This window comes from Sulfurimonas sp. hsl 1-7 (genome assembly GCF_030577135.1).
In the GTDB taxonomy this organism is placed as follows: Bacteria; Campylobacterota; Campylobacteria; order Campylobacterales; family Sulfurimonadaceae; genus Sulfurimonas; species Sulfurimonas microaerophilus.
This window is the reverse complement of sequence record NZ_JAUIRR010000003.1, coordinates 288,358-346,028: the sequence shown is the minus strand read 5'-3', so window position 1 is coordinate 346,028 and position 57,671 is coordinate 288,358. Positions and strand designations below refer to the sequence as shown.

Here is a 57,671-nt window from a genome sequence, read left to right as displayed (position 1 = left end):
ATGAACTGGCATGTCAAATATATGACAAGTTTATAGATAAGTTAAATATTCAGGCTGAATTGACTGAAAAGATGGTGCGCGAGGTGGTTCTCAAGCATATTAGTGATTTTAATATTCCAAAAACAGCGCTTAAAAGTGAGATTGCCGACTTTTTGATCGATAATCTTTTATATTACGGACCGCTAACAACAATTATACGTCTTGCAGGAAGCGGCTTAAATGATATCATCGTAAATACAAAAGATTATATCGATGTGATCTATGAAGGACAAACGCTTACAACACCGTTTCGTTTTAGAAGTGAAGAGGATTTGAGAAAAATTATCTCAAGAATGTTGAATGAATCAAACAGAAAAGTTGATGAATCTTCTCCAATTGCTTCGGCAAAACTCAATGACGGTTCACGTATAGAGATTCAGATCCCTCCAATTGCCGCAAACCTTGATAAAGACGGTAAACCAGGTTCATATGTGACGGTAAGAAAGTTCCGTGAGATACCTCTTTTATTTGAAAGTCTAATCGATACGAATATGATTGATCTTAAAATGGCATATTTTTTGATCAAAGCGATCAAGGGGAAACTAAATATTGTCGTTTCCGGAGGTACATCGAGCGGAAAGACTACTTTTTTAAATGCGATTACCCGTTTTATTGATGAGAAAGATCAGCTTTTAACTATTGAAGATACGAAAGAGATGAAACCGCAGATGCCTTGTCATGCGATTAGATCATTTGAAGCGCGTCCTGAAAATGAAGAGGGTGCCGGTGCTGTTACAATAGAGACACTTTTACGTACAGCACTTCGTTCAAGTCCAAGAAGGATAGTTGTTGGGGAGTGTCGCGGTCCGGAGATTGTGACCATGCTTAATGCAATGAATACGGGACATCCGGGTTCAATGACTACGATCCATGCAGATGATACGAAAGAAGCAATTGTAAGAATAGAAAATATGTTTCTTGAAGCACGCCCTACGGCAAACATGAACTTTGTGCGCTCACAAATCATCTCAGCAGTTGATCTGATTGTACAGATTGTTCGTTTTCCCGACGGAAGAAGACGAATAGTAAAAATTTCTGAACCTGAAAAAAGGGTTGAAGATAACGGTGTTGTGTCAATGCTTGATGTATTTGAATTTTCACGCGTGCTTAATAACGACAATCCGATGGATTCTTCGGGAAATTTTAAAGTCGTTTCTGCTTCAACAAGAGCTGTAAACAAGATGCTGCAACATGGAGTAGTACTTGAAAACCGTATCTTTGACAATGATTTTGTTGTAACAAAAGAGATGATCATTAAAGAGCTGAAAGATTTTCATCCAAGCAGAATGTGCGGATGGAAAAGTAACTATATGTCTGAAATTCTACAAGCATCACTCGGTAGCGGTAAAAATATTTTAGAAAGATGGCCAAACTTACAGTGATGAGTAGTTTAGAAATAGTATATCTTCTTATCATGAGTGTCAGTGCTACGATGGTACTGTATATTGTTTATTCACAATATGAAAGAGCAATCCATCTTAAACATGTAAAAAACATAGTTTTTGCAAAAGAGAGTGAGATTGAAAACTTATTGCAAAAAATACAGGAAAAGGCTGATAAGCAGTCTTTTATAGCCAGAACACAAGCTGTTTTACTCCATGCTGGGATTAAAATTCACATATTTTTGTTTTTTGCATTGATTGTTATGTTCGTTTTTTTGATCGGCCTTGGATTTTCACTTTTTTTAAAACATTGGTCAGGATTTATAATCGGTACACCGTTTGGTTTATTGTTGGCATATATGTTTATAAAGATGTTAATTACATTAAGACGTAAAGAGTTTAACCGCTCACTTGCAATTGCTATATCCGTTCTTGTAAAGATGATGAAAAACGGGATAGGGTTTGAACAAGCACTATCAAAATCTATAACAGTCTCTAGTTCAAAACTTTTAAAAGAGGTATTTAGAGATTTTTTCAAAGAAAAAAACACGGTAGGGGAGATGCAGGCATTTGAAAATATGTATAAGTATATTGATTCAAAAGAGCTGCGTATCTTTGCACTTGCCATTAAAATCGGTCGCGAAAGCGGCGGGCAGTTTTCAAACACTTTGGCAAAAGTTGAACAAACGATAAGTTATAGAAAAAAGATGCAGGATAAAGTAGATGTTTTAACAAGGGAAGGGAGTTTCGGATCGTATGTAGTTGTCGGTATCGCGATCCTTTTATACTTTATGTTAAACGGAAACTTTGATGGAAAAATTCACAAATATTTCATGGAATCGGAGTATGGAAGATTTGAGCTTTTAGGGATTATGTTGTGGATCTTTTTAGGAATGCTTGTAAATAAACTCATTACAAAGGTAGATAAATGATAGCGACATTTGGCTGGGTATTACTTTTTTTATCTTTTGTGACAATAAGTTTCGGAATTTTTTGGCTGCTATTTATAAAATATAAACATCATAAACTGATTCATTATATTTTTAATTTTGATGACGGTATTTCCCTTATACAAAAATCTGAACATAAAAAGATAGAGGAGTTTAAACTCAAACTCAAGCGTGCAGGTTTAACACAAAAACAATTTAATGAGATCATCCTTGCATCATTATTGGCAGGTGCTTCGATCATCTCTTTGGTTTTTATACTTCATCTGAGTCAAATATTTAATATTTTATTTGTAATTATCGGTATAGGGATCATGACCGTTGCTCCGTTTTTATATCTTGACGAGCAGAGTAAGGCGAGAATAAAAAGAATAGAAAAAGATTTGGCGGTGTTTATTGACCTTCTGATTATTATTTTAGAGGGCGGCGGCGGACTTAACAATGCCATAGACAAGGTGACAAATGACGCAAAAGATGTATTGGGAAAAGATCTTATAGAAGAGTCGAAGATCTTTAAGTATGAGTTTATCACTTACGGCAATGAAGTTGCCTGTAACAATCTTGCTACAAGAACAGGTTCTGAAGCAATTGCAGCAATAGCAGGTTTTATGAGGCTTTCGGAAGAGACGGGGATAGGTGTAAAAACTATTTTTGAAAATCAGGCTATTGAGATTAAACAAGAAGAGATGTTAGGTATTGAGAAAAAGGCAGCTACGATGAATATAAATATAACTTTTGTAATGTTTATATTTATCCTACCTGCGGTGATTGCCATGGTTGCTTTTCCGATGGCAGCCAAAGCTTTAATGCCGGGATTTTAATAAAAGGGGAAATATGAAAAATAAACAGATGAGAATGGTAGTGCTGATCTTAATTGGTTTAGTACTTTTTACGACATCACTTGCTTTGTTGCTGTACTCAAAGCAGGGTGACTTGGAAAAACAAGCAAATAGGGTACAGATGGTTGAGGTGTTTCTAAGTGCAAAAGATATTAAAAGAGGGGAACTCATAGATGCACATTCGATCAAAAAAGGAACGCTTCCAAAAGAGTACCTTGGAGCAACGCCACTCACTGCAAGTGAGATAATCGGCAGATATGCACGTGTAGATATTTTCGCAAATGAGCCTTTAAGAAAAGAAAAAATCTCTTTGGCACAACCAAAAGAGGAACAAAAAGTTGTAAAAGTTGTAGAGAATAACACTTTTAAAGCAGCAGAAATTACACCGGAGCTAAAAGATGCAGATACGATCGTTTTACCTTTATCTGTATTTCATAACATCGATACATCGCTTCTAGCAGGAGATACTATAGACATCGTATCGGTAAAAAGTAATAAAAGTGGAAGAGAGGTTGGTTTTAGTGCAAACTATATCGCTTTAGGCGTAAAAATCAAATCTTTTGCAAATAATATGCAGCGTGCTAAAGGATATATCATCTCTTCTATTGAAGGAAAAGCTGTTGTTGCAAACGGTATTGTTTTAGAAGTAGATCCAAAGAAGATTAAAAACTTTTTAAATCTCTATTATGAAACGCTTGCACTTAATCAAAATAGAGTATATAACAAAAATAATAGCGGGCATCTCTGGATGGTTAAATGCGCAAAAGAGCAAACAGCAGAGACTTTAAAACAAAAAGAGAAGATGTTGGCAGATTATGTTGCAAAAGTACAGTATAAAGCACATAAAGCTGTAAAGCGTACACAAGAGGTAAGTATCTCCTATGAGCAATAGAAAATCATTTAGAAACGGTATGGGCTTCGCACAGATTATGGCTACTTTGCTTGTTGTTTTTCCTACACTGGCTTTTATATTCACTATTTTATTTGATTATTGGGCTGTGATGCAAGCAGACCAGAAATTAAAACTAGTTGCAAATTTAACTACGGAATTTGCTATGACACGTGACGATTTACGCGATTTTTCAAATGGTTCCGGTGGTAATGCCGTCGATTATCAAAACTATCTTGACAGAGTTTCTCAGCTCTGTCCAAACCAAACAGGTGCAGAGTTTACCAGTATCGAAGATGCAGCACGTTCTGGTGAAATAGCAGTTATAGCACAATATGACTATAACGGAACATATTTTAAAAATCAAACTATATCAACACGGATGAATGTTTATTCATATAAAGATCAAAATCTATCTGTCGTTGTGACATGTCAATAAGGGGAAAGAATGACAAAAATAATTACGCTACTATTTTTCTTACTAACAGTACATTTAAGTGGAGATGACCTTGTAGTATTTGATAACGAGTACAATATTGTCCCACTTCAAAAGAGTATTAAAAAAGTTGTTGTGGGCAATAGAGATATGATCAACGTATCATTACTTAAAGGAACAGGTGATACAAATAAATATTTAAAAATATTCGGTAAAAAAACTGGAACAACATCTATATTGTTAGTTTACAGAGACGGCAGTATGCAAAATTATCACGTATATGTGAATAAAAATTTAGGTTATATTCAAAAGATGATCAATTTTGTAGAGCCGAGTTTACAGTTAAATAAAGTAGGTGACGGCTCTACTGTTATTACAGGAACATTTAGCGATCCCCATAATAAGAATAGAGTATATAAACTTCTTGAAAATGCAGGTGTGGATCTCAATACAACAATGGACCTGACACAAACACAAAAAGTAAATAAAATGATCAGAACAAAGCTATATCTTGTGGAGATCAATAATCAAAAGGCACTAGACCTCGGCGGAGTAACTGGACTTGGATTTGCAAGTGGGCATACGAATGTTGCTGTAAATCCACTAGCTGCTAACGGTGCGACATTTAGCGGTTGGCTTTTAGATGAAGTAGGAGGCCCTCTTTTATCTACAGGAAAGTCGGTAACAGGGACTCTTAATTTCTTGGAAAAAAAAGGTGTAGGAAAAATCTTAGATGATACGGTTCTTATCACTACAGAGGAACAAAATGCTTCATTTCGTGTAGGTGGAGAGGTATATATTCCAACGGGTATGACACAAAATGCAGGAAATGCTCCAACTATTCAAGTTTCAGAAAAAGAGTATGGTTTAACATTGACACTGACAACAAAGTTTATGGAAAAAGAGAACTTCATGTATATAGATGTTAATATTGAAGACAGTGCCTTTGATACAAATAGTGACCATAATGTTCAGCTTGGAGCAGGCATATCTGTCCCCTCTTTTGTCAGTAAAACCATCAAAACAAATGTAGTAGTTAGATCGGGTCAGGTTATCGCCCTCGGTGGACGTTTACATAGTGAAGATACTGATCAAGAGGAGAAGATACCATTACTCGGTGATATCCCTTTAATCGGAGACTTTTTTACACATACGGTTAAAGGTACAAAAGGGAATGATTTGCTTTTCTTTTTAGTTCCGGAGATAGTTGATGCAAATGAAGAGATAGATGACAGACGATATTACAGAGACTTTACAAATGATGGGTTGAAACTTCACGATACACTTTTAGATATGAATGCCACTCCTGTCAAGAAAAAAGAACCGTTAGTGATTATAGAAAATCATGAACCTGAGATAATAGCTACAGTTCAAACGCAGCAAGAGCCGATAGAAGAGGAACCTGTTATTGTAGAAGATGAGCCAATGCAAGAGGATATTATTGAGGTTGTTGAGCCAAAAGAAAGCTCACAAGAGAATCTATCTTTGTATGAAGTAAATATTGAAAGTATCTATGTGAGAGGTGAACCCTCTTTAGAGGCATCAAAGATGGTAACGGTATGGAAATCAGGGCATAAGTTTCAAAGTAGTGAAGTTAAAACGGTTGATGAAGTAGAGTGGCTTAAAATTGACAATGACTGTTTTAATGAGTGCCAAAAACTTGAACAACCTTTATGGATTTCAAAAAAATATACGAATAAATTATAATAAAATATAATAATTAAGCTAAGTAAATTCTATTTGCGTATTATAATTTTTTGTGATAGAATAATCACAATATTATCATAATATAATCACAAAAAAAGGAACGGGTTTGAAAAAAGTATTCAAGCGTTTAAAGTCTCAAAAAGGGATGAGTGGAGTTTTAGTTGCATTACTATTAGTAATTGTAGGTGTTGGTTTAGTAGCTGGATTAAATACTGCATTAACTGATATGAAAGATGATATGGTTAAAGATGCTAATACATCAGTGCAAAATTCATTAAATAATCCTTAAAATAGAAGATAAGAGAGTTTTCTCTTATCTTTTAAAGAGAGCCTAAAAAGCTCTCGATTCTTTTTAAACTTTCCTCTTTCCCAATCACTGACATAATCACATCAAGACCTGGTCCGCCCATTTTACCAAGCATAGCTATACGTAACGGTTGTCCGATTTTACCAAAACCGATCTCCATCTCATTTACTATCGCTTCGATGAGGTGATGATACTCTGTCGGCATGTGGATCCCCTCAGCTGCTTCAAGTTTAGCTTTGAAGTTTGCAACAATATCAGCCGTATCTGCTTTTACCGCTTTTTTCATCGCTTTTTCATCATAGCTTGTAGGAGTTGTAATAATCTCTTTACACAGATCACTTAGTTCTTTAATCGTTTTTGCACGCTCTTTAAGTGCATCGAGTAAGATCTCTTTTTTATCGTGAGATGTAAGTACAAGCTCATAGTCGTGTAACAGCTCTACAAGAGTGTCATTTGGTGTATTTTTAATGTAGTGTGAGTTTAGCCAGTCAAGTTTTTCAGTATTGTAAATAGAAGCTGATTTATTGATATCTTTTGGATCAAAAAGCTCCATCATCTCTTCCATTGAGAAGATCTCCTGATCACCGTGACTCCATCCAAGACGTACTAAAAAGTTTAGCAGTGCTTGGGGAGTGTATCCCATCTCTTTATAAGCCATAACGTCAGTCGCACCGTCACGTTTAGAGAGTTTTTTCCCCTCTGAATTGTGGATCATAGGTACATGATAAAACTTAGGAATATCAAATCCAAGTGCTTCATACACTACGATCTGCTTTGGTGTATTTGAGAGGTGATCATCTCCGCGGATAACTTCATTGATCCCCATTAAAGCATCATCAACAGCCACAACAAAGTTATATGTAGGGCTTCCATCAGATCTAGCGATAATAAAGTCATCTAAGATATCTTCCGCTTTAAAAGTAATATCCCCTTTTACACCGTCACGTACTATGATCTCACCAGTTATAGGTGCTTTAATACGGATAACAGGTTCAATACCCTCTGGAGGAGTCCCCTCAAAGTCACGATATCTACCGTCATACTTCGCACGCTCTTTGTTTGCCATTTGTGTTTCACGAAGCTCTTCAAGCTCCTCTTTTGTCATATAACACTTGTAGGCTTTTCCCTCTTCAAGTAACTGCTCGATATATTTTGCATAGATATCATCACGTTTACTTTGGTATGTTACTTCTCCGTCAGCAACAAGCCCTAACCAGTTAAATGCTTTAAGTATAGCTTCTGTTGCCTCTTCAGAGTTTCTAGCTTTATCTGTATCTTCTATACGTAAAACGAATTTTCCACCGTTTTTTCTTGCCCATAAGTAAGAAAATAGTGCAGTTCTCAGACCGCCAATGTGCAGGTATCCAGTAGGACTTGGAGCAAAACGAGTAACAACCATTTATAAACCCTTTTATTTTAATAGTGTGGAATTTTAGGGTATTGTTGGTTAAAAATGGGTAAAATAACTCTCAATTTTAAATATATGGAAAAGTATGAGAAAAATATTATTTGTTTTATTATTTACAAGTTTTTTAGAAGCGAAAGTATATGACGGTGTAGCAGTAGTTGTGAAAAATGAGGCTATCACTTTAGAAGATATTAAAAAAGAGATGCAAACTTCTCATATTGATGTAAAAAAAGCGACGGATGTTTTAATTCGTCAAAAACTTGAAGCAGCTGAAATCGAGGAGAGAAAAATCGTAGTATCCTCTTCAGAAGTGTATGATGACATTAAGCAGATGGCTTCAAGAAACAACATGAGCATCAGCGACTTTTATAACGCTGTAAGAGAGTCTAACGGGCTTAGCTCTACTGAGCTAAAAGAGAAGGTAAAAGAGAAACTTTTATCGCAAAAACTCTATAGTGCTATTGCTTATGCTTCAATAGATGAACCGAGTGATGAAGAGATCAAAGAGTATTATGAACTGCATAAAGAGAGTTTTTCCCATCCTGCATCTTTTACGGTTGTGATCTATGATGCAAAAAGCAAAGAGTTATTACAAGAAAAAGTTGATAACCCAATGTTCTACTCACCTGAGATAGCAACAAACGAACAAGTGCTGCCGTTTGAGAGAATCTCACCTGAATTATCTTCGCTTTTAAGCAGAACTCCTCTACACACTTTTACACCTGTTGTTCCAAACGGTAAAGGGGGCTATATGAGTTTTTATATCAAGTCGGTAGCATCTGCAAAAGAGAGTGGAATCGATAGTGTAAAAAATCAGATCGTTAATGCGATAATGGCAGATAAAAGGGAAGTTGTATTAAACGACTATTTCGCAAGACTACGTGACAATGCAGATATTAACATCATCAGGATGCCTGAGTAATGATAAGCGATCAAAGTTTTATAAATATTGCAGTAGAGATAGCAAATGCTTCAAAGTGTGTTTCAAAACAGGTAGGAGCAGTGATTGTAAAAGACGGCAGGATTTTAAGTACGGGTTATAACGGTACACCTGCCGGATATATCAACTGTTGTGAACACTGGGAAAATGAATATACTTCCGATCATCATGAATGGAGTAAAACTTACGAGATCCATGCTGAGATGAATGCAATCATCTGGGCAGCTCGAAAAGGGATCTCTATTGAGGGTGCTACTATCTATGTAACGCTTGAACCGTGTAGCGAATGTAGTAAAAACCTTATAGCTTCGGGAATAAAACGTATAGTTTATTTAAAACCTTATGAGCATACGCACTCAGAAGTTATCTCTAAATTTATAAGAGATAACGGAGTGAGTATAGAGAGGTTAGCAGTAGAGGAGTAGCTATACTTAGCACTCTCTGTTTTGTATGTGGCAAGCGATCGCATAGCCGTGATTAAGCCCTAAAGCGATACTTCCGCCGCTCTCTTGAGTGATGTCACCCGCAACAAAAAGACCCTCTATATTTGTCTCGTAGTAATCGTTGTGGACAGGCTTTCCATCTTCCTCTTTGATCCCTGAACTAGAGAGAAATGCACTCGGTGTCGTGCCGCCGATAGCATAAATCACCCTGTCAAATACCTCTGTTGTATCATCATTGAAAATTACTTTTACTTTCCCGTCCTCATCTTCAAGCCCGTCAATGTCAATGCCTAAAAGCGGATTTACCTCTTTGTGCATGATTGCATTTGAGATATCTCTTTGGTTTGTAGGGTTCGCACGTCTGAAAGTTTCACGTCTATAGCAGATCGTAACGTCGTTTTTAGCACTTAGATCAACTGCATACTCAACGGCACTGTCTCCACCGCCGACAACTAAGACCTTTTCATTTTCACTACACTCGTCTGTCGTATAGTTGACTTTTTTTCTAATACTAGGAGGGATCTTGTAAGAGGGCTTGTTTGGTTTTCCCATACGCCCGATAGTTACTACTACATACTTTGCTTTGATGCTGCTTCCGGCCATAAACACTTCAAAGTACTCATCCTCTTTTTTGATAGACTGTACCTCTACCTGAGTTTGAAGTTCAACTGAATGGTTATCTAGGATCTCATCAAAGAAGTCTAAAGTAGATTCTTTTGTACCGTCGATAAAGTAGATGTTTCCGTCAAGTTCAACTTTCTGTCCTTTCCATTCAACATCGACACGTTTGTTATCTTTGTAGTATTTTCTAATGGTAGAGTTGTGGTTGATATCTTTCTCAAGTAAAACGATATCACGAACCCCTTGTAGGTAACTTTCAACGGCAGTGGCGATCCCAGCAGGTCCCGCTCCCACTATCGCTAAATTGTAGATTTTATCCATGCAACTCTCCTAGAAATAAATGTTAGAAACTTAATTCTAGAAAAGTGTAGCATAATTATCGGTAAATCAAAACAACGGAATTATGAAAGAAGTTCAAGTGCTTTTTCTGGCGGTCTTGCGATTACGGCTTTGCCATTTTTTATCACAATCGGGCGCTCAATTAGCTTTGGATTTGCAACCATGGCATCGATCAGTTTCTCTTCATCATTTTCATTTTTTAGATCTAATTCTTTGTAGATATCCTCTTTTGTACGCATCATCTCTCTTGCTGAGACCCCAAGCATAGAGAGTACATTTTTGATCTCATCTTTTGTCGGTGTCTCTTCTAAATATTTTACAATCTCTTTTTCACATCCGTTTTCCTCTACAAGTGAAAGTGCCTGACGAGACTTAGAGCATCGAGGGTTGTGCCAAATTGTTATTTTTTCCATAATTATTCCTTTTTTTTATTGTAATTTTACACTATAATATTTCCATTACAAAGAAAGAGAGGCTTTTGCGATGAAGTATGTAAATAGATCACAAAAATTGGCTGAGTTTGCAAAAGAGCTGTTAGATAAAAAATCGTTAGAGCAAGGGATTCCCCATATTGCAAAATATGTAAAAGAGGTAGTAGGAGCTGAAAGATGCTCTATTTTTATCTACAATGCCGCAAAAAACGAGTTATGGACAACACTTGCCGATGGAATCGAGAAAATCATTATCCCCTCAAACAAAGGGATAGTAGGCTACACGATCAAGGTTAAAAAACCTGTCATTACAAACGATGCTTATGCTCATCCGGAATTTTTAACAGAGATAGATGAACAAACAGGATATAAAACAAACAATATTGTTACAGCACCCATTTTTAACTCACAAAGAGATATTATCGGTGTTTTGGAGCTGTTAAACAAAGCGGATGATTTTGACAATGAGGATGTTCGTTTTATGATCTTTTTTGCACACTATGTCAGTGGTTTTATCGAGTTATTAAATACATACAAAGATGAGGAAGTTGATGAATAAGTTTAATGAAATAGCGGAGTTTGGAAAAGAGTTAGTCAAAGTAGAAAATATCGATGACAGTTTAGAACTTATCGCCAAAGAGGCAAAAGAGATAGTAAATGCTGATCGTTGTTCTATCTTTATCGTGGATGAAAAAGAAAATATTTTATGGACAAAACTCAGTGACGGTATCGGCGGGCGTATAGTACTCTCTTTAACCTCGGGGATAGTGGGTGATACTTATGCGCAGCAAGAGGCACAACTCGTCAATAATCCTTATGAAGACCCTAGATTTTTACCGAATATCGATAAAAAGAGCGGTTATACTACGAAAAACATGATCACTATCCCTATTTTTAATTCAAAAAGAGAGATTATGGGAATCATGCAGCTGCTAAATAAAAGTCGTTTCGATTTTGATGAAAACGATTTGGAAGTACTTACATTCTTTGCAAACTATATTAGCGGTACTTTAGAACTCGTTTTACTTTCTGAGAAGTAGAGCCGCATCGTGTGCAAGTCGGATCACACCGATTGCATAGTTTGATGAGTTGTTATAGCGCATAACTTTTTTCATGTACCCTTTGAGGTATTCAAGCTTCGGTTTATTCTTCGTAAAACATTTGTAAGGTTCACCTGTTTTAGTGTTTTTCTCATATACAAACGAAGTGTTCTTATAATCAAACTCATACTGATACCACTCTTGCTCGATCGTTGGAACATCTTTCATCTTGTTCCAGTCGATAAGAGTATCAAATCCCGCTTTTTTATGCAAAAATTTTGCAACTGAAACAATAGCATCATCCATATCCGTTAGATCGGGGATACCGTTTTTATATGACTGGGCATAGATAAAACTGTTTGGCATAAACTGAGGGATTCCCACAGCCCCTGCATAAGAGCTTGGCAGGTTACACTTCTCAGGTTGTATGCCATCCTTATAGCAATACTCTATAATCTTTGCCATATTTGTTTTTCCCATTTTCAGCAGCCATTTTTCACGGGGAGTTTTTGGGTTTGGCAGACGTGTAACTATGGTATTAAAAACAATGAAGGCATCGTGAGTGGGTTGGATTTTACCCAGCTTTGTCTCTTTGAGTAAAATAGCGGCAATTATCTCTTTGTTTACCCCGTACTTTGCCTCTGCATAGTGATAAGCTTCTTGATGTTTTTTAAGATTTTCAACCATTTTTGGAACATAAGATATAAGGACGTTGTTTGCTTTTTTCTCATTTTGTTTATGGTACTTTATGTACTTTGGCTTGAGATATTTCCAGCTAATCTCATCAAACTTTTGTGTTTTAAAGTAGGAGAGTAGAAATCTGTTTGCATAGTCGTAACTTACCCCGTGTTTTACAACTTGTTTACAAATATCACTATGGTGTTCGTTTTGAAACGTACAGTTTGTATAGTGCTTTGCAAAAAGCGTTGTTGTCGCAAAAATGCTAAGGAGTAGTAAGTATTTCATTTATCTCTTTCAATCTTTGGGGTGTCCCGATATCTTTAAATAGTCCCTCAAAAACCTCTCCGCTTACCTCACCTTTGTCTATAAGTTGACGCAGCAGCGGTGCAAGTGGTGATTTTTCTAGTTTAACGTTATTAAATATCACAGGATTATAGTAAGCTATACCTGAAAATGTCCACAACTCACTTGAGTGGTTTAAGACTAAAGAGTTCTCTAAGCCAAAATCACCTTTTTCATTGTGCGGTGGATTTGGTACTAAAACAAGATGGGCAAGTTTATCTTGCAGAGCAAACGCAGGATCAAACTCATAGTCGCAAAACACGTCGCCGTTTACCACCAAAAAAGGCTTATCTCCTAAAAAAGAGAGCGCTTTTTTGATCCCCCCTGCAGTTTCAAGTGCACCGCTTGTTTGCTCGTCAGAGTAGTAGAGTTTGACTCCCCAACGCTCTCCGTTACCTAAAGCTTCTGGTATTTGCTGCCCGAGATGGGCGATATTGATCACGATCTCTTTAAAACCGTTTTTTGCCAACTTTTCTATATGCCAGACAATGAGTTCCTTGTCCCCCACTTTTAGTAAGGGTTTAGGAGTAGTATCTGTGAGTGGACGCATTCTTTCTCCGCGTCCGGCTGCAAGTATCATCGCTTTCACGCAAAACCTTTTAAAAATGCAGCTAACTCTTTGGTCTCGTCATATCTTGAAGCGGTGTCGATCACATAAGAGAGGGTAAGCGGGATATCTTTTAAATAGCCGTCTTTGTTGTCACGAAGATGTAGGCGTGAAAATATTCCAAGCACTTTGATATGGCGCTGCAAGCCCATAAAATCAAACCATTTCAAAAACACTTCATCATCAATATCCAACCCGAGTCGATTGCGGAAATAGAGTACTAACTCTTCAATCTTCCCACGCTCAAAAGAGATATAGCAATCTTTTAAAAGTGAAACGAGATCGTAAGTGATAGCACCGCTCATCCCGTCTTGGTAGTCGATAATACCAAGAGAACCATCAGGTTTTACCATTATGTTACGTGAGTGAAAGTCACGATGTACAAAACAGTTTTGCGGTTGTAAAAGTACCACTTCAGAGATACTCTCAAGGGTTTGTTTTAGCATCTTTTTTTCAACTTCTGTAAGTGTCAGGGCGAGTTTTCTCTCTAAGTACCACTCCTGCATCAGATCCATCTCAAAATGTAAAAACTCTTTATCGTAAAGTGGGAGCTTTTGAGTATCTGCATTTTGCATCTTTATGATCTCATCGAGTGCTTTTTTATAGAGTGTTTCAAAGTTTTCTTCATTTAGAAGATCTAAAAGATTGGTATCTCCAAAATCTTCAAGTACCAAGTATCCATGTTCCAAATTTTGGTGAAAAATTTTCGGGGCTTTGACATCTACATCTGAAAGTTTTTTCGTTACCAGTAAAAAAGGGTGCAGCGATTCTTTCTCAAGCGAAGCATCCATCAAGATATAACTCTCATCATCCTTACTTAAACGGTAATAGCTTCGAAAACTCGCATCAGCCGAGGCTACTTCGAGTTTAAAATCTTTATATGGAGTAGTTTGTAAAAATTGTTCTATCTGCATGTTAAAGCACCTAAAATGGAGTCTTTTTTCGCTCCTGTTATCTCTTTTAATTGTACCGTTTCTTTATTTATTCTCTTATAAGCGAGCCAGGCAAAAATCATCGCTTCTAAAAAATCACTGTCGATTCCATATTCATTGGTAGTTTTAACAGGTATGCGGCTTAGTTGTGCAATGCGCTCGCAAAGGTAGCTGTTTTTTGCACCACCGCCGCAAATGATAATCTCTTCGACATCTTTTAGATCTTGTACAATTGTTTGTGCGGTGAGTTCTGTAAGAGTAGCTTGGATATCGGCATCGCTGAGCTCTTGAAAATCTTGTCGTTGTTTTTTTAGCCATGTAGGGTTGAAATATTCCCTGCCCGTGCTTTTTGGTGCTTTTTTTGCAAAATAGGGATCGTTTAACATCTTTGCTAAAAGTTCTGCATTTACACTGCCGCTTTTTGCAAAAGAGCCGTTTTGATCGTAGTTTTTCCCTTGAGTTGTGAAGATCCAGTGATCAAGAAGTACATTGCCGCATCCTGAATCCCAGCCGAGATAACGATCCCCTAAGAGGGTGATGTTTGCCATCCCTCCGATATTTACAACGGCTATATTTTTATAGAGTCTGTCAAAAACAAATTGATGAAAAGCGGGAGCAAACGGAGCACCTTGTCCACCGTTAGCAACATCTTTTGAGCGGAAGTCGTTTACGACATCTATGTTTGTTTTGGCTGCTACAACGCTAGCAGAACCTAATTGCATCGAAAAAGGGTGTTTAGAGTTTGGTTCATGCCAAAGCGTTTGTCCGTGTAGACCAATCGCCGTCACCTCATTCGTATCTATTTGGTATTGCGTGATGAAAGCATTGATATTTGAGGCAAACATATCTCCCAGTTTTACATCGAGTTCACCAATCTTTTTGAGTGTAGTGTGCTCCTCTATCATTTGGAGTACCTCTTGTTTGAGTGCACTGTGGTAAGGGTATTCATTTGCATGAAGCAGTGTACAGCATGAATTATCAATTTCACACAGTACTATATCGATCCCATCCAGACTTGTACCACTCATTACCCCTATATATTTAGCCATTTTCAGCTCCTGTCATCATTATGAGAAAAGCGATAAGTGTTCCAGCTGCAATTTGCCAGTCATATCCTATGGAAAACCCCAACGCTGAAGTTTGCAGAAGCAGTACCGTTAAAAAACCGCCAAAAAGTGCAAAAGGGACAAGCTTTGCACTCCCCCTATTTGTAAATATAGCAGAAAAATAGACCCCTAAAAGTCCAGTATAAGCAAACGCCATTACCCCTAATGCAAAAGCAATAAGTGAAACTTCGAGATAGCGCTGCCAAAAGTAGCTGATAACTGCCATTGAAAAGAGTGCAAGTGCAAAGAGTAATACTCCCGTTCTTGAAGCTTTTAAAAAGTGTCTCTCATTTGTAGAGGGCTCTTTTTTTAGTTTGTAGGGTTTATATATATCTTCAATGGCCACCGAACTCATAGCCCCTAAAACCGAGTTTGTCGATGAGAGTGCAGCCGCAATTGCACCAACCGTTACAAAGCCTCGCAGACCTTCGGGCATCTCATTTAAGATGTAGTACATAAAGATTGTGATCTTTTCATCGCCGAAACTTTGCACTATCTCATTGTTTTGGTAGTGAAGATATAAAAGGGCACCTATACCCAAAAATAAAAGGACGATTGGGATGGTAAAAAGGATGGAGAGTATGAGTGAGCGCTGTGCCTCTTTTGTGTCTTTACACGAGAGTACCCTTTGACTCATATCTTGATCAAGTCCAAATGCTGCAATATTTAAAAGCAGCCATCCTCCAAGAAGACCGTAGATGCTAAATTTCCCATCTATAGAGGTCTCAAGGAGTTGCAGTTTGCCAAGAGAGTTCAGCGTTTCATAGATATTCTCGACATGCAGTGAGGTGTAGAGGTAGTAAAAAACTACAGCGCCGGCACTAACGTAAACAATAGTCTGGATAATGTCGCTGTAGATGACCGATTTTACCCCGCCGAAATAGGTGTAGATAAGTGCTCCAATAAGCAGTAGCGAGATAGCAAAAACCATATGTAAAAAGGAGATATCCAAAAAGAGGATCATACTTACCGCAAGGGCGGCGATGTAGAGGCGTGCACCGCTGGCGAGTACCCGTCCGACTAAAAACATAACTCCCGCTTGTCGTTTTGAGTTCTCTCCGTAGCGTTTTTCCAAAAGTTCATAAACGGTGAGTGCCTTGATCGCATAAAATTTCGGGACAAAAACATACGCTACAAACAACACCGCCAAAAGTGAGGAGATATAAAACCCTATAAGGGTAAAGTTATGTTTGTAGGCAAACTCGGGGACACCTAAAAAGGTTGCGGCTGATTGTGTAGTGGCGACGATAGAGATTGCAGCAGCAAGTGCCGGAATTGAATTGGCTGAGGTGAAGTACTCTTTTGTTGAGGTTATCTTTACTTTTGAGAAGAAATACGAACTTAATGCCAAGATAACAAGATAGGTTGCAAATATAGCCCAGTCAAGTGAAGAAAAAGCACTATTCATAACGCTCTTTCAGTCCTAAATCTGTTACGTTTGAGCGCACGTCATTCATAAATTTATCGCCCGGATCTGCTTTTTTAGTTCTGTATCCTTTGTCACGCTCTAGCCACAGGGGCGTATCTTCAAACTCTCTATATTCGTGATGACCGATAAGGTAGTTGATACTCGGATATTTTGTTTTAAGATAACGTACCAGCTCAATGTTTGCCTGGAGTTGTGCAGGGGTTAAGTCCTCTTTTTTGTTTGCTTCACCGCCGACATTTTCAACCCCGATTGTTGTGTAATTAAGACCGATTACGTGTCTTGCCATATAATCATCGGGCATAAGTTGGTAGATAGTTCCGTCTCGATCAATTAAAAAGTGGGACGAGACATTTAAAAGTGAAGCGTTGGCAATATCTTTTCTATCCGTGAGTAACTCTTCTGGGTAAAGACGTTTATAGGAGTCCTCAAGATTCATTACGGCTGTCCAGTGCAGAACTATCATCTTTGGAGTTATTTTTATGTTCTCTACATCTTTATCGTAGTGTTGTTTAATATACTGTTTTGTCAGCTCAATGCGGTGGGATGTAAAAACTATGGGTCTTTGCACAATTTTTTGTTTTGTATGGAGTGCTTCGATTCTGTTGTTGGCTTCAACAATACGCTTAAGAGGGATATGTTGCTCTTTTACCTCTGTAAAGATAGTCTCAATTATCTCCTCAGGAGTATTTGATCCTAACTGGTTTCCAAAGAGAACCATATCGACACCCGAGTTTATCGCAAGTGTTAGCGCCTCTTTTAAAGAGTAGTGCTCAGAGATAGCTTTCATCTGCAGATCATCACTTACAATTACACCGCGAAAACTGAGTTGTTCACGTAAAAGTTTTGTATTGACATTGTATGAAAGTGTTGCAGGGTAATTGGGATCGAGATGTTTGTTAAATACGTGAGCTGTCATAATCAGATCAATTTTATTTTGATCGATGAGCTGTTTATAGGGGTCAAGTTCAATCTCACTCCAGGTATCGCTGATGTCAACAAACCCTTTATGGGAATCACCTAAAGATGAACCATGCCCAGGAAAATGTTTTAAAACGCTTAACACTCCAGCTCTGTTTTGCTCCTCTATCATAATAGAAGCGTAGCTTACAACATCTCTTGGAGTTTTTCCATATGAGCGCTCTAAGCCTGCTATCACTTTGTTTTCAGGATTGAGTGCAAGGTCAACTACGGGTGCAAAGTTGAGGTTAAGACCGTTTTCTTGCAGCATCTGTGCTTGTTTTTTATAAAAGATTCGGCTCTCGGCTAAAGAGAGCGTTGCAATCTCTTTCGCTGAGGGTGCCTTGTAAAAACCCTCTTCAGGCTTTAGGCGTGCAACTTTTCCACCCTCTTGATCTATGGAGATAAAAAGGGGTTGAGTGGCATTTTCTTGGAGTGTTTTTGTGAGTTCTTGGAGTTGTTTTGGATCGATAATATTTTTTGTTTTACTTGGCTCTTTGAGGTTCTTGTCAAAAAGGATGACTCCGCCAAGCGGATAGTTTTTTAGATCTTGAATAATTGTGGCATTTTGCTCGAGTCTGTCCCCTTCAAAGCCGACGATAACCATCCTTGCAATAAGTTGTTTTAATTGTGTATCGTTAATCTCTGCATCTAATGAAAAGAAAAAGAGGAAAAAAGTGAGTAGTAGTTTCAAAAAAGCTCCAAATTATCTAGTTGTTTAAAGAGTAAAGATTTTACCATATCTTTATTAAGTGTGTGGGGTTCGTAATGGTCACTTACCACTTTGTAGATTGCAAAATTTTTAATCGCGGGATTGTGAACTACGGCATCGTAAAAACCGTAACTCTCCATATCTACCGCTTCAAAATCCCCTCCGTGTATCTCTTGCTCGACACAGGTGAGTGTAACGCCCTCATTAAAACTGTAGGTGAGCTCTTGGTGGATAATAGTGCCGATTTTCAGCAGTTTTCCTATGGAATGCTTTTTACTTGCCCCGCACACACCTATGTTTATATAGATATCTTCATCCGTAATGTCATAATAGTTGATAAGTGTCTGTGTAGCAAACCGGGCATTTTCGACACCAATATTACTCACAACTACTTTCATATGCTCGTTAAAAAAGAGGGTATAGTTTTTGAGTGTTGTTTTTTTGAGCTTGTATTTATCGACAAAAGCTTGAGCTTCACTTTTAAGCGCTGTTACTATGTAAATCATAGTTTATTATACAAAAATTTTTTTTGTTTAAGCTTTTTTTGTTATAATTCCACCGCTCTTCTTTAGACCTGTGCAATGGGTTTGCGAGATAATGTGTCAGGGTGGGAACACAGCAGCACACCTTGCTTTCTCATGTGCCGCAGGGATCTGGGGAGGGGCACCTTCATTAAAAACTTCCAAAATACAATCTACGTAATAAAATCAACAAAACTTGAAACAGAGTAAATCCAGCTTTAGAAATACCATATAGTGCTATCTGTTTTTCTTATACCAAAAGTAACAATCTAAAACAATAAAACATTATCTTTATGAAAATGCTCTTATTATTTCTAACATTACAATATAATGAATAAACTTTGAGAAAATAAGGGTTTAATGTATGAAAAATGTAGTTCCTACAAATCATGAACTTGTGATGGACGAAGATGATTTTATTGTCTCTAAAACTGATCTAAAAGGACAGATCACCTACTGTAATGAGATATTTTTACAGTTGTCAAAACTTAGTGAAGCCGAGCTGCTTGGACAACCCCATAACATTATCAGACACCCCGATATGCCGCGTTTAATCTTTAAGCTATTGTGGGAACGCGTGCAGAATAAAAAAGAGATTTTTGCATATGTAAAAAACCTTTCAGCCGATGGAAGCTACTACTGGGTATATGCAAATGTGACTGCATCGGTAGATGAAAACAATAATATTATCGGATACTACTCGGTACGTAGAAAGCCGAATGTGAAAAACCTCGGTATTGTAATTGAGCTTTACAAAACTCTTTTGCAAGAGGAGCAAAGAGGCGGAATAGAAGCTTCATCTGCTTACTTGACAAATTTTTTAGATGAACGCGGTGTTTCATACGATGAGTTTATTAATTCTATTCAAAACGGGAGTCTCTAATGTTTGGTTCAGATCACAATACTATCAAAGTAGATAAAAAACTATTTGAAAAACTGCTCAGTGTCGTTAAAGATGCGGCAAACGGTAGGTTGGACAGTAGGATAACGGGTATTGACAAATCAGATCCTCTTGGAGAAGCTGCATGGTCTATTAATAATATGCTTGATCAAACAGAAGCATTTATGAGGGAGACAAAGACTTCGATAGATGCTGCTAATGATGGTTTAGAACATCGAAATGTAGATCCGCACGGTCTTAAAGGTGCTTTCAAACAAAACGCTCATCTGGTTGCTCAAGGGGTTGACGGGGTAATCCTCGGTCACAATGCAAAGGTAAAAGGGGAACTTGGAAGCCGCTTTAGTGAACTTGGAGGCGGGATGCAGGAAAGTTTGCAAAAGATTCAGGTTGCCATGGATACGAGTTTGAAAAATATCCGAAAAGTTTCAGATTCTTCTCAAGTGATGGCTGATGAAGCCAAAGGGAGTTTGAAGTTAATTGATGAGCTGAGTGTGAAGATTGAACATCTGACAAATCTCATCATTAGCAGTACTGAAGCGATTGAAACTCTTTCAACGCAAACAAATGATATCACTTCCGTTTTAGACCTGATCAAAGATATTGCCGACCAGACAAACTTGCTTGCACTCAACGCCGCAATCGAAGCTGCCCGTGCAGGTGAGCATGGACGTGGATTTGCGGTAGTTGCCGACGAGGTAAGAAAACTTGCAGAGCGTACACAGCGTGCAACTTCAGAGATCTCTGTTACGACAAAGTCACTGCAGCAAGAAGCAGACGAAATTCATGAGATCTCAAAAGAGATAGAGAGTATTGCAGTTGAATCAAACGGGGGGATACAAGAGCTTAAAACGACAATCGAAGATGTAAATAAAAATGCTGACAGCAATGCAAAAATATCCGCTTTCATTAAAAGCTCCAACCGTGTGACAACGATTAAGATCAATCATATAGTCTATAAAAATGCCGCATATTCATCAGTGATAAATGAAAAAATGAATGATATTATTGAAAGTAAGCATGATAGCTGTAGTTTCTCTAAGTGGTACTATGGACGTGGTAAAGAGGATTATTCAAATACAAATTCATATGCAAAACTTGAAGAACCGCATATTAGCATCCATAAGCATATTCTTAAAAATGTCGAGTATGTAAAAAATCATTCAGTGATGAAAAATAAAGATAAAGTGATAGAAAACTTTGCTCAGATGGAAGAAGCAAGTAATAAACTATTTGACTCACTTGATAAGATGGTTGATGAGAGATATGAGTAGGTAATTACTACTCTTCTCTATATTTTGAAATTCCACACGGTTGATTTGGTGTAGGCGGATTGTCGCGTAGATATTCCAAGTCTTCCAATGTCTGCGTTAAAACTTTTTTTTGTTGTAAAATAGGCAGCATGAGATTGTCTTTTTCATTAAGGGGTATATCCCAATCCAGCAGTATTTTCTCTACTTCTTCATCGAGCTCTTTGAGCGCGTTTTTTATATGGTTAATTGAATTCATATACAAAGTATAACAAAAATTTAGAAAAAATCTGGTATAATTCGCGTTCCGAAATATCGCGGAAATTTTACAAAGGAGCCATCGATGCCAAAAATGAAATCGGTAAAAGGTGCTGTTAAGCGCTTTAAAGTTAAGAAAAATGGTACAGTTAAACGTGGTACTGCGTTTAGAAGCCACATCTTAACAAAACAAGATGCACAAACTCGTCGTGAGCAAAATACTCCTAAAGTAGTTGCTAAAGTTGACGAAAAAAACATTAAGGCTATGATTAACTAATTTTTAGTTGATTTAACATATCTCCAACGCAGAGTTGGGCAAGTCCACCAAAGTAGTGGCACCTTGACTGTTCATAAGCAGCTGGGTAAAGAAATATAAGGAAATAATATGCCAAGAGTAAAAACTGGTGTTGTTCGTAGAAGAAGACACAAAAAAATATTAAAATTAGCAAAAGGTTTCTATAGTGGTCGTCGTAAACACTTTAGAAAAGCTAAGGAACAATTAGAACGTTCAATGATGTATGCGTTCCGTGACCGTAAGCAAAAGAAACGTGAATTCCGTAAATTATGGATCATCCGTATCAATGCTGCATGTCGTTTAAACGGTATGAACTACTCAACTTTCATGAACGGACTACACAAATCTGGCATCGAGCTTGACCGTAAAATTCTTGCTGATATGGCTATGAATGATGCTGCTGCTTTCACTAAAGTAGTAGAAGCTTCAAAAGCTGCACTAGCATAATCAAATACTAAACCCACTCTTCGGGTTTAGTACTTTTTCCCTCTCTCTTTTTTTAGTTTCAAATTTTTCATCCTCGTAACAATAATTCAATACCCATACAAGTAAAGAAATTATTTAAAATGATGAACAGTATAAGATATAGATTTTAAGTTAAATAATGCGACAATATTATCATGATAAACAATTCTACTTTTCTAACCACTATTGATATTATTCCAAATCCTCTAATAGTTACTAACGGTGAAAAAATTCTACTTTCAAACAAGAGTTTTTTGGAGTTTTTAGGGCTTGAATCGCTAGAGGAGCTTCAAACACTTTGTAAATGTGTCTGCCATCTTTTTATAGAATACGAGGACTTTTTTTCACTCAAAGATCTTAAAGAGGGTGAACTGTGGGTAGATTATATCTACAAGAAAAAAAATGGTGTAAAAGTATCTATGGTTAGCAGTCAAGGGGAGGGAAAAGCTTTTGAGGTTTCCGTAGGTAAACTTGAAGAGTATGAAAAAATGTATGTTGTTATCTTTACGGATATCACTTCACTCGAGAGTGAAAGAAAGATTCTGGAAAAACTTGCATATAAAGATCCCTTGACAGATATCTATAATAGACAGATATTTAATACAATGCTTACACAGGCTTACAGCGATAAGCAGCGTAACGGAGATAAGCTTTCTCTCATTATGCTGGATATTGATCACTTTAAACAGGTTAACGATAAATATGGCCACGATATGGGCGATAAAGTCTTAATAGAATTTACAAAGCTTATAAATAAACATATTAGAAGCAGTGATATATTTGCAAGATGGGGTGGGGAGGAGTTTATTATTCTTCTTCCAAAAGCAGATATCGATGCAGCATATCGTAAAGCTGAAGAGTTGCGCCTTCTTGTTGAGAACTTTGAAGATCCGTATCTACCGAAAATCACCATCAGTTTAGGGGTTGCAGAGATCACTGATGATGATAAAGAGAGAAGTTGTTTTAAAAGGGCTGATAAAGCTCTGTATAAAGCAAAAGAGACACGCAATAAAGTGGTGAAACTTTAAAATTGAAACGAATTGGTCTGATTTTTCTTCTCTTGTGTATCGCTTTATCTGCACAAACCCGTACGCAGGTCCATATGGGTACACTTGTAAGTATCACTGTAGATGATCACCAAGAGTTGATCGATGATGGTTTTGCCATTATCCGTGAAGTTGATTATGCACTCTCCTCTTATAAAGCTGAAGGTGACATCTATAAACTCAATTATTGGCACTTTGTACAAATTCACCCCTTAACTTATGAGGCATTAAAGCTTTCACAAGATTACTATGAAACAACATACGGTTATTTTGATATCACTATAGGTTCGATCACAAAGGATCTTTACCGCTTTGGGGAAAACAAAGAGTTTATCCCACATCCTCTATTATTACAAGCTGCAAAAGTGGGATTTTCAGGTTTAAAATATAATCAGGAAACTGCACAGATAAGTAAAGGGATAAAGGTCGATTTAGGTGGTATGGGAAAAGGGTTCGGTGTTCAAAAAGTAACGGAGTTTTTTATAAAAAAAGGTGTGAAAAAAGCGATAGTGGCTGCAAGCGGAGATATTCGCTGTATAGGGATTTGTAAAGTTGGTGTACAGGATCCTTTTAGCGAAGGAAAACTTTTTGATATAGAAACCAAAAAATCTGTTAGCGGGATTACTACAAGTGGAAACTATCGCCGCTATGTTGCTTCACAAAAAAACAACCATCTAATAAGTCCATATCTTCGTCAAAGTGAAAAAACTTTTGCCTCTATTACGTTGATCTCTGAGCTTAGCAGTAGTGATCTTGATGCTTATGCAACGGCAGTATCAGTTATGCCTTATACCCTTGCAAAACAGTTTTTAGATGAAAAACCTTTAGGGTATATCTTAATTACAACAGATAAAAAGCTCATCATAAGTAAAAACTTTGAAGAATATGCAACGATCATTGAACAATAATAGTGCATAGTCAGAGTAACAAGATCTAAAAATTCTACATTAATTATAATCCAAATACAATCATTTTCATCAAGTTAACTTTACTCTTTTATCCAAACATATATAAAATTTTTCATCAATACTTAACTTTATATTAATAACGATTATCAATATAAAGATTGCGCAAGTTTAGTTTTGGTACTATTTCGATAATCAATATCAATATCAAGGAAATAAGATGAAATTGGAGAAAAAAATTGTAGGAAGTTTAGCTCTTGTTAGTGCTTTATCTTTTGTTGGATGTGGTGGTGGAGGCTCTACAACTTCAGATACATCTGCATCGGCTATCAGTGCGGTAGAGAAAAAAGAGGTACTTACAACATATGCAGATATTGCTCTTGCAAACTATACGGATGCTTTAAATGATGCGATCGCATTACAAACAGCGATCGATAATTTTAAAGTTTCAAAATCAGAAGCTGATTTTAATGCCACAAAACAAGCATGGCTAAGTGCTCGTGAATCATACGGAACAACAGAAATATTTCGTCTCTCAAACGGTCCTGTTGATGCAGAAGACGGTTGGGTATTAAGTTTATACGGTGCACCTGAAGGACAGATGAATGCATGGCCTTTAGATGAGAATATGATCGATTATACAACTGATGCTGAAGGGAATATAACAAGCGGAAATATTATAGATACGGCAGGAGTGTTTACACCAAGTGGAAGTGAAGCAAGCTCTGTTGATGTAACAAATATTACAAAAGAGGTACTAGCTGCGTTAAATGAAAACGGTGGGGATGCAAATGTTGCAACGGGATACCATGCGATTGAGTTTTTACTTTGGGGACAAGATCAAGACTATGACTCATTTGTAAATGACACAGTCACAAACGGTGCATTAGTAGCAGGTGAACGTCCATTAACTGACTTTACATCAGCTGTAAATGCAGAGCGCCGTTTAGATTATCTTGATGCGGCATCTGATCTTTTAGTTGAGGATCTTAACAACACTCTTCAAGCATGGGTGAGCTCTGAGACAAATTGTACAACAGGTGTTGGATGTTACCGCGGGGCACTTTTAGGTGAGTTAACCGGTGATGATACAGCCAAAAATATAGCTGCTGATGATGCACTTAGAGATATTTTTGCAGGGATGGGTGTATTTATAAAGTCTGAACTGGCAAATGAGCGTATGGCAGTAGCGGTATATACACCAAGTGAAGAGGATGAACACTCATGTTTTTCAGATAATACACACAGAGATATTGCAACAAACTATCAAGGTTTTGTAAATGTTTTAAAAGGAGTATATAAAGAGAGTTCTAAAGGGACAAGCTTCTATTCAAAACTAAGTGACGCAGACAAATCAACTATTGATCAGTTGATTACGAGCATAGACACAAGAGTAGCAACTATTGATAGTGTTGCACAAAGTGATTACCACTTTGATTATCAGATCAAAAATGGGAATGTTAACCAGCAAAATGTGAAGTATGCACACTATGATATGCGTGATCTTGGTGACATGATGGTAGATGTTGCTGCTACATTTGGAATCACACTTAGTGAAGATGACGTAACTGATTCCCAAGAAACAGACGTAGCTAAGTAAAGAATAATAGTTATGCCGAGAGTGACAACTACCTTAATATTAACTGGATTTTTATTTGCAGCTTGTAGCAGCGATACTACAACAAAAGATACAACTGCAATCTATACACAAGATAAAAGCAATCATGTTTTTACTCAAGCGGTAAAACTCTCCCGTGAGGATGAGGATTACCGTATTCTTGGAAAAAGTTTCTTTAAAATCCCGTGGGTGGAAGCACCCTCGGCAACTACGGCTCGTGACGGTTTAGGACCTCTATTTTCTGCAAACACTTGTATACATTGCCATCCGCATAACGGTGCAGGGATAGCTCTTGATAAAGATGGAAATATTCACAGATCGTTAGTGATGCGTCTCTCGATTCCATCAGAAAAAAAGCTTAATAATGACTTGATGTTGAGAAACGGTTTTATCCCAGAACCTACTTATGGAGGACAGCTCAGTTTTAATGGGGTGAGTGATGTAAAGTATGAGGGAAGTGCAGCACTCTCTTATGTAGAGAGAAAAGGTGCCTTTAAAGACGGTGAGACCTATACACTCCATGAGCCTCATTATGAGCTAAAAAACTTGCAATACGGTGCCATGCAGCAGGATGCCAATGTTGCACCGCATATTGCCCTTGCTCTTATTGGACTCGGTGCTATTGAAGATATTGCAGCCGAAGAGATCCTAAAAAACGAAGATATTGATGATAAAGATAAAGACGGGATCTCCGGCAAGGCTAACTGGGTATATAACCCTGAGACAAATACAACTGCACTTGGACGCTTTACATGGAAAGCAGCCTCGGCTACCGTAAAACACCAGAGTGCAAATGCAGCTCATAACGATATGGGGCTCTCAAACCCACTCTATCCAAGTGATAACTGCACGGATAAACAAGAGGAGTGTTTAAAAGCTCCAAAAGGGCGTGGAGGGTTTGACCTTCCGATGGAAAGGCTCGATGCGATCACTTACTATCTCAAAACACTTAAAATTCCCGCTCAGAGAAAAACCGGCGGTTTTGAGAAGGGAGAACAGCTCTTTAATGAGCTTGGATGTGTGAAGTGTCATGTAGATAGTTTTACGACACGAAAAGGGGTTGAGATTTACCCTTACAGCGATTTTTTACTCCATGATATGGGTGAAAGACTTGGTGACGGGCACACTATTTTTAAAGCCGAGGCAAACGAGTTCCGTACACCGCCGCTTTGGGGGATAGGTTTATATGAAAAGGTCTCAGGTGAATTGAATCTTTTACACGACGGACGTGCAAAAAGTATCTCTGAGGCTATTTTATGGCATGGAGGCGAGGCACAGGCTCAGAAAGAGGCTTTTAGACAGCTAGATAAAAAACAAAGAGAGACTCTTTTAGAGTTTTTAAAAGGAATATAATGAAGTTACGATTGAAAATAATAAGTGCACTCACATTGATGCTGTTTTTCATCGGATGTAACGGCGATAATGGGTATGATGGTGAAAACGGGCTAAAGAGCGGAGAGTTCACTTCGGATATAGAGAGCTCACTGAGTTCTATATATGCACTTTTACAACAAGATGCAAACCAGACATATACGCAAGCACAAGAGCTTGCAGTATTACTTGAAGATGTGAATAACTCTGCAGCAGATTTGCAAAATTCCCAAGAGAAGTTTCTTGAACTTGTAAGTAGTTATAAAAAAGTTGAAGCACTTTATGTAGCGGATGAGTATGAAAACATTATGCAAGACCCTCCCCGTTATTTGGAGTATTTTCACTCTATAACAAACAGTGAACTTGTGGCTGAACTTGATCTGATCTTATCAGGCAGTGATCCTATTGCCGATGCACTTGCTGTGAAAAACTCATATAGAAGTATAACTGCGTTAGAGTATATACTTTTTGGCGTTAATGAAGAACAAACTACGCTCTTGGCAAGTTTCGATGAAAGACGCACACAAGCGGCTATCATCATGGCACAAAACATTGCAAACAATCTGCAAACTATCAATGAGTTTTATGAGCAAAACAGTGCATTTTTAGAAGATAGCGATACCGCTATCAGCATAGTTATTAATCAGCTTGTAGATTCGGCATACAAAACAAAAGAGTGGCGTGTGGGCGAGGGTGCCGGTTTTACTCTAAAGTATAAAGATGACCCCGATGCAGCAAGGCTCGAGTACTATAACAGCAGATACTCTCTAGAGGCAATTGACTCTATTTTAGCAGCACATCAAAATCTTTTAGAATCGGGATTTAAAGAGCTTGCAATTATAGGGGGTGCAACGAGTGAAATTGAGGCAATTGAGAGTAAGCTTGTAGAACTCCGCACTATATGTGCAAATATAGAAACATCTTTGAGTAATAGTTTGACAGATGAGCAAATATATGCTCTTTATGTTGATCTGAATGCATTGCAAAACAACTATACGGCACTTATCAATGCATTCAATTTTACACAAGATATTATTGAAGCAGACGGTGATTAGAAGATGGAGTATCTTGGAGTTGAGTACTTTTTTTCTGCCTCACAGAGAATCTATTGGCTTTATCTGTTAAGTGCTTTGTTGATCGCAGTTATTTATACTCGTTTTAATCCCGAGATAAAAAACTACTTTACAAAAGGGGTATTGCTGCATCATTCTGCAAAACTTGACTACGGTTATTTTGTAGTTGTGAGTGCAATAAAAATAGGGTTGATTTTACCTTTTATACTCTCTTCAAAAGATATTTCACTCCAGACGGTGTTTCTTTTACAGGAGCAGTTTGGTTATATCCGCTTCAGTGTTGAGAAACTCTGGGTAGTGATCGGATATACGCTGAGTGTTTTTCTTGTAAACGATTTTACACGTTACTGGCTTCACCGTTTTATGCATGAGTCCCCTTTGCTTTGGAAGTTTCACAGGGTGCATCACTCGGCTGAAGTGTTAAACCCGCTTACTTTTTACCGTGTCCATCCGGTGGAAAATATCCTTTTTGGACTCCGTTACGCTCTTGGTGTAGGGGCAGTTACGGGGATATTTATCTACTTTTTCGGTGCAAATATAGGCGTAGTGGAGATAGCAGGAGTAAATGCGATCACATTTATTTTCGGGATAGCCGGGAGTAATTTGCGTCACTCTCACATTCCGCTTCGTTACGGAGTTTTAGAGAGAGTTGTGATCTCTCCTTTTTTACACCAGCTGCATCATGCAAAAAAAAGTATGAATAAAAACTATGGGAGTGTTTTGAGTATCTGGGATCAGATGTTTAAAACATATTACGTCACACAATCTACATCGAAACTGGTTTTCGGTGCAGATGTGAAACATACAACGGTTTTAGAAGTTTTATATGAGCCGTTTGTATCAATTTTAAATGGAGAAAAATATGAAAAAAATATTGCTTAGTTTAGGTGTATGTAACGCCTTGGTATATGGAGCTACAAACGAAGAGTTAGCAAAAGAGTTAGAGTTATTAAAAAAAGAGATCAAGCAGATAAAAAGTGAGCAGAGTTCTACAAATGAATCTATATTGAATGAGTTAAGTGCACTGAACTACAAAGATGTGCAAGAGTATGAAAGCTTTAGTGCCATGGGTGGTGCTGCATCGAAAGTTTATTTTTCACAGGACGGCTTGAGCATAGGGGGATATGGAGAGTATAAATATACGAAATACAACGACTTTAAAAACTATTCAAGTGATACTGCAAACGAAACCCGTAATAAAGGGGAGTTTAACATTGTTCGTTTTGTACCCTACATCGGTTACAAATTTAACGACTACATTATTATGAATACGGAGATTGAATTTGAAGACGGAGGGGCTAGAAGCGACAATACTAAAAACTACAAGTATGCGATCGTAGAGTTCTCATACTTAGATTTTTTACTTGATCCGAGTTTCAATATCCGTGTAGGGCATATACTTACACCGATGGGGCTTACAAACCTGAACCACGAACCGACATCGTTTCTAACAGCGGATCGTCCGGCAGTTGAGACACTTATTATCCCTTCAACTTGGCATACAAACGGTGTACTTGCACACGGTACGATTGACAATTTTGAATATTACGCAGGTGTAGTTACATCTCCCGATGCAGGAAGTTTTACAGAAGGTACTTTTATACAGCAGGGACGCTTAGGAGCTCGCCAGTTTACGGATGATTTTTCATTTGTAACACGTCTTTCGTATGATCATAGCAGCGGAGTAAATATCGGAGGTTCATTTCTTTACGGAACTTCTGGAATTGCAGAGGAGAGTAAGCCTGGGACTACGACAGGACATACAGGTGATGCGGATGTAACAATCACAATGGCTGAGATACATGCCTCTTATAAAAAGAACGGTTTTGATATTCAGACCCTTGCAAGTTACGGAGCTTTAGGTGGAGATTACGATCAACTGCCAAATACAGGTATCTCAAACCGTGTAAATGGACAGTATATCACTTTAGGGTATGACATCTTTAATCTTTTTAAACTGCCTGGAGAGTTTTACCTTGTAGGTGAAATTGAGCGTCTTGATATGGATGCATCTTCAAAAACACAATATGTGGATAACAATCGCTTTTTCGAATACACTGGAGGAATCGCATACTATCCGGATCCTCGTGTAGTGATTAAATCAAACTATAAGATGAGAGACTACGGAGCTGATGCAAAACTTGCCGATGAAAACTCTTTTGCTTTATCTTTAGGGTTTATTTTCTAAGGAAATATGATGAAGTATTCTGTAGTTTTATTAAGTGCGGCAACGTTTGTACTTAGCGGTTGCGGCGGTGGCGGCGGTGAGCAGACACCCGCTCAGCAAAGCATCACAAAAGAGGAGTTGGGCGCGCAACTCTTTTTCGATCAAAACCTCTCATTAAACCGCGGGACATCTTGTGCAACGTGTCACGATCCAGAGCACGGATTTGTAGATGCACGTTATGCAGAGGATGGTGTTGATCAAAGTATCTTTGTCCACGGAGCATTCTCTGTAGGTGATGACGGGCTAAGTCTTGGGGGACGCAATGCCCCGACAGCTGCCTATGCACAGTTTTCTCCTGAGTTTTCAGAGCAAAACGGTGTATATATAGGGGGACAGTTTCACGATGGTCGTGCGGCAACTTTGAGTGTTCAAGCAGGAGGACCACCGCTTGACAGTGCGGAGATGATGATGAGCGATAAAAGTGCAGTAATCGATCGCATCAAGGAGAACGCGCAATATATAGAGGTGTTTGAAACACTGTATGGTGCAGATATTTTCGATGATGTGAATAGCTCTTATGAGGCGATGCGTGAGGCGATCGGAAAGTTTGAAAAAACGGAGCTGTTTGCACCATTTGATTCCAAGTACGATCGCTTTTTGGAGTGTAAGGAAAACGGTGGACTTACAAGTGAGTGTTACGAAGCTGATAGCTGGAGCGATGCCGAGATACTCGGGTACTCCCTTTTCTTCTCGCAGAACAATACAAACTGTGCCCTATGCCATACACTGAACTCTCAAAGCGAAGCTTCCAAGCATGAGCTTTTTACCAACTATGAGTTTGAAAACATAGGCACGCCGAGAAATGTTACAGCGATGGAGAGACGTACAGAGTTAGGACTTCAAGATGCAAATGCAACATTTTTAGGACTTGGAGGAACTGTTAGTGATCCTGCTCATTATGGAAAAACAAAGGTACCGACTCTTAGAAATGTGGCAATCACTGCACCGTATATGAGTAACGGAGTATTTCAAAACTTAAGGACAGTACTCGAGTTTTACGATCATATGGCAGGAGGAGGTGATCATCCGATAAATCCTGAGACACTTGAAGCTTGGGGTGCAAACGATCATAATGCAACTATCAACCATGAAAAGCTGAGCGATACAAAAGCGTTAAGTGATGAGAAGATACGCGCTCTTGAAGCATTCTTAAGAACTCTGACAGATAAACGTTACGAGCATCTTTTAGAACCGTTGGCACCTTAAAAGGAGAAAAATAGATGTTATATATCAGTGCTAAAGGGCGAGCTAGTTTAACAAAATTTAGAACTTCTATCTATGATCATATCAAGAAAAACAGACTGCGCTACTCCGATCAACGTGAGCGTGTACTGAAAATTTTACATGCGCAAAGTTATCCGGTAAGTATAGAGTTTATCTCTAAAAAACTTAAAGAGGAGAGAGTAGGTGCAGGTTATGCGACAGTTTCAAGACACATAAAGTTTTTTGAAGAGCTTGATCTGCTTATTACGGTAAATAAAATACCTAAAGGGTATCTGCTGAAAAAAGATGTAGATTGTGATGAAGTTGAGGTGTTACAATAGATAAAGTGAGAAAAGATTTGCATACCTTGTATGAGAGGTATGCAAATAGCCTTGAATTTTTTGAATTTTATTAACTAAATTTTGACTATGTATTTTAGGAGAAATAGCCGCGTTTATAACTGATTTGGCATCTATTTGATGTTTCTGAGCAAAACAACCTTCATAAAAATAGATGCCGTGACATAAAATCTTCATGTATGTCACTCTTGTATTTATCATTAGTTTTTTAATATATATAACCTCCTTTTTTAAGTTGTTACAATAAAGTTTTATTTAGCAAGGTTTGCCACTAAGTTTTACAATGTTTTTTTTATTTTCTATTTCAAACATTTTCTTTCCTTATTGATAATTGATATCAAAATTGTAACGAAAGAAAGCTTAAATAGAATTGATATTCATTATCAATTAATATCCTGATGCCATTTTTTGATAAACTGATCTTGAAAATAGTACCCTTGAATCAGGTCAACTCCAAGCTCTTTGGCTATTTCAATATCCTCTATTGTCTCTATCCCCTCAAGCAGGCTCAAACGTTTTGAACTCCTTACATAATTTACAATCCCTTTTGCTACATCTATGTAGGTATAATCTTTTTTGATCTTATGGATCACGTCAAGATCAAGCTTGATAGTTTTTGCCCGGTGAAACAACGAGGTAAAAAAGAGTGTATCCGGTTTTAAAAAGTCATCGTAAGCGTAAGAGATATTGTGCTGATCCATCCATCCCATAAACTCCTCAATGAGAGGCAGGTTATGATCATCAGAGTTCTCAATGATCTCCAGTTCTATATCTGCGTGTGTAGTAAAAAGGCGCACCCAGTACTCTACATGATCGTTGTTTAAAACTACGTGGGGATCAAGGTTGAGAAAAAGTCTGTATCCTTGCGGTCGGTTATCGAGTTGAAACCGTTTTAAGATCGATTCAAAATGGAAAAAGGTCTCCGCATCGTCATGGATTGCACTAAAGAATTGATCAGGCGGTATCGTTTTATTTTCGTGGCGAAAACGGCTTAATGCCTCATATCCGTAAACTTCCATTGTATCAAGAGCTATAATAGGTTCATAAGAAGCTCCGTAACTTTCATTTAAGATGATAGAAAGAGGGAGTGTGAGGTTTGGTTTCATATAAAAACTCCTTACTGTTTTGATAATAAATATCAAAATACTAGCTATTTATACCTTTAATATATATTATAATGATAATTACTATCAAATATAAAATCTTTATCAAGGAACTCTTATAAGAAACATTATTGAGGGTTATCTTATAAGAAAAAATAATGTCAAAAAAGAAACATATCACAAAGTTATCATAATTTTTTCTAATTTTTGACACTAATTAAGTTTCATCCAATTTTCATGATGATACCATTGACTCACTTTTTAATGGGGGATGTTTTTTATGGTGAAAAAACTGATGGTTTTAGGTATGTTGTCGATCAATTTATGGGCAATAAGCAACTTAGATGTGGCAAAAAAGAGTGAAGCTGCAATGAGTGGATTTAAAGATTCATCTTCTGAAATGACGATGACTTTGATCAATGCAAGTGCTCAAAAGCGTGAGCGAAAAATGAAGATGATTGTACTAGAAAACGATTCAGGGGACAAGTCTTTAATGACTTTCCTTTCACCTGCCGATGTCAAAGGGACAAAGTTTTTAAACTATGAACACGTAAATAAAGATGACGATCAATGGCTCTATCTCCCGGCCCTTAAACGTGTGAAACGTATAGCATCCAAGAGTAAATCGGGCTCATTTATGGGGAGTGAATTTTCCTATGAGGACTTAAGCTCTTTTAGTATCGATAAGTTTATCTTCAAAGGCGACGCAAAGCTCGTTACACTTAATGGGAAAAAGATGTATGAGGTGCAGAGAAAACCTAAAAGTAAATACTCAGGCTATACAAAGCAGGTCTCATGGGTTGATCCAAAAACGTTTCTTATCAAAAAAGTTGACTATTACGATCGAAAGCATGAGCTTTTAAAAACTGCACTTTTTGAAAACTATAAAAAGATATCGGGTGTGTGGAGAGTCGGCAAAATGACTATGATCAACCACCAAAACGATAAAAAGACACTGTTAGTTTGGAAAAATGAGAAGATAAAAACAGGACTTAAACCCAAAGATTTTCATAAACGCGTTCTTAAGAACAACCGCCTTTAAGAGTTTTGATGCGTAGTTTAGTTCTATTTTTATTGATCATCACTGCCTTGGTTGCAAAAGATAAAGAGACCTGTTATTCGGTGCAGCTTCTGAGTTACATACCGCAAGAAAACTCTTATGAGTTTGAAGCAGATAAATATCCTAACACTTGTAAGCTGTTTGAATTTTCTCACGTAAATGCGGTGAGATGTGGCTGTTTTGAAAAGTATGGAGAGGCGAAAAAAGAGCATAAAGCGTTTCAAAAAAAGTACAAACAATCTATGATCGTAACAACTTACAAGTACCGTTTTGCACCGAAAAAATCTATAGCCGTCGTTGAAGAGAAGCAAGAAACAGAGATAGAACTAAACGCTACGAAAGAGGATGAAGACCAAGAGCTGCTAGAACTCGAGGAAGGTTCATTTTTAGAAGACGTGACGTTTCAGGGGCATGTGAATTTAGCGGCGCAAACATACATCTCACATCCTTCAGGGAAACATGCAAATAACTATACCGCTTCGGCAGAGCTTGAAGCGGCATACAATAAAGAGAGTTTCAAGGCGTTTATGAAACTGCGCGGACAACAAGATTATTATGATCTAAAAGCAAGTGCTGCACATAACGACAGAAGCTATCTCCGTGTAAAAGAGTTGTACGGTACATATGATTTTGAAAATTCACAACTCTTTTTCGGGAAGAATATCAGATTCTGGGGTGCGTTAGAGGTAAAAAATATTACGGACGTCTTTAACCTCAGAGATTTCCGCTCTGATCCGACCGAAAACGACAAAATGGGTTCGTGGAATATGGCATATACATACTACAGCGATGATGCCGAGATCTCTGCGATCGTAAAGTTCTACGAAGAGAATAGAAAGATGCCGGCATATCCGTATGTCTATTATCCTTTTACAAACCAGCTGATTACGTATGAGAGTGATCTGCAAACTACAAAGTCTCAAAACAGCCCGAGTATCTACTTAAAATATTCAGGAAGCGGCGATGGTGAGTATGCTTTAGATTATTCGATCATTTTTGAGCACGGGTATGATTCTCAGCGCTTTTACAATGTTCCCGTAGCACCTGAGTATAAGGTGTATGAGAATGCTTATTATGTGAATAAATTTATAACATACAACACACTTGTGGTTGACTCTACTTTGTATAAACTTGAAGCTGTGTATGCAGATGTATTGGATCAGGAGCTGATCTCTGATTATTACCATTTAGGACTAGGTGTCGAGCACACTTTTACACAGGTTTATAAAGAGGCAGATCTCGGGGTTTTAGCAGAGTACTACAGATACGGTGCTTTACAGAGTGATATCTACACGGATATAGAGCTTTTCGAGGTGTTTCAAAACGATCTTTTTATCGGTGCAAGATACAGTTTTAACGAAGGAAACGATGCGAGCATTGTAGGCGGGGCTATCTTTGACTTAGAGTATGATGAGCAGGTGTATTACATAAAATACGAAAGTAGAATCAACGATATTTTTAAACTCCATCTTGACTACCGTCAGAGTGAACCTTCAGACACTTATGAGACAGCACTCAAGCGTATGGGGAAACAAAAGCGTATGAGCGTAAAAGCGGGGTACTATTTTTAGATGAAGCGCTTTGTTGAAAATATTATCAGGTTCCGTTGGTGGATTGTTGTTCTCATACCTCTTTTAACGATTATACTCGGCTATCAGCTTAAAAACGTACAGTTTGACGGCTCGTACCGTATTTGGTTTGGAAAAGACTCCGAAGCCTTGGCGAAGTTTGACAAGTTCCGCTCAGTTTTTGGAAATGATGACTCTATAGTAATTATTTTGGAAGATGAAAAGGGTGTCTTTAATAAAAAGGCTCTGGCTTCGATCGAGCGACTGACACAGATGCTCTGGGAGACCCGTTTTATTGCCCGTGTAGATTCGCTTACAAACTACCAGTATATCCATAAAGATGACGAGTATCCAGACGAGATTGTGATCGAGAACTTTATAGAAGATCTCGATCTCCTGTCTTTGCAGCAGCTCCAAGAGAAAAAGGATGTTGCACTTAAAGAGGATATGCTGCTAGGTAAACTGATAAACGGTGATGCTACGACAACTATGATCGTAGGGCGCCTGACACCTAAAGCAAGCCAGTATTTTGGCTCTTCAAAGATCATCTACGACTTAGTAAACGGCTATGTGAAAGAGGAGAGTGAAAAAACAGGTTTTCATTTCCGATTGGCAGGAGGCCCACCGCTCAATGCCACATTTAGTTCACTCGGTAAACACGATGCGACAACATACACCCCTTTAGCGATACTGATAGCGATGCTCCTTTTATGGGTTATATTTAAACGTATCTCTGGGGTACTTTTAAGCATAGCGGTTGTTATTTTTACATTTGTGACGGTGCTCTCTATCCAGATACTGCTCGGGTTTAAACTCAATAACTTTACAGCAAATATGCCTATATTTATCATCGCAATAGGGATAGCCGATGCGATGCACCTTTACTGGATCTATTTACTGGGGCGACGTCAAAAGCTAGACAATGAAGAGGCGATATTTTATACTTTGGAGAAAAACTTTTTACCAACTTTTTTAACGTCAATCACAACAGCCATAGGGTTTGGCTCTTTGGCAATCTCCGAGATTGTTCCCATAAAAACTTTAGGGATAGCGACTGCAAATGCCGCACTTTTAGCGTTTGTGATTACGATATTTTTCGTCCCTGCAGTTCTAGCTATTATCAATCCGAAAGTAAAAGTGAAAAAGGTTACGAAAAAAGAGAAAAAACTGGGAAGTTTTGCCCAAAACTATGCGAGATTTATCCGTAGATACGATCTGCAGATCTTAACGATTACTCTTTTTATATTTGTCCTTATCGGTGTTGGAATATCTCAGCTGAGAGTCGATTCAAATACGATCAGATATTTACGTGACGATGTGGTTTTCAAACAAACGATCCATTTTATAGAAGAGAAGCTTACAGGTCCTATGGCATATGAGATAGTGGTAGATTCTAAAAAGAAAGACGGGATAAAAGACCCTGCATTTATGAAAAAAGTTGAGCAGTTTTCAAATGAGTTTCAAACAAGATACGCAGATGTAAGACACATCTCTTCACTGGTTGATGTGGTAAAGAAGTTTAATGATGTGATGCAGGGGAGTAAACAGATTCCAAACGATCAAAACCTGATCGCACAGTATCTTCTTTTGTATTCACTCTCATTGCCGCAAGGGATGGAGATTAACGATAAAATGGATGTAGATGAGCAGCGTCTGCGTGTGACTGCTTCTTTAAACGTGGTGGACACCTCGCTTGACTTGGAGATGATCTCCTGGGTAGAGGAGTGGTGGAAAAACACACCATACTCTGCAGAGGTAAACGGGCAGACGGCGATGTTTGCCCATATGCAGCATGATGTGACCGATACGCTTGTGGAGTCTATCGTTTTAGCTATTGTAGTTGTTTCGTTTGTAATGCTTCTTATCTTTAGAAATATCCGTATGATTCCACTGTTTATCATCCCTAATGTCTTACCAATCATACTTGTTATCGGAGTGATGGGCTGGCTTGGGATGAGCATAGATATAGGTGTGGCAATATCTGGCGCCATCATCATCGGTGTTGCGGTGGATGATACTATCCACTTTCTTATAAAGTATAAAGAGGCGCGCGAAAAAGGGCTGGATTTTCTAGGTGCTCTTGCATATACGATCGAGTTTGCCGGTTTGGCAATCGTGTTTACGACGATAGTGCTGAGTTTGGCGTTTGCTATTTTCAGCCTTTCGCAGTTTATGCCAAATGTGAATTTCGGGATCATCACGGCAATTGCTCTTGTGATCGCAGTGGTTGTAGATCTTGTGATGCTGCCGGCAATTTTAAGCAGATACGACGGGAAAAAAAGAAGTTTTTTATGTGAGGTAAAGCAATGATAATGGATGTAAAAGGGTTAGTGGATGCAAACCTTTCAAAACAGATGAAAAAGTTACCTGTTTGGGGAAGAAAATTAACTATAAGCTCTTTGCAAAAACTGTTTTGCGAAGAGCGTTTAAACGAGATCGATAGAGGCAAAGAGCATTTAAAGGGTTTGGATTTTACAGACAATTTGTTAGATGGGCTTGATATAACTTACACTGCAAAACCCCAAGAGTTAAAAAACATCCCTGCAACGGGGAGGCTTATAGTTATTGCAAACCATCCAACAGGGATGCAAGACTCTTTCTCACTGGTACAGCTGATTGCAAATGCAAGAGAGAACAAAACGGTAAAACTGCTTATTAATTCCATGATGTATGAGATCTCAAAAGGGTTTGGCTGGGGGATTCCGGTTGATGTTACAGGCGGGATTACAAAAGGGAGCTTAAAAGCTATTAACGAAGCGCTAGAGAATGAGGAGGCCGTGATCATTTTTCCTGCGGGATATGTGAACCGTTTTTCATTTGTAAAAGGGCTTAAAGATGATACTTGGAAAGCAAGCTTTTTTAAAATTGCGCAAAAAACAAAAACACCGATACTTCCGATCAAAATCAAAGGGAGCAATTCACTCCCTTTTTATCTTGTTTCACTCCTTTTACCGAATAAAATTTCGGCTCTGCTACTCATGAGAGAGTTTGTCAATGCTGCAAAACAAAAACCGCTTTGTTTTACGATCGGAAAAGTTATTCCGCCCGAATCGTTTACAAATAAAGAGGTGACAACCGATGAGTATATCAAGATGTTTTACCAACACCTCTACACTCTAGAGAGCAACAAAGGGGATATCTTAAAAACGGAGATCACAATCGGAGCTCCGAAAAATAAAAAGATGCTCAAAGAGGAGGTGCAAAGAGCAGAGTATCTGGGAGATACGGCTGATGGGAAGTCGATTATCTTAGCAGATGCAAAACACTCTCCGTTTCTTCTGCGTGAACTCGGGCGCGTGCGTGAGATCTCGTTTCGTGCGATCGGCGGGGGAACGGGTCAGGCACACGATAATGACCTTTACGATGAGTACTATAAGCATCTGATCCTTTGGGATAACGATGAGCTGGAGATTGTGGGAGCGTATAGAATCGGCGAGTGTGAAGATATCATTAAAGACAAAGGGCGTGCAGGACTTTATACCTACAATCTTTGTACATTCAGTGAGGATTTTAAAGAGTACTGCGGGAACTCCGTAGAGCTTGGACGCAGTTTTGTGCAGCCTAAATATTGGAGTACGAGAGCGCTCGATAATCTCTGGCAGGGGGTTGGAGCCTATCTGGCATATAATCCGAAGATAAAACACACTTACGGTACGGTAACGATCAATGCAGATACTCCAAAAAAAGCGGTAGCGGCCTTGGTGTATTTTTACTCAAAACATTTTGCATGTACAAGCCATATGATGCAGGCAAAAACTCCTTATGAAATGAGTGAAGAGGACAAAAAAGAGTTCGACAAACTTTTTAATGAACTCTCATATAAAGATGGTTTTACAGTACTGAAAAAGTATCTTAAAGAGTTAAATACATCTGTCCCTACACTCTTTAAACAATACACGGAGCTTTATGAAGAGGGGGCTGTGCGCTTTTTTGACTTTAGTGTTAATGAAGGGCTTTTCGGTGTTGTTGAGGGGTTTATTATCGCAGATAATTCCCGTATGAAAAAGGATAAGAGAAAGCGTTACATAGAGAACTATGAGAAGTTAAAAGTAACGGATCGTTTAACGGGTCTATATAATAGAAGTTATTTCTACGAGAAGATGAATCTGGTAGTGAAGTATCAGAGAAAAACAGATACCAATTTTGCTTTTGTTATGTTAGAACTCTGCGGTGTAGAGGTAGATGATACTATGGTTGTAAAAGTTGCAAAAGCACTCCAAAAATCGTTAAGAGATGATGACATGATCATTAAATGGGATAAGAAAAAGTATGCACTGGTTTTGAAAAACGTATCTGAAGATGATTTAGAGACAATCATTGGCAAGTTACAGGCATCGATTAAAACAGCGTCAAATTATGCTACAACATTTTATAAAGAGAAAGAGAATATTGAAGATACAGTTGTTCGTGTGGAACATGAGTTGTATAGTAAACAAGCCCTTAATGAAGGACTTATCGTTAAAGCTTCATAGGCGGACGAAAAAAAAGTTAATAAAAGTAACATAATAATTTTTTATAAAAAGTTTTTCAATAATCAGGGGTAAGTCTATGGCTTTTTTTTGTAAATTATCATAATTTTATTTTATACATAGGGAAAATATGAAGGGAAACATATTATTTTACGATGCAGAGAAGCTGCAGGGGGTAATCAGCGGTGAGGACGGTAAGCGTTATACGTTTACAAAAGAGGATGTTAGCGGTGACGGAGCATTAAATCAGGGGCAAGAGGTAGACTTTTTAAGTGAAGACGGAGAGAGTGCACAAGATGTATATCTGCTAAATGCAACAACTCCAAAGGTAGAGAATGTTCATATCTCAAACGGTCCGGCTACTGAGTATGTGTTATCTAAACCGGGGGGACTTTTTTCAGCGAAAGGGTGTTATACACGTGCACAGTGGTGGAAAGTATTTGTATCACTGATCGCTTTAAGTATAGCATTGTGGATGATGGAGTACTTCTTTGTCATTAAAGGTATGGCGGATATGGCTACAAATGTACTCAATGGAGATGCCGCTTCTGAGGTCTCACGCCGTGTAGATAATAAAATAGGTCTGGGGATGGTTATCTCGGTAATATTTACTATCTCATGGTTTGTAATGTTCTGGGTGAGTTTAGTAACTTCTATTAAACGTTTTCACGATGCAAATCTCTCTGGTTGGATGTGGCTGCTTAACTTCATCCCTTTTGTCGGTCCTATTATTGTGTTTATCATTAACGGTTTTGTAGGGACTAAACCGCTTGGTAACATGTATTGTGTAGCGAAAAATGCGCATGGTATGCCTATTGTAAAAGGTTCTCCTGAGGCAGAAGCTCTTGAAAACGTAGAGGCGCAGCAGATAGAGATAAAAGAGAAGATCAAGCAGGAAAAAGCAAATAAGCCTCCGATGTCGCCAGGGACAAAGAAAAAAATTGCAATAGGTGTAGGTGTGTTCTTAGCTGCGGCTATACCTGCTATCTATTTTGCATTTTTTATGCACTATACATATACAGTTACGGAATCAAACGGTGCGAAAACTTCTATAGAGTATAAAAGTTATGTTTCATACATGACAGACAAGGTCAAAGACGGTGCACAACTTGAGTGGTATGCAGACGGTAAACCTAAGCTTGAAGCTCATTATAACAATGACCTAAAAGACGGTGTTTTTAAGAGATGGACTCAAGAGGGTGTATTAATATCTGAAGAAAATTATAAACTGGATAGAAAAGATGGTGTTTTTAAAGTCTTTGAATATAACGGCAAACTTAATCTTGAAGAGAACTATAAAGAGGGTCAAAAAGACGGTGCCTTTAAATACTATAGCACTTATACTGGAAAGCTTGTAAAAGAAGAACACTATAAAGCTGATAAAAAAGATGGTGCCTTTAAAGGCTGGAACTCTAAAGGAGAACTGGAAAATGAAGAGCATTATAAAAATGGTTTAAAAGACGGTGTTTTCAAAAAGTACAGAAATGGCAAGTCTTATCGTGAAGAGAACTATAAAAATGGACAAAAAGATGGTGCATTTAAAGTTTGGAGTTATTATGACGGCTATTTAGAGCGTGAAGAGCATTATAAAAATGGGAAAAAAGACGGCGTTTTTAAAAGATATAACCGTGACGGAAGTGCATCTTCGGAAGAAAATTATAAAGATGGTAAAAAGGACGGTGTATTTAAAAGCTGGAGCAGTAAAGGTCTGCTGAGATACGAAAATAACTACTCTATGGGCAAGAAACACGGTGTACAAAAATCTTATGATTACTCTTCGGGACGACAAACTCGTGAAGAAAACTATAAAAACGGTGATAAAGACGGTGTATTTAAAAGCTGGAACTATAAAGGGGTATTAGTCCATGAAAAAAATTACTCTAACAATCAACCAGACGGTGTGCAAAAATATTATGATTCTTCTACCGGGAAATTAAAGAACTTAGAAACATATAGCTACGGCAAACGTAGTGGACTCTATCAACGTTGGTACCGTGGTAAAAAAGTAGAAGAGGGTAAATACTCTTACGGTAAAAAAGACGGCTACTGGAAATACTGGGATTCTAGAGGCAGACTTACAAAAAGATACTACAGTTTAGGAAGATTAGTACGTTCTTAATATAGGAAGTCTGTAAAAAGACCTCCTAAAGATTTATGCAGTAACATCAAATCGTTTGTTCTCAAGTAAAGATAGAATGTTATTACTCTCTGTTTCACTGAGTCCCAGATTCATAAGAAAATCTTGGATTTGTGAAGCTGTATCGGTAGTATCATCCTCATCTGAATCTGATTCTACGGCAGAGACAAGCATATCTTTAAAACTGTTCATTGTCATCTCTTGTGATGGAGGCGGAGGTGGTGGTGGCATATCTGCGCGAGACTGCATATCTGCACTGATTTGTGTTGAAAGCTCCTCTTGCGTTATAATACCATCGCCGTCTGTGTCCGCTTGAGCAAGTTTTTCTTGTTGTCTTTCATCAAGAGCACTTACCTCCTCAGCACTGATAACACCGTCGCCATCGGTATCACTATCTTGCATAATCTGAGTGAGTAACTCTTCGACACTCGGCATCTCCATGCCACCCGGTTTACCTTGTTTCATCTGTTCTTTTGAAGCAATATGATCAGCAATCTGACTTAAGAGTTCATCTTCTGAGATCAGACCGTTTCCGTCACTATCTGCTTGTGTTAGACGTGCTTGTTGCTCTTCATTTAGAACACTTAGCTCATCTGAACTAATAGAGCCGTCTTCGTTACTATCTACAGCCTGCATAATTTTGCTAAAGATCTCATCTGCGTTTGGTGGTCGCATCTGCATCTGTTGTGTATAACTCTGCATCTGATTAGAATTAGTTACATTCATGAGATATCCTTTATGGTAAATTTACGATCAAATTGATCGTGTGAGTGACAAGCACGTTATGAACCAAAACAGCTCTTTTTAGCCCTATGAAATATCAACAAAAGTAAACGAGTTGTTTTTGATAATGGCAGATAAGATAAAATGCTTTCTATAAAACAGATGTAGGAAAATAATGGCTGAGATATTGATGATAGAAGATGATGAGGAGATGATCCAACTGCTAGAGCAGTACTTGGGTAAAAACGGTTTTAACCTTTTTAGTTTGACATCCCCTTTATCTGCCATGGATAAACTCTCAACGCAACATTTTGACCTTGTACTTTTAGACCTCTCTTTGCCTGAGATGGATGGTCTGGAGTTATGTGAAAAGATCAAACAGGCCCATCCTCTTTTGCCTGTAATCATCTCGACAGCTCGAGCTGACGTAGATGATAAAGTGACGGGTTTTGACGCAGGAGCCGATGATTATGTAGCAAAACCTTACGATCCAAGAGAGTTAGTTGCAAGGATGAAAACCCATATAAAACGTGCAAAAAATATTTTTGCTTCTACAGAATCATCTTTTCGTATTGATGAACAAAAGTTTCAAATATATCAAGATGAGGTTTTGCTTGACCTTACCATGGCAGAGTATGAGCTGTTTACACTCTTGATAAGACACAAAGATATGGTGGTAAGCAGAGAGTTCATTGTCAACAGCGTAAATGCAATTCAGTGGGAAAGCAGTGATCATAGTATAAACGTGATCATCGGAAGGGTTCGTCAAAAGATTGGCGATGATGTGAAACAACCAAAGTTTATAAAGTCGATACGCGGTGTCGGGTATCAGTATATCGGAGATTAGATGCAAAGACACTCTATACTTTTTAAAATAAATATGATCTTCGCAATTGCTTTTTTGGCACTCTTGTTGATCGCCTCGTTTACATTTCATTTTGAATCGGAGCGACAAAGACACGATCTTTTCGATCGACTCTCCAATATTGCCAAAGCACTCTCGGTAGATGAGTGGAAAACTCAGACACAAACCCTACATAAACTAGCACTCTCACAAGGGCTTGAGGTTGTTGAGGAACCAATGCGTTCACAGGTGATGGCCAATGCGATACAAAGACACCCGCCAAACATAACTCCCGAGTTTTTACCCCCTATGATCCCTCTTTCATATAAAGAGAGGGAATATATTCTGTACAAACGGAATGGTGTAGAGTTTCTGTTTCAAGATAAAGAGGAGGGTAGTAAACATTTTCCGATTGTAACTACCGTTATGGTTTTATTGATGTTACTGCTGAGTATACTTTATAATTTTGTGAGAAAAAGCATCTCCCCTATTCAGATGATGCGTGAGCAGATCAAAGCGTATGGAGAGGGGAAGATGATTAAAAAACTGGAGATTGAAAAAAAAGACGAGATCTCCATACTCTATCAGGAGTTTTATCAAAGTGTACAGAAACTGCACAATATGGAAAACTCCCGCAAACTTTTTTTACGAAATATTATGCATGAGTTAAACACCCCTATCGCAAAAGGGAAGTTGATAGCTGCGATGGCGGATATAAAAAATAAAAGGATATTAAACAATATCTTTGAGCGCCTTGAGATGTTGGTAAAAGAGCTGGCAAGTGTAGAGAAGTTCTCTTCGAGCAACTATGAGCTTAAGATGAGGTCGTACCCTATTATTGAGTTGATTGATCATGCAAAAGATATGCTCTATATTGAAAAAAATTTATCAAATGATGTCGATTTACAAAAAATAGATTGTGATTTTGATATGATGAGTATTGTATTTAAAAATTTGATCGACAACTCTTTGAAGCACGGTAAAAATAGTTTTATCTCATACAAAGAGGGGAGTATCTGTTTTAGTAGTGAAGGGGAGATCTTAAAGCATCCCCTTGAACACTATACCCAGGCATTTATTAAAGGGGATGGATTTGAAACATCCCAAGAGGGCTTGGGCTTGGGACTTTATATAGTCAATGACCTCTTGAATAAACAGGGATATAGGTTACAATACTTTTATGAGAATAATATGAACTATTTTAAAATTGAAAAAAGTGAGAAATAGATGAGTGTCAAACCATCATTATTTGTTGTTTTATTTTTTGGTGTGAGCAGCTTTTTTACTCTTGCTAATGCCGAAGATGTAGCATTGACGGAAGATAAAAACAGTATTTTAAAACAAAAGCAAAAAAGCATAGAAGCGGGAGCAGAGGTACAGCGTTACGAATGGCTCTCACCTCTTAATCTCTCCGCTTCACATACACAGCAGTACTCAGATAAAACAAACACAAGAAGCGGACTTTCACAACTCTCGGCTTCATTTTCACAAAACCTTTTTCGCTCGGGCGGGATCTACTATACGATCAAGTATGCTAATGACAAGTACAATTACGATGCCCTTTCACTAGAGCAGCAGCATAAAAACTACCAAAAAGAGATCATCCTATCGGCATTACGCATTAAAAAGTATGAACTTCAGCTCAAACAGAGTGGGTATTTGATCGAAAACAAAAAGATTACACTCTTTTTAAAACAGACACAGTACGAACTTGGCGATATCGACATCACCCTTTTAAATGATGCCTTGATGGAGAAAAACACTGAACAGACAAACTACGTACTTTTGCAGGAGACACTTGCAAATGAGCAGTTGGAATTGCAAAAATACACGGAAGCAGCGGCAGACTCCATCTCTTTGCCAACATTTTCATTGATCGATGAGGAAACTTATACCAAAAACAACTATAATATTGCCATGGCAAAACAACAAAACAGTGTTACTTACGACAGCTATAGAAAAGGGATGGCTGAGTATCTTCCTTCTTTAAAATTCAATGCACAAGCGACCTACACAAGTTATGACAGCGGTGCCGTTGTTTTAAATCAAAACGGTACACTCTACAGTGCAGGCTTAGTGCTCAATATTCCGCTTGATTACAACACTTTTGCAGCAAAAGAGGAGATGTATGCTTCTTTTTTAGAGCAAAAAGCACAAACAAACGATACCCAAAGAGAAGAGCTTCTGGAGTATAAAAAAACACTTCTAAGCATCAAGCGCTATCAAGATGTAAACAAAATTTTACAAGAGAACTTAGAACTCTATACGAAGTTGAAAAAGATCACGCAAAAAGCTTTTGAAACAGGGTATAAAACAGGATACGACGTGCAGATTTTAGAAAACTCTATCAACTCTGCAAAACTGGAGATAGAGATAAACAAAATAAATATACAACTCTCCCTTGCTACATTACATTTTGCACTAAGAGATACAAAGGAACAATTATGAAAGAGCAGTCATTAGAAGAGACTATAGGTGTGCATAAAACAAAAAAATCGCAATGGAAACGCTGGCTTATATGGTTAGGTCTAATAGTTGTTATCGGGGCTGTTGCGGGGATGAAATTTATGCCTGAAAAAAAACGGGTCGAGTATAAAACAGAAGCAGCAAAATCTAGAGATATTGTGATTACCGTTTCGGCAACAGGGAACTTGGAACCTACAAATACCGTTGATGTGGGTATTGAGGTTTCAGGAACGATTACAGAAGTGTATGTTGACTTTAACGATCATGTAAAAAAAGGGGAGGTTCTAGCCAAAATCGATACTACTAAACTAGAATCAAAGGTGAGAAACTCAAAAGCGGCATTAGCTGTTGCAAAAGCAGATCTTGAAAACACAAAAGTTTCACTTCATAATGCAAAAGTGGAGTATGAGCGTGCACAATCATTATTTAAATCAACGGGCGGTAACTACCCTTCAAGCAAAGAGATGGATGCGACAAAAACTACCTATGATCTTGCAAGTGCAAGTTATACCGGGAAAAAAGCGCTGGTATTACAAGCTGAAGCAAACCTGCAGTCTAATGAGGATGATCTGCGTAAAGCGGTTGTACACTCGCCGCTTGAGGGGATTATCTTGGATCGCAGCATAGATGTTGGACAAAGCGTTGTTGCCTCTATGCAGGTTCCGGTACTTTTTACGATCGCAGAAAATCTGGCAAAGATGGAGCTTTCTGTAAGTGTCGATGAAGCAGATATCGGCCAGGTACAAAAAGGGCAGAGCGTGACGTTTAGCGTTGATGCCTACCCGAAAAAAACTTTTAGCGGAACGATCACCAAAGTGCAGTTTAACTCGGAGATAGTTGACGGGGTTGTAACGTACAATGCGATTGTGGCGGTAAATAATGACAATCTGCTTTTACGACCGGGGATGACGGCAACTGCACAGATAAAAACGCAGGAGTTTAAACAGGTACTTACTATCCCTAATGCGGCACTAAGATATGCTCCAAAATCGGAAACTATGGAAAATACTCAGGGGGAGAGAGTTTGGAGTTTAGAAAACGGTAAACCTAAAGCACAAGATGTAGTGTTAGGGGAAAGTGACGGTGTCTATACAATTGTTAAAAGCGGATTGGCAAAAGATACACAAGTGATCATAGGTAGTAAATAGTTATGTCCGAGAAAAAAAATTCCCCATTGATTGAGTTTAGAAAAGTTAAAAAAGTGTACGGTAGCGGAGAAGCTACTGCATATGCACTCAAAGGGATTGACTTAGCGATTGAGAAAGGGGAGTTTGTAGCCATCATGGGACCGAGCGGTTCGGGAAAATCGACTATGATGAACATTATAGGTTCTTTAGATGTTCCAAGCAGCGGAGAGTATCTGTTTGAGGGTGCCGATGTCGGAAGTTTAGATAAAGACCAGCTCGCTCTTTTAAGACGCTATTATCTGGGATTTGTTTTTCAAGGGTTTAATCTTTTGGCAAAAACGACAGCTCTGGAAAATGTTGAACTCCCTCTGATCTATAAAGGGATCAAACCCCAAGAGCGTAAAAAGATGGCTTTAGAGGCGTTGGAAAAAGTGGGCATAGCGCAGGTATGGGATCATACTCCAGGAGAGCTCTCAGGTGGACAGCAGCAACGTGTAGCGATTGCAAGAGCGATAGTGACAAACCCTAAAATACTTTTAGCCGATGAGCCGACGGGGAACTTGGATACGGCAAGAAGTATAGAGATAATGGAGCTGCTGCAAAAGTTTAATAAAGAGCAGGGGATTACCGTTATCATGGTTACGCATGAAGAGGATATGGCAAGTTTTGCACAGAGAATTATCCATTTTAAAGATGGTTTGATCGAAAACATAGAGTTAAACGGAAAGGGTAGAGATGTTCATTAATGCCTTATTGCTTGCCATAAAAGAGATCAGAAGAAATTTACTGCGCTCATTCTTAACGGTGCTTGGAATCGTGATCGGTGTTGCTTCGGTTATTGCCATGGTGATTTTAGGGGATGGGACAACTGCACATATTACGCAAAACATCTCTAAACTCGGAAGCAATATGTTGACATTGACTCCGGGAGCTGAACGAAGAGGTCCGGCATCTGCAGGGATTACTACAAAACCTTTTAATATAGATGATATTGCTGTGCTCCAAAGGGAGACAACCTACATCAGTGCGGTTGCTCCTTCAACTGCCGCAAGTTTAACAGCCGTTTACGGAAATGAAAACCATACGACGGCGGTATACGGTACAAACAACGACTATTTTACCATTCGTGACTGGACCATAGATAAAGGAAGAACATTTACAGAGCAGGAGCTAAGCAGCGGAAAAGCCGTGTGTGTAATAGGACATACGGTTCAAGAGGAGTTGTTTGGACAACAAAACCCGATCAATAAAAATATACGTTTGGAAAAATTTTCATGTCAGGTGATAGGTACCTTGGAGTCTAAAGGGGCTGCGGGTATGCGGGGGATGGATCAAGACGATTTTATAGCAGTTCCGATCAGGATGTTTCAGCGCCGTATAAGCGGGAGCAGAGATATCAGTGCAATTTTACTTTCATTTAAAAAAGATGCAAATATAGAAGAAGCAAAAAAAGAGGTCACACTCATTACGCGTGAGATCAGACGTATCCGTAAAGGGATGGATGATGATTTTCATGTACATGATATGCGTGATATCATACAGACCATGACATCTACGACGAAAATGTTAACCTACCTGCTTGGCTCGGTCGCTGCTATTAGTTTACTTGTAGGTGGTATCGGGATTATGAATATTATGCTGGTTTCCGTTACCGAGCGTACCCGCGAGATTGGTATTCGTCTGGCCATAGGTGCGATGGAGAGAGAAGTGTTATTGCAGTTCTTGGTAGAGTCGATCGTACTTTCATCTCTGGGTGGAATAATAGGGATTATTATAGGTTTAGCGATCGCATTTGGGGCTACAAACTACTTTGATATACCGTTTATTATCAATACGACGGTGATAGTGGTAGCTTTTATATTCTCTATGTTTGTAGGGATTTTCTTTGGATATTTCCCTGCAAAAAAAGCGGCAAAAATGAATCCTATAGATGCACTAAGGCATGAATAATATGGAGAAAGAACCAATCTCTTTAAAGTATCTTTTTAAACTGGTTTTACAGAAAAAAAGAGCCCTTGTCTGGGGACAGATAATCACTTTTATAACGATACTTATAAGTGTCCCTATCCCTTTGATGCTCCCTGTTATGGTCGATGAGGTGCTCTTGGATAAACCGGCTCAGATAGTTTCGACAATCGATCAGCTTTTTGGAAGTGGAAATGCTTTTTATTACATAGCACTTGTAACTTTTGCGGTGGTATTTTTACGCTTTATCTATTTCATCTTTACGGTTGTGATCACAAAAATCTTTACCAAGATTGCAAAATATGTCACGTTTGAAGTGCGAAAAAAGGTGATCGAGCATCTAAAAATCACCTCTATGAACGAGTACGAAACGATTGGAAGCGGCGCTATTACCGCAAATCTCATCACCGATGTAAATACGTTAGATAGTTTCATTATGACAAGTGCCAGCCGTTTTGTCGCTTCGGTTTTGACAATGATAGCGGTGGGGATTGTGATGATAGCGATCGATCCTGTTCTTGGACTTTTGATACTCTTGATTCAGCCCTTGATTATGTTTATCTCCAAAAAGATGGTCAAACGTGTGGGTGTGCTCAAAAAAGAGGAGAACGAATCTATTGAGCGTTTTCAGGAGGATATCGGGGAGTCTTTAGAGCTGTTTGGACAGATCAAAGCGAGTAACAAAGAGAACTACTTTTTTTCAAAAGCTATAACACAAGCGGAGGATATTCAGAAAACTTCCAACGAGTACGGCTATAAAAGTGTAGCTTTTGAGAAACTCTCCTATACTATTTTTCTTATCTTTTTTGAGCTTTTGCGGGCAAGCGGACTTTTACTCGTGGCGTATAGTGATCTGAGCATCGGGATGATGTTTGCGATGTTTGGCTACATCTGGTTTATTATGACACCGGTGCAGGATATCCTTTCTATGCAGTACTCATACTCTTCGGCAACTGCGGCTATCAAACGACTCAACCGTGTCCTTGGTTTAAAAACGGAAGCTAGCGGAGCAGAGCAACTAAACACACAGAAAATTGCTCTAAAACTCTCCCATGTGAATTTCTCTTACAATAAAGAGAAAAGGGTGCTTGAAGATATCTCTTTAGAGATCCCAAGCGGTGCAAAAGTAGCCCTTATTGGTGCAAGCGGCAGCGGAAAAACAACGCTTGCACAGATCATCTCCGGTTTTTACGAAAAAGAGAGCGGCAGTTATCAGTGTAACGGCATAGAGATCGAAGATATTGACAAGCACTCACTTCGAGAGAAGATATTTTTAGTGTTGCAGATGCCTATACTTTTTAATGCCAGCTTACGTTTTAATATTACGATGGGGGATGAGAGTATTAGTGATGAGCAAATATTTAAAGCCCTTGAGATCGCACAATTAAGCGAGATGTTAAAAGGGATGCCAAAGGGGCTGGAAACTATTGTAGGGCATCACGGTATCCGTCTCTCAGGTGGACAGCGTCAGCGTCTAAGCATTGCCCGTATGATCATAGCCGATCCGAGTGTGGTGATCTTCGATGAATCCACCTCTGCACTCGATGTACACACAGAAGCAAAACTCTATGCGACACTTACACCTCTTTTAAAAGATAAAACGGTGATTACGATCGCCCATCGTCTAAGCACCGTTAAAAATGCCGATATGATCTATGTCCTTGAAAATGGAAAAATCGTACAGCAGGGGACTCACGAGGCACTTGAAGAGGAGGAGGGGCACTATATGGAGTTTATAAAAAGACAGTTGTTATAACTCTATATTTTGCTCTTTTAAAAACATTGCAAATTGAGAATCGATATTTATGACGTGGCGCTTAAATTTGTCGTAGGCGTAGTCATTGATGTAAGCTTTCCCAAACATAGGCATTTTTTGCGCCTGTGCATAAAAGTACTCCATCTCGCTGAGCAGGTTTTTATGCTCCTCTTTGTGCTCCGTCTTTGCGTAAAATTCATACTTGTCCATCAGTTTCTCTTCAAAACTAAAATGCTCCCTGGTATGTTCTATAAGCTCTGCAAACAAAGGTAGGAACTGCTTTGATGTACAAGACTTTATAAGAGAAAGTATTTGTAAAAACTCATCGTGTTTTTCATCCATAAGGGGTATGTTTATATGTAGCTCGTCTTTCATTGCATTCTCTTTTTATTTTACGGAGTTGCAAGTATTATGCCGCTAAGAGATGGTAAAATACTATATTGAAAATCTCAAACGGAGAGTTAGCAGAGAATGAAAGAGATAAAACTGAGCGTAGATGAACAAAATGTTGAAATCGTTATGACAATACTAAACAGTTTAAAAGCGGGGCTAATCGAGAAGATAGAGCTAGACGGTACGGTGACAAAAACAAGACCGACACAGTACCAACCTAAACTAAAAGCAGTAGATGAAAAAGATTCAGGTCCAAACGATAAAACAGGAAAATACGCTTCACCTGCTGCTTATAAAGCAAGACTAAACAAGAAAAAATAATGTACAAGCTTAACTTTTTCGTCCCAGAAGCTGATAAAGAGAGGGTAAAAGAGGCTCTTTTTGCTCTCGGTGTCGGAAGATACGAGAACTATGAGTGTTGTTCTTGGGAGAGTTTGGGACAGGGACAGTTTAAACCGATAGACAAGGCAAATCCTGCCATAGGTGAGCTTGATAAACTAGAAGTACTGCCTGAGTATAAAGTGGAGATGATCTGCAAAGATGAGCTGATCAAAGAAGCTGTAAAAACTCTCAAAGAGGTACACCCTTACGAAGAGGTAGCGTACGAAGTTTTTAAGATGGTGGAGTTTTAAAAGATGGTAAATAAGCTTTCAAACGGGTTTGAATATGTTGAGATAAGCAACAAAGCTGCAAGTGCCAAGATAGCTTTGCAGGGTGCGCATCTTTTTCACTATGAGCGCAGCGGTGAGATACCTTTACTGTGGCTGAGTGATGCAAGCAAGTTTGAGTTGGGAACTGCTATTCGTGGAGGGGTACCGATCTGCTGGCCCTCATTTGGAAATAACAATCCAGAACTCCCGCAGCACGGATTTGCCAGAACTGCAATGTGGCAACTAGATGAGATTCAAGAGCTTGATGAAGATACTACACAGCTTAGATTCTCTTTGGAAGATTCAAAAGAGAGTAGAGAGTTATGGGATTATAAATTTTTAGTAGAGCTTACGATTAGAATTGGAAAGACACTTGAGATGGAGTTAAAAACTACAAACCGTGACAATGTTCCTTTTACAATCACTCAAGCGCTTCATACATATTTTAATGTATCGGCGATCGAAGATGTGAGGATAACGGGCTTAGAGGGTAAAAACTATCTTGATGCTCTTACTCTGCAACATCATACACAAGAGGGTGAGATAGGATTTTCTCAAGAGGTGGATCGCGTCTATCAGGGTGTTGAAGATGCAATCGTTTTAAAAGATGCCAACCGCGATATAGAGCTTAAAAACAGCGGTTCTAAAAGTGTCGTTGTCTGGAATCCGTGGATCGATAAATCTGCACGAATGAGCGGTATGAAACCGGATGCCTATAAAGAGTTTGTGTGTATAGAGAGTGCAAATGCGTATGAGGATAAGCGCGAGCTTTTACCAAATACGACACATACTATACGCCTAAGTGTTTAAACTCACGTATAAGAGCCATTTGCCTGCTGGCAAGATAGTCTTTGAGTTGATGGAGATTGTGCTTAGTGAGCTCATACATTGTTATAAGATAATAGTTTTTCCCATTTTCATCAATTCTGTAAACATTTGAATCTGTTGTTATGGAGATGAGTCTGCCGTTAAGATTGAGGTTAAACGAGAGTTTAAGATCTGTTCCCACTATAAGACCAGCAGGTAGAGCATCGATCGCAATTTTTACGGAGACTTCCGAAATATCTACAATCCTGGTTTTTCCTTCAAATTTGATGTTTTTATAAAAGAGCGTACAGCTATGGTTCTCTTCAGGCTCTAGACGGATATATTGTCTATCTGCTACTTCTTGAAGCGCAAAACTCATCTTCCCTATAGTGACAGATTGGCTGTCCATATCAACCTGCTTAATATCACGGCATATGACACTTTTTGGAAACACCTCAGAAGATATAGTCAGATATTTTGATAATTGTATGATTTTAAGTTGTGGATAGGGCATTTTAAGTACCACTTCATCGTCTGTTATTTTGGATATTACTGCAGAGTTGACAATAGTCAGACCTTTGTAAAAATTGTGAATTTTAAGTTCTGAAGAGTTGTTTTGAACGACACGCATTAAAGATAAAATAGATTCCGTATCTTTTGCAATGTTATCTTTTCTCACTGCATCACTGTCAAAAAGAGACATGAGATTCAGCTCGGTTACATCATCAAAAGAGAGAACAAAATGCCCCTCCTTTTCAGGTATTGCTCTTGCTTTGAGTATGAGATGTCGGTTTTCATTTTCATGGTTTTTTATTTTTGTGTGAAAAAGTTTTCCCGGATTTTCTTTAACTACATCGTACCATTTTTCTGTCGGAGTGGAATATAAAAACTCTTTATGCTCTTGGAAAAGATCAGTTATATCCGGATATTTTTTTTCAAAATCTTCAAGATCCTCAACACCGAAAAATTCAGAAAAACGCTGGTTACAAAGTATAAATTCTGCTTCGTGCATCATTAAAACTATGTTGTTTTGGTAGTTTAAAATGGTACTAAGCTGGTTGGCAAAAAGACATCTGTTTTCTGTATCGTGAATAGCTTTGAGTGAAGAGTATATACCGTTTAGCAGTTCGGGAACTTTTGCGGGTTTTTGCAGGTAACGAAATACCCTGAGATTGATAGCTAAGTGAAGATACTCTTTCTCATCGTAGGCTGATAAGATAATAACTTTGCAATCAGGATCAGCCGACATCACTTTTTTTATAAGCTTAAAGCCGTTCATCTTAGGCATATTAATATCTGTTATAAGAATTTTAGGTTGATATTCCAAAAATTTTTTATAACCCTCTTCGCCATCTTCGGCTAATATGATGTTGTCAAAAACTCTTCCAAGCAGTTTTTCCATATTATGACGAAGACCTGCATTGTCCTCAACATAAAGTAAACTTATATCACCGGCCAGTTTTTTAATTGCTAAAAGTTCTTCTTTCATGGGATAATCATACTTTTTTTATCTTCATAGAATTCTTAAATGAGTTTTTTATTATAAATATTTTTTATATTTTCAGTATTGTGCATTATTATGTTAGAATCTTTGTAGTTAATATTCAAGGTGATTTCTATGTTTCAATGTATAAAGTTTCTGTTTAAACTTCTAAACAGATATATTACATATAGCGGTTTAAGTGTTTTCCTTGTATTTTTACTCTCTTTAGCACTCTCTGTAGTGATATGGCTCTATTCAAAAAGCTATTATGACACTCTTGCAGAAGAGAGGTTTGAGAGGAGAATAGCAGAGAGTTTGGAACATTTACAAGACAAGATCTACCTTTATGAAAATATACTTCACAGCGGAATAGGTTTTTTTCAGGGAAGTAATAAGGTATCTGCCAAAGAGTGGCATGACTTTATAGATGCATTGGCGATAAAAAAACGTAATTACGGGATGCAGGGTATCGGTTATGCCGTGATGCTTAAACCGGATGAAGTATTACCTATAGAAAAAAAGATGCAAAAGGATGGATTTCAATCATTCTCACTAAAACCAAAAGGGCAGAGAGATCTTTATAGTGCTATTTTGTATCTTGAACCTTTAGATAAAAGAAACCAAGAGGCTATAGGGTACGATATGTTTTCAGAACCGACTAGAAGAGCGGCGATGGAGATAGCAAGAGATACAGGATTGCCTGCAATTAGCAAAAAAGTAACATTGGTTCAAGAGATAGACACCGATGTACAAGCAGGTATGCTTATGTATTTGCCTCTTTATAAAAAAGGGAGTAAGCCGGGTAATATTGAGGAGCGAAGAAAGCTGCTTAAAGGTTTTGTTTACAGCCCTTTTCGTATGAATGATCTCATAAGTACGTTAGATATGCATAGATCTGCTTTAGAGATCAAGATTTATGACAGTGATGATATATCGGACGAACATCTGTTATTTGATTCATTTACTCCGTATGCCGAAAAAGCACAACATAGTGTGGTAAAAAAGTTTCAAGTAAACAACCTGACCTGGAATGTGTATTTTGTCAGTACAAAAGAGTTTGATGATGCCACAACAAGTCCATATCCTCTGGTTATAACATTAGTGGGATTGATAGCAAACTTCTTATTATTATTGATTATTTTGGCACTTTTTAAGAGTTTAAAAAACTTGAAAGCTCAAACTCAAAGAACGAAAGAACAAACATCATATATGCTGCATCAGTCCAGAATGGCTCAAATGGGTGAGATGATAAGTATGATCGCACATCAATGGCGTCAACCTTTATCGTCGATCTCAACCATTGCAGGAACTATGTCTATAGATGTAGCTATGGATAATTACGAGAAGAAATTTTTTGCCGAGCAGCTTGAATCTATAGATAATTTATCACAACATCTCTCCACTACGATCGATGATTTTAGAGATTTTTTTAAGGACAAAAAGAAGAAGCAGTTAGCAACAGCATATCAGGTTGTTGATGAAACGCTTCAAATTATCGGTTCCTCTTTTGAATCAAAAGAGATAGAGGTGATATATGACAGTGAGGAAAATATTAGTATATATACCTATGTCAATGAGATTAAACAGGTGATATTAAACATTCTTAAAAATGCAGAGGATGCTTTGTCTGAGAAAAAAGATAAAAATTTTAAAATATGGATATCTTGGCATATGTTTGAAGATAACGTGATAATAAGTATCGAAGACAATGCAGGTGGCATTCCCGAGAAAATAATCAAAAATATATTTGAGCCTTATTTTAGTACAAAGCAGGATAATAACGGTACGGGACTAGGTCTCTATATGTCCAAGACGATTGTTGAAGAGCATTGTAACGGAAAGCTGTATGTGACAAATACTCAGCGTGGAGCAAAGTTCAGCATAGAGTTTCCTTCCGGACTTGATGAAATTGATAATTAGAAAATCTATAAACTAAGGAGAATAGTATAATGGCTTTTACACCAAATACACAAGCAGAGCTGCATAACCTAAATATTGTCGATGGACAGCAGTATGAGATAAGGTATAAAAATAAAGATTACTATAATGGAGAAGAGACCATAGAGGAGGGGGTCGGTACGGCTATACTCAACAATGGCAATATCTACTTTAACGTCGTTGACCCCTACGGGATGGATAAACTTGTAATGCAGGTACAAGTTATACAAAGGTAGATAGCCATGAAAACAGTTATTTTGATCCGACATGCAAAGTCAAGTTGGAAAGACCTGTTATTGGCTGATTTTGACAGACCGCTTAACAAGAGGGGAAAACGGGATGCTCCCGTAATGGCATGCCATCTCAAAAAACAAGGTATAGCGATCGAGAAAATATTTGCAAGTTCCGCTAAAAGAGCTAAAAAAACGGCTGAAATCTTTAATGAAAAGTTACAAACCGAAGTGGATTTTTATGATGAACTCTATGCAACTTCGAGCGAGAAACTTTTAGCCTTTATCAACAAACAACTCAAACAGTATGATTCGATCGCTATTGTCTCACATAATCCCGAACTTACCGAACTTAGCAACCATATCAGCGATCAATACATAAGTAATATCCCTACATCGGCGTATGTTGTTTTGAAGTGCAATGAAGACAGGCTTGCAAAGAACAATTGTGAGCTTATAGATTTTGTATATCCGAAAAGAGAAGATATTGCACTTTATAAATAAGTGTAGCAAGATGAAAAGGGTTTATCATGCATAGATTGAAGATATTTGTTCTTGCTTTTGTAATGAGTTTAGTATTAAGCAGCTGTAAAGAGGAGAGTACAATGGAAGTTAGTGTCAAAAAGATGTTGGTTCCGTTATACTCTTACCCCTCATCCAACGATAGTTGGGAACGTTTAATAGCACTGAAAAACAATACGAACAATCTTGAAATAGTAGCCATAGTAAACCAATCTAACGGAGATTTTACACAACCTAGTACAAGTTATATAAATGGGATTGAATCTTTGCACAATGCAGGGATAGATATAGTCGGCTATGTGTATACGCAGTATTCCCAGCGCCCTATAGATGAGGTAAAACAAAATATAGATGCATGGGTAGAGTTTTACAAGCCCTATGGTCTAAAAGGGTTCTTTTTCGATGAG

Annotated in this window: 57 protein-coding genes, 1 other RNA gene and 1 pseudogene (2 of these 59 only partly in view); 44 read left to right on the top strand and 15 right to left on the bottom strand. The window is 38.1% G+C overall.

Going from position 1 to position 57,671, the window contains the following annotated elements:
* From QWY88_RS08300 to QWY88_RS08270, 7 genes are all read left to right on the top strand, one after another.
* Positions 1–1,421, top strand: partial view of a TadA family conjugal transfer-associated ATPase gene (locus QWY88_RS08300; protein WP_304545923.1) — the 3' portion only. The gene continues 148 nt to the left of window position 1, outside the view; 1,421 of the gene's 1,569 nt are visible here — the last part of the coding sequence; its start codon lies off the left edge, out of view; its stop codon occupies positions 1,419–1,421.
* Complete coding sequence (locus QWY88_RS08295) at positions 1,421–2,353, top strand: type II secretion system F family protein (protein ID WP_304545922.1); 933 nt, start codon at positions 1,421–1,423, stop codon at positions 2,351–2,353. The genes QWY88_RS08300 and QWY88_RS08295 overlap by 1 nt, the downstream gene beginning before the upstream one ends.
* The gene (locus QWY88_RS08290; RefSeq protein ID WP_304545921.1) at positions 2,350–3,189 is read left to right on the top strand and encodes a type II secretion system F family protein; all 840 of its coding nucleotides are present in this window, start codon (positions 2,350–2,352) and stop codon (positions 3,187–3,189) included. Before QWY88_RS08295 ends, QWY88_RS08290 begins: the two co-directional genes overlap by 4 nt.
* Before the next feature lie 13 nt (positions 3,190–3,202).
* Positions 3,203–4,099, top strand: a complete 897-nt coding sequence (locus QWY88_RS08285) for a flagella basal body P-ring formation protein FlgA (RefSeq protein WP_304545920.1) — start codon at positions 3,203–3,205, stop codon at positions 4,097–4,099.
* The gene (locus tag QWY88_RS08280; protein WP_304545919.1) at positions 4,089–4,535 is read left to right on the top strand and encodes a hypothetical protein; all 447 of its coding nucleotides are present in this window, start codon (positions 4,089–4,091) and stop codon (positions 4,533–4,535) included. The genes QWY88_RS08285 and QWY88_RS08280 overlap by 11 nt, the downstream gene beginning before the upstream one ends.
* A gap of 9 nt (positions 4,536–4,544) precedes the next feature.
* A complete protein-coding gene (locus QWY88_RS08275) occupies positions 4,545–6,239 on the top strand; it encodes a type II and III secretion system protein (protein ID WP_304545918.1) in 1,695 nt (564 codons plus the stop codon).
* Positions 6,240–6,345: 106 nt separating this feature from the next.
* Positions 6,346–6,528, top strand: a complete 183-nt coding sequence (locus QWY88_RS08270) for a hypothetical protein (protein WP_304545917.1) — start codon at positions 6,346–6,348, stop codon at positions 6,526–6,528.
* Positions 6,529–6,559: 31 nt separating this feature from the next.
* Here QWY88_RS08270 and gltX read toward each other — a convergent pair whose 3' ends face one another.
* Positions 6,560–7,945 carry a glutamate--tRNA ligase gene (gltX, locus tag QWY88_RS08265; protein ID WP_304545916.1) on the bottom strand — a complete coding sequence of 462 codons (1,386 nt, stop codon included), beginning with the start codon at positions 7,943–7,945 and terminating at the stop codon, positions 6,560–6,562.
* 94 nt (positions 7,946–8,039) lie between these two features.
* Here gltX and QWY88_RS08260 point away from each other — a divergent pair, with 94 nt between their 5' ends.
* Both QWY88_RS08260 and QWY88_RS08255 read left to right on the top strand, forming a co-directional pair.
* Positions 8,040–8,876 (top strand): peptidylprolyl isomerase, encoded by an 837-nt coding sequence (locus tag QWY88_RS08260; protein ID WP_304545915.1) that lies wholly within the window; start codon positions 8,040–8,042, stop codon positions 8,874–8,876.
* Positions 8,876–9,319, top strand: a complete 444-nt coding sequence (locus tag QWY88_RS08255) for a deoxycytidylate deaminase (protein WP_304545914.1) — start codon at positions 8,876–8,878, stop codon at positions 9,317–9,319. Before QWY88_RS08260 ends, QWY88_RS08255 begins: the two co-directional genes overlap by 1 nt.
* Positions 9,320–9,325: 6 nt before the next feature.
* On the opposite strand, the gene QWY88_RS08250 is transcribed toward QWY88_RS08255, so the two are convergent.
* Both QWY88_RS08250 and arsC read right to left on the bottom strand, forming a co-directional pair.
* Positions 9,326–10,279, bottom strand: a complete 954-nt coding sequence (locus QWY88_RS08250; protein WP_304545913.1) for an NAD(P)-binding domain-containing protein — start codon at positions 10,277–10,279, stop codon at positions 9,326–9,328.
* 80 nt (positions 10,280–10,359) lie between these two features.
* Positions 10,360–10,710, bottom strand: coding sequence for an arsenate reductase (glutaredoxin) (gene arsC / locus QWY88_RS08245; protein ID WP_304545912.1), 351 nt, complete (start codon positions 10,708–10,710; stop codon positions 10,360–10,362).
* A 70-nt stretch (positions 10,711–10,780) separates the two neighbouring features.
* On the opposite strand from arsC, the gene QWY88_RS08240 reads away from it, so the two are divergent.
* Both QWY88_RS08240 and QWY88_RS08235 read left to right on the top strand, forming a co-directional pair.
* A complete protein-coding gene (locus tag QWY88_RS08240; protein WP_304545911.1) occupies positions 10,781–11,287 on the top strand; it encodes a GAF domain-containing protein in 507 nt (168 codons plus the stop codon).
* Positions 11,280–11,768 carry a GAF domain-containing protein gene (locus QWY88_RS08235; protein ID WP_304545910.1) on the top strand — a complete coding sequence of 163 codons (489 nt, stop codon included), beginning with the start codon at positions 11,280–11,282 and terminating at the stop codon, positions 11,766–11,768. Before QWY88_RS08240 ends, QWY88_RS08235 begins: the two co-directional genes overlap by 8 nt.
* Here QWY88_RS08235 and QWY88_RS08230 read toward each other — a convergent pair.
* Genes QWY88_RS08230 through QWY88_RS08200 form a run of 7 tightly spaced genes read right to left on the bottom strand, consistent with a single transcriptional unit; the run spans position 11,751 to position 19,040 of the window.
* On the bottom strand, positions 11,751–12,734 hold the full coding sequence (locus QWY88_RS08230; RefSeq protein ID WP_304545909.1) for a lytic murein transglycosylase: 984 nt from the start codon (positions 12,732–12,734) through the stop codon (positions 11,751–11,753). The two genes, QWY88_RS08235 and QWY88_RS08230, sit on opposite strands and share 18 nt — an antisense overlap.
* A complete protein-coding gene (murU, locus tag QWY88_RS08225; RefSeq protein WP_304546023.1) occupies positions 12,712–13,371 on the bottom strand; it encodes an N-acetylmuramate alpha-1-phosphate uridylyltransferase MurU in 660 nt (219 codons plus the stop codon). The genes QWY88_RS08230 and murU overlap by 23 nt, the downstream gene beginning before the upstream one ends.
* A gap of 5 nt (positions 13,372–13,376) precedes the next feature.
* Positions 13,377–14,312, bottom strand: coding sequence for an aminoglycoside phosphotransferase family protein (locus tag QWY88_RS08220; RefSeq protein WP_304545908.1), 936 nt, complete (start codon positions 14,310–14,312; stop codon positions 13,377–13,379).
* Positions 14,303–15,379 (bottom strand): anhydro-N-acetylmuramic acid kinase, encoded by a 1,077-nt coding sequence (locus tag QWY88_RS08215; RefSeq protein ID WP_304545907.1) that lies wholly within the window; start codon positions 15,377–15,379, stop codon positions 14,303–14,305. The genes QWY88_RS08220 and QWY88_RS08215 overlap by 10 nt, the downstream gene beginning before the upstream one ends.
* Positions 15,372–16,844: a sodium:solute symporter gene (locus QWY88_RS08210; protein ID WP_304545906.1), complete on the bottom strand. Its 1,473-nt coding sequence runs from the start codon at positions 16,842–16,844 to the stop codon at positions 15,372–15,374. Before QWY88_RS08210 ends, QWY88_RS08215 begins: the two co-directional genes overlap by 8 nt.
* Positions 16,837–18,516 carry a glycoside hydrolase family 3 N-terminal domain-containing protein gene (locus tag QWY88_RS08205; RefSeq protein WP_304545905.1) on the bottom strand — a complete coding sequence of 560 codons (1,680 nt, stop codon included), beginning with the start codon at positions 18,514–18,516 and terminating at the stop codon, positions 16,837–16,839. The genes QWY88_RS08210 and QWY88_RS08205 overlap by 8 nt, the downstream gene beginning before the upstream one ends.
* Positions 18,513–19,040 carry a nucleoside phosphorylase-I family protein gene (locus QWY88_RS08200; RefSeq protein WP_304545904.1) on the bottom strand — a complete coding sequence of 176 codons (528 nt, stop codon included), beginning with the start codon at positions 19,038–19,040 and terminating at the stop codon, positions 18,513–18,515. The genes QWY88_RS08205 and QWY88_RS08200 overlap by 4 nt, the downstream gene beginning before the upstream one ends.
* 59 nt (positions 19,041–19,099) lie before the next feature.
* Here QWY88_RS08200 and ffs point away from each other — a divergent pair.
* The 3 genes and pseudogenes from ffs to QWY88_RS11680 form a co-directional block, all read left to right on the top strand.
* Positions 19,100–19,197: signal recognition particle sRNA small type (ffs, locus tag QWY88_RS08195), an RNA gene on the top strand.
* A 222-nt stretch (positions 19,198–19,419) separates the two neighbouring features.
* Entirely contained in the window at positions 19,420–19,938 is a 519-nt protein-coding gene (locus QWY88_RS08190; protein ID WP_304545903.1) for a PAS domain-containing protein, read from the top strand.
* 608 nt (positions 19,939–20,546) lie between these two features.
* Positions 20,547–21,227, top strand: a pseudogene (locus QWY88_RS11680) (methyl-accepting chemotaxis protein); the annotation flags it as partial.
* 7 nt (positions 21,228–21,234) lie between these two features.
* Here QWY88_RS11680 and QWY88_RS08180 read toward each other — a convergent pair.
* Positions 21,235–21,462: a hypothetical protein gene (locus QWY88_RS08180; RefSeq protein ID WP_304545901.1), complete on the bottom strand. Its 228-nt coding sequence runs from the start codon at positions 21,460–21,462 to the stop codon at positions 21,235–21,237.
* A gap of 84 nt (positions 21,463–21,546) precedes the next feature.
* On the opposite strand from QWY88_RS08180, the gene rpmI reads away from it, so the two are divergent.
* From rpmI to QWY88_RS08125, 11 genes are all read left to right on the top strand, one after another.
* Positions 21,547–21,738, top strand: coding sequence for a 50S ribosomal protein L35 (gene rpmI, locus QWY88_RS08175; protein WP_304545900.1), 192 nt, complete (start codon positions 21,547–21,549; stop codon positions 21,736–21,738).
* A gap of 108 nt (positions 21,739–21,846) precedes the next feature.
* Complete coding sequence (gene rplT, locus QWY88_RS08170; protein WP_304545899.1) at positions 21,847–22,203, top strand: 50S ribosomal protein L20; 357 nt, start codon at positions 21,847–21,849, stop codon at positions 22,201–22,203.
* A 173-nt stretch (positions 22,204–22,376) separates the two neighbouring features.
* On the top strand, positions 22,377–23,249 hold the full coding sequence (locus QWY88_RS08165) for a GGDEF domain-containing protein (RefSeq protein WP_304545898.1): 873 nt from the start codon (positions 22,377–22,379) through the stop codon (positions 23,247–23,249).
* 2 nt (positions 23,250–23,251) lie between these two features.
* Positions 23,252–24,175, top strand: a complete 924-nt coding sequence (locus tag QWY88_RS08160; RefSeq protein ID WP_304545897.1) for an FAD:protein FMN transferase — start codon at positions 23,252–23,254, stop codon at positions 24,173–24,175.
* Between the two features lie 217 nt (positions 24,176–24,392).
* Positions 24,393–25,772 (top strand): imelysin family protein, encoded by a 1,380-nt coding sequence (locus QWY88_RS08155; RefSeq protein WP_304545896.1) that lies wholly within the window; start codon positions 24,393–24,395, stop codon positions 25,770–25,772.
* 12 nt (positions 25,773–25,784) lie between these two features.
* Positions 25,785–27,143: a di-heme oxidoredictase family protein gene (locus QWY88_RS08150; protein ID WP_304545895.1), complete on the top strand. Its 1,359-nt coding sequence runs from the start codon at positions 25,785–25,787 to the stop codon at positions 27,141–27,143.
* On the top strand, positions 27,143–28,216 hold the full coding sequence (locus tag QWY88_RS08145; RefSeq protein ID WP_304545894.1) for an imelysin family protein: 1,074 nt from the start codon (positions 27,143–27,145) through the stop codon (positions 28,214–28,216). Before QWY88_RS08150 ends, QWY88_RS08145 begins: the two co-directional genes overlap by 1 nt.
* Positions 28,217–28,219: 3 nt before the next feature.
* Entirely contained in the window at positions 28,220–29,116 is an 897-nt protein-coding gene (locus tag QWY88_RS08140) for a sterol desaturase family protein (protein WP_304545893.1), read from the top strand.
* Complete coding sequence (locus tag QWY88_RS08135; RefSeq protein WP_304545892.1) at positions 29,097–30,422, top strand: hypothetical protein; 1,326 nt, start codon at positions 29,097–29,099, stop codon at positions 30,420–30,422. The genes QWY88_RS08140 and QWY88_RS08135 overlap by 20 nt, the downstream gene beginning before the upstream one ends.
* Before the next feature lie 9 nt (positions 30,423–30,431).
* Positions 30,432–31,667: a cytochrome-c peroxidase gene (locus tag QWY88_RS08130; protein ID WP_304545891.1), complete on the top strand. Its 1,236-nt coding sequence runs from the start codon at positions 30,432–30,434 to the stop codon at positions 31,665–31,667.
* Between the two features lie 14 nt (positions 31,668–31,681).
* Complete coding sequence (locus QWY88_RS08125) at positions 31,682–32,005, top strand: transcriptional repressor (RefSeq protein ID WP_193113497.1); 324 nt, start codon at positions 31,682–31,684, stop codon at positions 32,003–32,005.
* Between the two features lie 401 nt (positions 32,006–32,406).
* On the opposite strand, the gene QWY88_RS08120 is transcribed toward QWY88_RS08125, so the two are convergent.
* A complete protein-coding gene (locus QWY88_RS08120) occupies positions 32,407–33,129 on the bottom strand; it encodes an EAL domain-containing protein (RefSeq protein WP_304545890.1) in 723 nt (240 codons plus the stop codon).
* A gap of 277 nt (positions 33,130–33,406) precedes the next feature.
* On the opposite strand from QWY88_RS08120, the gene QWY88_RS08115 reads away from it, so the two are divergent.
* The 5 genes from QWY88_RS08115 to QWY88_RS08095 all read left to right on the top strand — a co-directional run bounded on the left by QWY88_RS08115 (position 33,407) and on the right by QWY88_RS08095 (position 42,342).
* The gene (locus tag QWY88_RS08115) at positions 33,407–34,168 is read left to right on the top strand and encodes an outer membrane lipoprotein-sorting protein (RefSeq protein WP_304545889.1); all 762 of its coding nucleotides are present in this window, start codon (positions 33,407–33,409) and stop codon (positions 34,166–34,168) included.
* Between the two features lie 8 nt (positions 34,169–34,176).
* Entirely contained in the window at positions 34,177–35,757 is a 1,581-nt protein-coding gene (locus QWY88_RS08110) for a hypothetical protein (protein WP_304545888.1), read from the top strand.
* Positions 35,758–38,064: an efflux RND transporter permease subunit gene (locus tag QWY88_RS08105; RefSeq protein WP_304545887.1), complete on the top strand. Its 2,307-nt coding sequence runs from the start codon at positions 35,758–35,760 to the stop codon at positions 38,062–38,064. It begins immediately after the preceding gene.
* Positions 38,061–40,226, top strand: coding sequence for a GNAT family N-acyltransferase (locus tag QWY88_RS08100; RefSeq protein WP_304545886.1), 2,166 nt, complete (start codon positions 38,061–38,063; stop codon positions 40,224–40,226). The genes QWY88_RS08105 and QWY88_RS08100 overlap by 4 nt, the downstream gene beginning before the upstream one ends.
* Before the next feature lie 127 nt (positions 40,227–40,353).
* Positions 40,354–42,342, top strand: coding sequence for a DUF805 domain-containing protein (locus QWY88_RS08095; RefSeq protein WP_304545885.1), 1,989 nt, complete (start codon positions 40,354–40,356; stop codon positions 42,340–42,342).
* Between the two features lie 33 nt (positions 42,343–42,375).
* Here the strand turns inward: QWY88_RS08095 and QWY88_RS08090 are convergent, their stop codons facing one another.
* On the bottom strand, positions 42,376–43,086 hold the full coding sequence (locus tag QWY88_RS08090; protein ID WP_304545884.1) for an EF-hand domain-containing protein: 711 nt from the start codon (positions 43,084–43,086) through the stop codon (positions 42,376–42,378).
* A 172-nt stretch (positions 43,087–43,258) separates the two neighbouring features.
* On the opposite strand from QWY88_RS08090, the gene QWY88_RS08085 reads away from it, so the two are divergent.
* Genes QWY88_RS08085 through QWY88_RS08055 form a run of 7 tightly spaced genes read left to right on the top strand, consistent with a single transcriptional unit; the run spans position 43,259 to position 51,241 of the window.
* Positions 43,259–43,930, top strand: coding sequence for a response regulator transcription factor (locus QWY88_RS08085; protein WP_304545883.1), 672 nt, complete (start codon positions 43,259–43,261; stop codon positions 43,928–43,930).
* Positions 43,931–45,154, top strand: coding sequence for an ArsS family sensor histidine kinase (locus tag QWY88_RS08080; RefSeq protein ID WP_304545882.1), 1,224 nt, complete (start codon positions 43,931–43,933; stop codon positions 45,152–45,154).
* Entirely contained in the window at positions 45,155–46,375 is a 1,221-nt protein-coding gene (locus tag QWY88_RS08075; protein WP_304545881.1) for a TolC family protein, read from the top strand.
* Complete coding sequence (locus QWY88_RS08070; RefSeq protein ID WP_304545880.1) at positions 46,372–47,541, top strand: efflux RND transporter periplasmic adaptor subunit; 1,170 nt, start codon at positions 46,372–46,374, stop codon at positions 47,539–47,541. Before QWY88_RS08075 ends, QWY88_RS08070 begins: the two co-directional genes overlap by 4 nt.
* A 2-nt stretch (positions 47,542–47,543) precedes the next feature.
* The gene (locus QWY88_RS08065; protein WP_304545879.1) at positions 47,544–48,266 is read left to right on the top strand and encodes an ABC transporter ATP-binding protein; all 723 of its coding nucleotides are present in this window, start codon (positions 47,544–47,546) and stop codon (positions 48,264–48,266) included.
* Entirely contained in the window at positions 48,256–49,470 is a 1,215-nt protein-coding gene (locus QWY88_RS08060; protein ID WP_304545878.1) for an ABC transporter permease, read from the top strand. The genes QWY88_RS08065 and QWY88_RS08060 overlap by 11 nt, the downstream gene beginning before the upstream one ends.
* Position 49,471: 1 nt before the next feature.
* Positions 49,472–51,241, top strand: coding sequence for an ABC transporter ATP-binding protein (locus tag QWY88_RS08055; RefSeq protein ID WP_304545877.1), 1,770 nt, complete (start codon positions 49,472–49,474; stop codon positions 51,239–51,241).
* Here the strand turns inward: QWY88_RS08055 and QWY88_RS08050 are convergent.
* Positions 51,236–51,616, bottom strand: a complete 381-nt coding sequence (locus tag QWY88_RS08050) for a bacteriohemerythrin (protein ID WP_304545876.1) — start codon at positions 51,614–51,616, stop codon at positions 51,236–51,238. The genes QWY88_RS08055 and QWY88_RS08050 overlap by 6 nt on opposite strands.
* A gap of 96 nt (positions 51,617–51,712) precedes the next feature.
* On the opposite strand from QWY88_RS08050, the gene QWY88_RS08045 reads away from it, so the two are divergent.
* The 3 genes from QWY88_RS08045 to QWY88_RS08035 are packed head-to-tail and all read left to right on the top strand — an operon-like array spanning position 51,713 to position 53,094.
* A complete protein-coding gene (locus QWY88_RS08045; protein WP_304545875.1) occupies positions 51,713–51,955 on the top strand; it encodes a hypothetical protein in 243 nt (80 codons plus the stop codon).
* Complete coding sequence (locus QWY88_RS08040; protein ID WP_304545874.1) at positions 51,955–52,266, top strand: YqfO family protein; 312 nt, start codon at positions 51,955–51,957, stop codon at positions 52,264–52,266. Before QWY88_RS08045 ends, QWY88_RS08040 begins: the two co-directional genes overlap by 1 nt.
* A gap of 3 nt (positions 52,267–52,269) precedes the next feature.
* Positions 52,270–53,094, top strand: a complete 825-nt coding sequence (locus QWY88_RS08035) for a D-hexose-6-phosphate mutarotase (protein ID WP_304545873.1) — start codon at positions 52,270–52,272, stop codon at positions 53,092–53,094.
* Here QWY88_RS08035 and QWY88_RS08030 read toward each other — a convergent pair.
* The gene (locus QWY88_RS08030; protein ID WP_304545872.1) at positions 53,075–54,580 is read right to left on the bottom strand and encodes a response regulator transcription factor; all 1,506 of its coding nucleotides are present in this window, start codon (positions 54,578–54,580) and stop codon (positions 53,075–53,077) included. The two genes, QWY88_RS08035 and QWY88_RS08030, sit on opposite strands and share 20 nt — an antisense overlap.
* A gap of 129 nt (positions 54,581–54,709) precedes the next feature.
* Here QWY88_RS08030 and QWY88_RS08025 point away from each other — a divergent pair, with 129 nt between their 5' ends.
* The 4 genes in view from QWY88_RS08025 to QWY88_RS08010 are tightly spaced (at most 29 nt apart) and all read left to right on the top strand, a layout consistent with a single transcriptional unit that may run on beyond the window.
* Entirely contained in the window at positions 54,710–56,494 is a 1,785-nt protein-coding gene (locus tag QWY88_RS08025; RefSeq protein ID WP_304545871.1) for a CHASE domain-containing protein, read from the top strand.
* 29 nt (positions 56,495–56,523) lie between these two features.
* Complete coding sequence (locus QWY88_RS08020) at positions 56,524–56,748, top strand: hypothetical protein (RefSeq protein ID WP_304545870.1); 225 nt, start codon at positions 56,524–56,526, stop codon at positions 56,746–56,748.
* A gap of 6 nt (positions 56,749–56,754) precedes the next feature.
* A complete protein-coding gene (locus QWY88_RS08015) occupies positions 56,755–57,246 on the top strand; it encodes a SixA phosphatase family protein (RefSeq protein ID WP_304545869.1) in 492 nt (163 codons plus the stop codon).
* 26 nt (positions 57,247–57,272) lie between these two features.
* Positions 57,273–57,671 carry the start of a spherulation-specific family 4 protein gene (locus tag QWY88_RS08010; RefSeq protein WP_304545868.1) on the top strand. 399 nt of this gene lie beyond the right edge of the window, so the window shows 399 of its 798 coding nt (coding positions 1–399); it begins with the start codon at positions 57,273–57,275; the stop codon falls past the right edge of the window.

Coding starts and splice junctions, on each gene's coding strand:
- QWY88_RS08295 (WP_304545922.1), top strand. CDS start 1,421: ATGAGTAGTTTAGAAATAGTATATCTTCTTATCATGAGTGTCAGTGCT.
- QWY88_RS08290 (WP_304545921.1), top strand. CDS start 2,350: ATGATAGCGACATTTGGCTGGGTATTACTTTTTTTATCTTTTGTGACA.
- QWY88_RS08285 (WP_304545920.1), top strand. CDS start 3,203: ATGAAAAATAAACAGATGAGAATGGTAGTGCTGATCTTAATTGGTTTA.
- QWY88_RS08280 (WP_304545919.1), top strand. CDS start 4,089: ATGAGCAATAGAAAATCATTTAGAAACGGTATGGGCTTCGCACAGATT.
- QWY88_RS08275 (WP_304545918.1), top strand. CDS start 4,545: ATGACAAAAATAATTACGCTACTATTTTTCTTACTAACAGTACATTTA.
- gltX (WP_304545916.1), bottom strand. CDS start 7,945: ATGGTTGTTACTCGTTTTGCTCCAAGTCCTACTGGATACCTGCACATT.
- QWY88_RS08260 (WP_304545915.1), top strand. CDS start 8,040: ATGAGAAAAATATTATTTGTTTTATTATTTACAAGTTTTTTAGAAGCG.
- QWY88_RS08255 (WP_304545914.1), top strand. CDS start 8,876: ATGATAAGCGATCAAAGTTTTATAAATATTGCAGTAGAGATAGCAAAT.
- QWY88_RS08250 (WP_304545913.1), bottom strand. CDS start 10,279: ATGGATAAAATCTACAATTTAGCGATAGTGGGAGCGGGACCTGCTGGG.
- arsC (WP_304545912.1), bottom strand. CDS start 10,710: ATGGAAAAAATAACAATTTGGCACAACCCTCGATGCTCTAAGTCTCGT.
- QWY88_RS08240 (WP_304545911.1), top strand. CDS start 10,781: ATGAAGTATGTAAATAGATCACAAAAATTGGCTGAGTTTGCAAAAGAG.
- QWY88_RS08235 (WP_304545910.1), top strand. CDS start 11,280: ATGAATAAGTTTAATGAAATAGCGGAGTTTGGAAAAGAGTTAGTCAAA.
- QWY88_RS08230 (WP_304545909.1), bottom strand. CDS start 12,734: ATGAAATACTTACTACTCCTTAGCATTTTTGCGACAACAACGCTTTTT.
- murU (WP_304546023.1), bottom strand. CDS start 13,371: ATGATACTTGCAGCCGGACGCGGAGAAAGAATGCGTCCACTCACAGAT.
- QWY88_RS08220 (WP_304545908.1), bottom strand. CDS start 14,312: ATGCAGATAGAACAATTTTTACAAACTACTCCATATAAAGATTTTAAA.
- QWY88_RS08215 (WP_304545907.1), bottom strand. CDS start 15,379: ATGGCTAAATATATAGGGGTAATGAGTGGTACAAGTCTGGATGGGATC.
- QWY88_RS08210 (WP_304545906.1), bottom strand. CDS start 16,844: ATGAATAGTGCTTTTTCTTCACTTGACTGGGCTATATTTGCAACCTAT.
- QWY88_RS08200 (WP_304545904.1), bottom strand. CDS start 19,040: ATGATTTACATAGTAACAGCGCTTAAAAGTGAAGCTCAAGCTTTTGTC.
- QWY88_RS08190 (WP_304545903.1), top strand. CDS start 19,420: ATGAAAAATGTAGTTCCTACAAATCATGAACTTGTGATGGACGAAGAT.
- QWY88_RS08180 (WP_304545901.1), bottom strand. CDS start 21,462: ATGAATTCAATTAACCATATAAAAAACGCGCTCAAAGAGCTCGATGAA.
- rpmI (WP_304545900.1), top strand. CDS start 21,547: ATGCCAAAAATGAAATCGGTAAAAGGTGCTGTTAAGCGCTTTAAAGTT.
- rplT (WP_304545899.1), top strand. CDS start 21,847: ATGCCAAGAGTAAAAACTGGTGTTGTTCGTAGAAGAAGACACAAAAAA.
- QWY88_RS08165 (WP_304545898.1), top strand. CDS start 22,377: ATGATAAACAATTCTACTTTTCTAACCACTATTGATATTATTCCAAAT.
- QWY88_RS08155 (WP_304545896.1), top strand. CDS start 24,393: ATGAAATTGGAGAAAAAAATTGTAGGAAGTTTAGCTCTTGTTAGTGCT.
- QWY88_RS08150 (WP_304545895.1), top strand. CDS start 25,785: ATGCCGAGAGTGACAACTACCTTAATATTAACTGGATTTTTATTTGCA.
- QWY88_RS08145 (WP_304545894.1), top strand. CDS start 27,143: ATGAAGTTACGATTGAAAATAATAAGTGCACTCACATTGATGCTGTTT.
- QWY88_RS08140 (WP_304545893.1), top strand. CDS start 28,220: ATGGAGTATCTTGGAGTTGAGTACTTTTTTTCTGCCTCACAGAGAATC.
- QWY88_RS08135 (WP_304545892.1), top strand. CDS start 29,097: ATGAAAAAAATATTGCTTAGTTTAGGTGTATGTAACGCCTTGGTATAT.
- QWY88_RS08130 (WP_304545891.1), top strand. CDS start 30,432: ATGAAGTATTCTGTAGTTTTATTAAGTGCGGCAACGTTTGTACTTAGC.
- QWY88_RS08125 (WP_193113497.1), top strand. CDS start 31,682: ATGTTATATATCAGTGCTAAAGGGCGAGCTAGTTTAACAAAATTTAGA.
- QWY88_RS08120 (WP_304545890.1), bottom strand. CDS start 33,129: ATGAAACCAAACCTCACACTCCCTCTTTCTATCATCTTAAATGAAAGT.
- QWY88_RS08115 (WP_304545889.1), top strand. CDS start 33,407: ATGGTGAAAAAACTGATGGTTTTAGGTATGTTGTCGATCAATTTATGG.
- QWY88_RS08110 (WP_304545888.1), top strand. CDS start 34,177: ATGCGTAGTTTAGTTCTATTTTTATTGATCATCACTGCCTTGGTTGCA.
- QWY88_RS08105 (WP_304545887.1), top strand. CDS start 35,758: ATGAAGCGCTTTGTTGAAAATATTATCAGGTTCCGTTGGTGGATTGTT.
- QWY88_RS08100 (WP_304545886.1), top strand. CDS start 38,061: ATGATAATGGATGTAAAAGGGTTAGTGGATGCAAACCTTTCAAAACAG.
- QWY88_RS08095 (WP_304545885.1), top strand. CDS start 40,354: ATGAAGGGAAACATATTATTTTACGATGCAGAGAAGCTGCAGGGGGTA.
- QWY88_RS08090 (WP_304545884.1), bottom strand. CDS start 43,086: ATGAATGTAACTAATTCTAATCAGATGCAGAGTTATACACAACAGATG.
- QWY88_RS08085 (WP_304545883.1), top strand. CDS start 43,259: ATGGCTGAGATATTGATGATAGAAGATGATGAGGAGATGATCCAACTG.
- QWY88_RS08080 (WP_304545882.1), top strand. CDS start 43,931: ATGCAAAGACACTCTATACTTTTTAAAATAAATATGATCTTCGCAATT.
- QWY88_RS08075 (WP_304545881.1), top strand. CDS start 45,155: ATGAGTGTCAAACCATCATTATTTGTTGTTTTATTTTTTGGTGTGAGC.
- QWY88_RS08070 (WP_304545880.1), top strand. CDS start 46,372: ATGAAAGAGCAGTCATTAGAAGAGACTATAGGTGTGCATAAAACAAAA.
- QWY88_RS08065 (WP_304545879.1), top strand. CDS start 47,544: ATGTCCGAGAAAAAAAATTCCCCATTGATTGAGTTTAGAAAAGTTAAA.
- QWY88_RS08060 (WP_304545878.1), top strand. CDS start 48,256: ATGTTCATTAATGCCTTATTGCTTGCCATAAAAGAGATCAGAAGAAAT.
- QWY88_RS08055 (WP_304545877.1), top strand. CDS start 49,472: ATGGAGAAAGAACCAATCTCTTTAAAGTATCTTTTTAAACTGGTTTTA.
- QWY88_RS08050 (WP_304545876.1), bottom strand. CDS start 51,616: ATGAAAGACGAGCTACATATAAACATACCCCTTATGGATGAAAAACAC.
- QWY88_RS08045 (WP_304545875.1), top strand. CDS start 51,713: ATGAAAGAGATAAAACTGAGCGTAGATGAACAAAATGTTGAAATCGTT.
- QWY88_RS08040 (WP_304545874.1), top strand. CDS start 51,955: ATGTACAAGCTTAACTTTTTCGTCCCAGAAGCTGATAAAGAGAGGGTA.
- QWY88_RS08035 (WP_304545873.1), top strand. CDS start 52,270: ATGGTAAATAAGCTTTCAAACGGGTTTGAATATGTTGAGATAAGCAAC.
- QWY88_RS08030 (WP_304545872.1), bottom strand. CDS start 54,580: ATGAAAGAAGAACTTTTAGCAATTAAAAAACTGGCCGGTGATATAAGT.
- QWY88_RS08025 (WP_304545871.1), top strand. CDS start 54,710: ATGTTTCAATGTATAAAGTTTCTGTTTAAACTTCTAAACAGATATATT.
- QWY88_RS08020 (WP_304545870.1), top strand. CDS start 56,524: ATGGCTTTTACACCAAATACACAAGCAGAGCTGCATAACCTAAATATT.
- QWY88_RS08015 (WP_304545869.1), top strand. CDS start 56,755: ATGAAAACAGTTATTTTGATCCGACATGCAAAGTCAAGTTGGAAAGAC.